Source organism: Sorangium sp. So ce834 (genome assembly GCF_051521425.1).
GTDB classification, from domain to species: Bacteria; Myxococcota_A; Polyangia; order Polyangiales; family Polyangiaceae; genus Sorangium; species Sorangium cellulosum_D.
In genome coordinates this window covers 13,411,174-13,468,844 of sequence record NZ_CP150351.1, presented here as the reverse complement: position 1 = coordinate 13,468,844, position 57,671 = coordinate 13,411,174, and the positions used below count along the sequence as shown (strand labels likewise).

The following is a 57,671-nucleotide window of genomic DNA, read 5'->3' as shown; positions in this document are numbered from 1 at the left end:
CATCATGCCGAGCGCGTTCTTGTCGGTCCCGAAGACCGCCGCCGTGCACCCGGGCAGCAGCGCGAGGAGCGCGGGCGCGGCGCCCTGGCCGCCGCTGTACCAGTTGTTGTCGCTCCGGACGACCAGATCGGGATCGAAGGGGATGCCCGCCTCGTCGAGCGTGTCCTTGTAGGCCGCGAAGCGCTCGCGCACGTCGTACGCGTCGAAGTAGCCGACGAACGCGATGCGCCGGTGCCCGTGCTCGATCAGGTGGCGCACCGCGCTCCGCATGCCGCCGCGGTTGTCCGGGATCACGGCCGGACAATCGACCTCGGCGGCTCGGGTGCCGACCGTGATGAACGGGACCCCCGCGCGCGCGAGCGCCTCGATGCCGTGCAGCTCGATGACGACGATCCACCCGTCCACCTGCTCCCGGGCGAGCGACGGCGCCTGGACCTCGGACGGCGTGCCGCGCAGCACCAGCGTGCGGAGCCCGCACTGCTGGGCCGACGCATGGATGCCCATCAGGACGGGGTTCCAGAACGACCCGTCGAGAAAGGGGGTGATGACGCCGACGGTGAGCGGGCGGTCCGCGGCGGCGGGTGCCGCGCCATGGAGCGGCGGGGCCGTCGTGCGGCGCGCGGGAGGGACGGTGCTGCGCGCGGGCGGGAGGGTGCTGCGCGCGGGCGGGAGGGTGCTGGCCCCTCGTCCCGAGCCCTGCCCCGGGTCGCTGGGAAGCTCGCCCCACTGCTCCGGCACCGGGACGCCGCTGTCCCGCCCACCCTGACCCATCCTCGTGCTCCCTCCCGGTCTGCTCGACCCCATGCAGCTGCGCCTCCGGCCCGGAGGCCAGCGCGATCCCTAGCCGATCTCGGGTGGGCGGTGTGGAACGCAGCGATGCCCTCGTTCCGCCCGTCCGCGGTCCGGCCGGGGATCGCCGGCCTTCCGCGCCGCTTCGCGGCGGCTTTGCGCGGGCGAATCCAGCATGATTTCGTCGGGGCTCCGCCCGCTCCGCGCCCCGGCGTCCGTCCTGTTGAAGCCTGGACCATCGACCCCGGACCAGCCCACCTTACCGTCGTCGCCGCCGGAGGAAACGATGCTTTGCTCAGCGTCATTTCCGCTTCACGGGCGTGGGGACCTTATGGTCCTCACCCGGCGGCGTCGGAGCGGCGAAATGAAGTGGATGTTCGCGCTCACATGGAAACTTCTGCCCGATGCGGCAACCCGACGACGAGCTCTCCTTTCGACGGTTCGCCTCGCTTGATCCAAATGTGCATACCCGGCATGCTCCGACCATGAAGGCTATCGTTCCGTCCCGTTGGTCGCTGGGTACCCTTGCCGCTTGTCTGGCTGCCGCGGCCTTCACGGGCTGTGCCGACTCCGAAGGGGGGAAGGACGGAAGCGGGAGCGGCGGATCGATCGCAGGATCCACCGGCGAAGGCGGAAGCGGTGGTCAACCGGGCGCCGGGGGCGGGGGCGGGGGCGCTGCCCCCGCTAGCGCAGGCGTCACGGGGAGCGGCGGCGCGAGCAGCAGCGGTGGGCTCGCTGGTGCGGGCGGAGCGACCGGTGAGGGTGGCTCCACCGGCGACGGCGGCGGGGGCACGGGCGGCGGCGTGGAGACCTGCCCGCCAGCGACACCCCTGACCGGAGGCATGGAGTACTGCTCAAACAGCCGAGGCAATGCGGGCAATGGTTACGGTTACGAGCTCTGGGCGGAAGGAGGCGGATCGGGCTGCATGACCGTGCACCGCGTCGACGCCACGTTCAGCGCGAAATGGAACAACGTCGAGGATTTCTTGGCGCGCGTCGGGCTCGACTACAACCAAACCCAGAAGCACACCCAGATCGGCACCATCTCGGCGGAGTTCGCGCATACAAAGACGGAGGAGAACGGCGGCTTGACGTACATCGGCATCTACGGCTGGACCGTCAATCCGCTGCGCGAGTTCTACATCCTCGACGACTGGGGGAGCGTAAAGCCGGCGGGTTTTTCCTCCGACGGGACGCCGCGGGACGAGGTGGGCACGCTCACCGCCGATGGCGAGACCTACGACGTGTGGAAGAAGACCCGCGTCAACAAGCCGGCCATCACGGGTCCAAGCGCAACGTTCGATCAGTATTTCAGCATCCGGCGGACGGCGCGCACGTGCGGCACCATCTCCGTTTCCGAACACTTCACCAAGTGGGAAGCGCTCGGCCTTCCCCTGGGGAATCTGCACGAGATCAAGCTGCTGGTCGAGGCCCAGAACAACAGCGGGACGGTCAAGTTCACGACGGCGAAGTTCGTCGTGAAATGAGCGAAGGCGTCCAAGCACCTCGAGCTCGGGATGGCTGGTTCCGCGGGTCAGAAATCCCGCCAGGAATTCCCGGTCGGAGAGGAGCGATCGCTGGAAATTTTAGCGATTCCGATAGCTTCCGGCGGTTTCGCCGTCGAGGGCGGCTCCGTGCCGTCGCGGACTGGCGGAGGCGAGGCGGTGGCGGGCTCCGGGCGGTTCAGCGCGCAAGAGCACGGCGTGTGTCATGCTTCGTCGTCCTCCAGCGCCCCCTCACGCGAAAGCACCTCCGCCAGCGCGTCGTCGACGGCGGCCCGGACGCGTCTGGACGGATCCGCGCGCCGGGACCATAACGCCGCGAGCGCGCGCTGCGGCATGGGCGCCTGATGCGACATCGTGCTCGCCGCCTCAGCGCGCATGTCGGACCGCGGCGACCCCAACGCCTCGAGCGCGTGTTCCCACGCCTCGGCCGGCCAGCGAGGGAGCCTCGCCAGCGCTCCGAGCTCGATCCCCCTTTCGAGCTCCCGCAACAGCCCCTCTGGCACCTCGCCGGCCAGCACGCGCATCGCGTCGCCGGAAAGCTCCGCCAGCGCGGCGGGCGCGTGCGCAACGAGCAGCGCGAGGCCAGCAGCCCGCAGGTCGGACGACCTGCCGACGGCGAGCTCACGCGCCGCGTCTGCGAGATCCGCGCAGGGCACCGCCGGCGCCCCGGCGAGCGCCCGCGCGACCTGGGCCCGCGTCTCTGGGTGCCCCTCGGAGAGCCAGCGCCGGACCGCCAGACGCGCGGCCTCGGTCTGCTCCCGCAGGAGGCGCACAGCCGCTGCGGGCCGGGCTACCTCCGCGATGTTCCGAGCCCGCGCGATCAGCGCCTCCGCTGCGGCGGCCTGGGGTAGTCCCGCCAGCACCTCCGCCGCGCGCGAGCGCACGTACTGGTCGGAGTCGTCGAGGAAGCTCGCAATCACGGCCACCGGCGCCTCCTCGCCGAGACGACCGAGCGCCGCGAGCGCCGCCGTCCGGGGAACCGGGCCGCCGAGCAGCGCCTCGATCTCCTCGCGCGGCATCGAATCTCCCAGCGATCCGAGCGCCTCCACGGCCGCAAATTGGGCGCTCGTGCTGGCGCTCCGGAGCGTCGACTCGAGCGATCCGCGACCTGCTTGCTCACCCCGCATCCCGAGCGCCTCGCTGGCCGCGTTTCGCCCCTGCTCGGACTCCCACGCGATCCCCGCCTGCCATCGATCATCGCGCGCTGCGTCGAGCAGCTCCTTGACGGGCAGGAGCGCCGGGGACCTCCGGCCTGTCACCCCGAGCGCCGTCGCAGCGCACCGGCGCACATCCGGGTGGATGTCCCCCAGGGCTCGGGTGAGCGCGGCGATCGCCGCCGGCTCCCTCCGGCCCTGGAGCGAGAGCGCAGCGAAGCGCCGCACGTCGCTGCGATCGCTCGCGAGCTGCGCGATCATCCCTTCCAGCGGCGTGTGCTCGGCGAGGTGGGCGAGCGCCCGCGCCGCTGCCTCGCGCACTTGCCACGAAGCGCCGCCGAGCGCCTCCATCAGCGGCCCGATCGCGGCGCGCGCTCCCAGCCAGCCGAGCGTCAGCGCTGCCCCGCTCGCGGACCGCCCGCGATCGCCGTCGCGTTCCCGCGCGACCCCGGCGCGCAGCAGCTCGATCAGCGCCTCGACGGGCGCGGCTTCGCCCAGCGACGCGAGCCACGCGGCGGCCACGTGCTCCGCGTCGGGATCCGGAGCGCCGAGCACGAGCAGATTCAACAGCGCATCGACGTCGGGCTGCGCGCCGAGCGCGCGCAGCGCGGCGGCCGCGGCGATGTTGTCCGCGCCATAATAAGAAGGGGAAAACGCGCCGGAGGCGCGGCTGGCCACCACGCGCCAGAGCGCTTCGATCACCTCCGGCGGCGCCGACCCCGCGCGCCCCGCTGCCTGTGCAGCGCAGATGCGGATCTTCCGCGCACCGACGTCGAGCAGCGGGAGCAGCGCGGCCATCAATGCACCACGCGCGTCCTCGGGCAACGCCTGTCGCGAGAGGAGCATCCCCATGCTCTCGAGCGCACTCTTCTGTGCGTCCTCGTCCCTCGAGCTGGCAAGCGCCACGAGGTGCGGTACGCACCCCGGCTCGCCCGCGGCCGCGGCGATCTGCGCCGCTGCCAGCCTGAGCCCTGCCCTCGCCTGCGCCTGCGCCTCGCCGAGCTCACGACGCAACCAGGGTTCCGGAGCTAGCTGCGAGCAGAGGTTGAAGAGCCGCTGCGCGGCATCCCGTGGCAGCGCCTCCACCTCCCCTGAGCGATCGACCCCATCGAGCGCGGTCTCCACGATGCCGTCCGCCTCCCCGCGAATCACCTTGAATGCGAGGGCATCCGCGGCGAGCCCACGGAGCCGCTCCTCTCGGGAGCGCATCGCGGCGAGCAGCGTGGCGACGTCCGTGCAGCGCGACACGGCGCGTTCCACGTACATGGTCACCGTGATGGTCGGAAGGCCGCGCATCCCCTTGTCTTGCGCGCGCGCGATCTCCGCAAGCGCGTCGATCGACAGCCGGCTGCCGGCGCGCGCGAGGGCAGCCACCACGACCTGCAGCCCGTACCAGTCCAGCCGCCCGAGCCCGGCGACGAGGACCGGCAGCGCTGCCGTCGGCCCGATCAGCGCGAGCGCGACGAGCGCCTCTGCCTGCACGGTCCGCTCTTCGTCCCTCGTGGCAGCCAGCACCAGATCGTCGACGGGAGCCCGCTCTCCGAGCTTTCCCAGCGCCCTCGCCGCCGCGGCGCGCACCCTTGGCGCGCTCGCCGACAGCATCGCTGCGATCTCCGCCACGGGCGCCCGCGCGCCTGTGCAGGCGAGCACGCGCAGCGCCCGCGCCTGCACCGCGGCCGTGCCGCCGTGGAGCACATCCACGAGCGGCTCGATGGGGACCCACCGCGCGAGCCCCACGAGCGCCTGCACGGCCGCGTCGGCGGACCGCTCGCGCTCACCGGCGAGCCGCGTCAACAACGCCTCGAACGGGGCCCGCGGGCCGAGCCTGATCAGCAGCCCGGACGCCTCGCGCCCATCCAGGCCCTCCTCGTCGTCGAGGATCTGGAGCGCTGCGCCCATCCAGCGCTCCGGCGGCACGAGGTCCCCGAGATCGCACAGCGCGTCGATGGCCGCCCGTCGGGACCACGACGCACGCTCACCCGCCACCAGCAGGAGGATGGCATCCACGGCCGCCGCGTCTCTTGCTGCGCGTTCCCCTAGCCGTCCCAGCGCCGTCACGGCCGAGGCACGCACCCAGGGGTCCTCGTCCCGCGTCGCCCGCACCAGGTGCTGGAGCGTCGCCCGCTCCCGGAGCTCCCCGAGCGCCTCGACCGCGGCGCGCCGGTGATGCGCCTCGCGCTCCTCGAGGAGCTCCAGGAGCGCTCCTAGGGGTGCGCGCTCTCCCATCGCCACGAGCGTCCTCACCACCTCGTGAGAGGCCTTCGGGTCCTCGTCGCGCATCGCCGCGACGAGCGGCTCCGAAGGGCACCGCTCCGCATGCCACCGCAGCGCGCGCGCTGCCGTCTGCCGCACCTTCGGGGAGGGGTCCCCGAGCGCTCGCAGGAGCGGATCCATCGGCGCGGCCACGCCGAACCTCTCGAGCGCCTCCGCCGCCGCCGCGCGCCGCCACCGCTCCGGAGCCGAGGCGAGCGCCGCGCAGAGCGGCACGAGGGCCCACGCTCGCGCTGGCGGCGGCAGCCGCGACACCTCGGCGGCCAGCGTTGGCGCCGCGGCGTTCGCCGCCTGACCATCCTTCCCAGGATCCAGCGCTCGCGCTGCCCACCCCTCGATCAGGGCGCGGATCGGCCGCACATCCAGCTCATCCCAGGATGCTGGCCACTCCCCGAGCTCGGCCAGCGAGCGCACCGCCAGCGAGCGCACGAGGCCGCCCGGATCTCCCAGCACCGAGAGTGGATGATTCAGCGGGCCCGTGACGGGCGAGGAGGCATCGCCGCGACCCGACGTCGGGTCCGTGTCGGAGCGCAAGGAGAAGCGACCTGGAGCCCCGGACGTCGATCCGGGATGGGACGCCGGGTCGGGAGTCCCATGCTCGTCATGCGTCGCTGCCGCTGCGAGCGCTCGAAGCCACCTCAGCGCCGCCGCCGCGCCCGGCTCGCCGAGCCCGTCCAGAAGAACGCCCACCATCAGCCGCAGCGGCTCGGTCCATCGCCAGAACGTCCGCTTGGACCATGCGAGCTTCCAGGCCTGCTCCGCCGGAGCGCCGCCCGCGGCGAGGTCCTGGGCGAGCGCCACGGCCACCAGGTACTCGTGAAATGTCTGATGGCCGAAGCGCAGCTCGTCGCCTGCCGCCTCGATGAAGCCCGAGCCGACGAGGCGCGCGGTGAGCTCACCCGGGCCGGGCAGCGCGGCTCGAGCCTCCTCGGGCAGCCCCTCCACGGCCTCGCGCAGCCGCTCGCGCGGGAACGCGCGCCCGCCGCGCCGGAAGAGCGAGAGCGCCACCCGCGACAGCGCGCCGCGGAGCGCGCGCTTCTCCTCCGGATCGCGCCATCGCAAACCGAGCAGGGCGTCCGTCGCGATCTTGTACATCGCCGATCGGCTCGCCGGCAGCGACCCCTGTCGTGCCCACGCCGCCGCCGCGAGCGAGAGCAGGAGCGGCACCCCCTTCCATGCGGCCACGTGGGGGTGCTGCGAGAGCGCGGCGAGGAACCTCCGCGCGTCGCGCGCCGGGGCAGGCGCATCCGCGGCCGCGAGTCGCGAGAGCAGCCGCTCCGAGAGCCGCGTTTGCGCCGGTTCGTCGAGCGGCAAGAGCTCCCATTCGGCAAACGCGCCGCGCCCCAGGTCGCCGGTGCGGTACTGGGTGAACCGCGAGCCCACGACCCACGCGCCGGCGCTCGCCCTGAGCGACGAGAGCCACGACAGCACCGCGTCTCGCCTGGCCGGCGCCACTTCATCGAGCCCATCCAGGCACACGAGCGCCGCCCCCTCGTCGAGTTGCGCCGCGAGCTCCCCACCAGCCCGTGGGGGCAGCCCAAGGCTCGCCGCGATCCGCGGCAGGTAACACCGCAGATCCGCGCCGTGCTCGGCCAGATCCGAGAGCTCCACGAACATCGGCAGCGGCGCCGTGGGGTCTTCCAGCGCCCGCCGCGCCGCCCGCCACGTGAGCGCGCGCAGCAGCGTCGTCTTTCCGGTCCCCGGCCCGCCGAGCACCACCATCCTCCGGCCTGGGCTCCGCGAGAGAGCCTCCTCCAGCTCGTCGACCCTCACCTCCGTCTCGATCCCGGCAGATCCATCCAGATCGAGCGGATGTCGGTAGGTGGTGAGGTCGGCGTAAGCCTGCTCCCGGAGGAAATCGTCGAAGTCCTCCACGGGGCGGTCGTCGGTCGGCGACAGCGGCGCTGACCCCGCGGGACGCAGCGCGAGGCGCTGGAATATCACCGGCAGAGGCGCTTCGAAGCTTCGGGGCTGCCGGTCCTCCGCGTCCAGCGGCAGCAGCAGCACGTCGTGGCGGGCCACGAGCGCGCGCAGGTACGCTTCTCGGTGGGACATCGCGTCCACGAGTGTCGCACGAGTGGGACTCCAGCGCCCAGTCCGGCCAGAGAAGCGCGTTGGCCCGGCGAGGCGGGGTGGCGACGCCGAGCCGCATTCCGCTGTTACTGCAAATGGTCGCAAGTCTCTGAATCAAAGTCGGCTCGCGACGGAGCGCGCGCTCGATCTCCTCTTGCACGACGCCGACTCGCGCGTTAGATACTGAACCACATGGTTCAGTGTTCGAGTGCCCGCCTCGATGCTTCCTTCGCCGCGCTTTCCGACGCGACCCGGCGCGGCGTTCTGGAGCAGCTCGGACGAGCCGACGCTTCGATCACGGACCTCGCCGAGAAGTTTCACATGACCCTCACGGGCATGAAGAAGCACGTCGGCGTCCTCGAGCGGGCCGGGCTCGTCACCACCGAGAAGGTCGGCCGCGTGCGTACCTGCAAGCTCGGCCCGCGCCGGCTCGACGACGAGACGGCGTGGATCGAGAGGTACCGCCAGCTCTGGGCCGCGCGCTTCGACGAGCTGGACAAGGTCATCGAGGAGCTGAAACGAAAGGAGAACGTCGATGGACGCAAGTAAAGAGAGTGAGCCCAGATTGACGAGTAATCGCACGACGGTGGAACCGAAGTCCGATCGCGAGATCGTCGTCACACGGACCTTCGATGCCCCGGCGCGCCTCGTGTTCCAGGCGTGGACCACGCCGGAGCTGTTCAGGCGGTGGTGGATACCGAAGTCGATGCCCGTGCCTCTCCTTTCCTACGAAGCGGACATTCGCGCCGGCGGCAGCTACCGCCTGGTCTTTGGTCACGATGCCGCGCAGCCGATGGCGTTCTTCGGCACGTACCTCGAAGTGACACCGCATTCGCGCATCGTGTGGACGAACGACGAAGCGGGCGACGATGGCGCCGTCACGACCGTGACCCTCGAGGAAAAAGGCGGCAAGACGCTGCAGGTGCTGCACGAGCTCTATCGATCGAAGCAAGCGCGCGACGCCGCCCTGGCCTCGGGCGCGTACAGCGGGATGGGCGAGACGTTCGAGCAGCTCGATGAGCTCCTCGTCACGCTTGGTACGACGGCGCGATCGTCCTGAAGCCATCGCGCGGGAGGGGCGCCGGGGAGCGCGACGAGCGCGGTCCTCCTTCTCGGCGCTGCGCATTCACGCGGGCGGCGCGAGGCGCGCGAGGGCCCGTCGACATGTCGTCCGACCTGCGGGCTGCTGGCCTCGCGCTGCTCGCTGCGCACGCGTCCGTCGCGCTGGCGGAGCTTTCCGGCGATGGCTGGAGGACGACGAGGCATGACCGGCGCAGGCGCTGCGACGTCCTCGCTCGCGCGTCAGGGGGCGCCGATGCGATCCGGATTGAACCGGTCGGGCATACCGTGCACATTGCGTGAACGCCGATGAGCAACAGCATCGTTCTGAAGACGGTCGATGACGCCTGGGCGTTCTTCAGGGGTCGCGTGATGGACAACATCCGAGCTGTCGACAGCGGCACGATGCACATCGAGTCGACTTCGGACGATGACCGCGTCCTCGCGAAGTTCATCCAGGATCATGAGGGAGAGTTCGAGGAGCGGATGATAGCCGGCCTGTCCGAGCTGGCCGTCGCTCGATGGGATGGGAGTGAATCGGTGTCCGACCTCGACGACCTGCTGAGAGCGGACCTCCCCAGTGAGAACGACCCTCCTGGCGTGCGCCGCTCCCCGATCGAGGCGATCTTTCGCGCGTTCAATCCAGTGCTCGGGCTCCGGCTCTGCTGGCATCTCGTGTGGCGCCATCGGATGGAGCAGTCGAGGTGGGCAGCCGAGTTTTTCGCGACGCGCCTCGCACGAGCGCCGGTTCCGCCCGAGCTGCCGCCGGAAATGTGCGACGCGCTCGGCAACCCACGCGCGACGCCGCTGCCGGACGTCTTACCCATGGACCTCGAAGGCTGGAGCCCGCGTGACATCGAGGTGGCGATCGAGGAGTACATCGGCGCTCCCATCGAACAGATCCACGCCAGGTTACGCGCGGGTGGGGGGTCAGGGCCTGCCTTCCTCGGGCCGGACGAGCGGCTCGGGGCGCTCATCTGGCAGGATGCGGCCAGGCTCCGCGACCTCGGGGTGGAGCGAGACGTGCTCGCGGCGCGGCTCGCCCGCTGTGTCCTTATGTCTGAGCAAGCGCGTGTCGAATCCGCCAAGGTCCTATGGAGCGAGCGGCGCGAGGCGTGGTGCAGGGCACCGGAAATCGAGGTGGGTCTCACCCTCGAGGCGCAGTGGTGCGGCTCGTTGCTGAGGAGCAATCCATTTCACACCGTATTCGGCGAAGAGACCCTGAGTCGCTTTGCACTCCGAAACCCCGTGCTTGATCCAGCGATCGAGCTCAGGGGCAGCGCGCTCGTGAGCCAGCTGATACGCCGATTCTGTTTCTTCGAAGGGCGGTTCTGCTACGGGGAACGGGTCGAGCCAGAGATCGCCGCCCGGGTGCTGGGGCTGGTCCTGTAGCGGAAAGGGCAACATGGGCAAGTGACGAACCCCGCCTCCGCGCCCTCACCGGCTGCACGGCGCCTCCGCGGCGCGTGGATCGGTATGGCGAGCACCGTGAACAGGGCGCGCTCGCGCGTGCGCGAGGCGGTCAGCACGGCGCTCTCGGCGCTCGGGAATCGCGTGCCGCCGGAGCGCTGGCTGGCCGCGTGGCTGAAGAGGCTCGATCGCGAGGACGGCTGGTTGGGAAGCGGGGATTGCCGGCTGCTGGCTGCACTGGGCGAACGGGCGCCGTTCGATGGTTTCGCGTGACGAGGCGGCGTACGCGCCGCGACAGAGCCTCTGGGACCCGTCGCAGCTGCTCGCAGGGGTCAGCCGCGAGTCGACCACCGAGGCGCGCCGGCGCCGGCAGCGCGCCGTCGAGGAGTACGAGCCGGTCAACTGGAATGACCTCACCTCCGAGTACGACTCCCTCGCGCTCATCGAGCTCCTCCGCTCGAACCCCGGCGACTACTCCCACTGCTCCGGGACGCCCGGGTCCGCGGCAGGCCTCGAGGTGTACCCTCCCTCGTCGATCCGCTATCCGCTATCGGGCGTATTGAGGGTGGCCATCGCCCTCTTCCCCGCCCGCGGAGCGCTGCGCGGCCTCCGCGGTGACCATGGCGGCGAGGATCAACAGCCCGCCGACGGTCGTCCTCAGGCGCCACGGCTCGACGCCCATGGCGAGCGCGACCACCGCGGCGACGATCGGCTCCGTGGTGAAGACCAGCCCGGCCTCCCAGGAGGAGACCACCCGCTGCGCGGCGTTCATCACGAGGTAGGCGACGACGGTGCAGAGGATCGCGGTGAAGCCGAGCGCGCCCCACACCCCCGGCACGTCGAGCCCCGCCGTGGGCGCCCCGCTGATCGCCCAGACTGCCGCGCTGAGGAGCGCTGTCGCCACGAACTCCACGAACGTGAGCGCCAGGAGGTCGTGGCGGCTCGAGCACCGGCCGGTCAGGACGATCTGACCCGCGTACGCGCAGGCGCACCCGATGCTCAGCACGTCTCCCAGGTTCAGCGAGAGGGTCTCGGGATCGAGCGTGAGGATGCCGAGCCCGACGGCGGCGAGGACGACGGCCAGCCAGCCCGCCCTCGGGAGGCGCCAGCCGCCGAACGCGAGCAGCACGGGGACGAGGACCACCGAGATCGCGGTCAGGAAGGCCGCGTTGCTCGGGGAGGTCCTCGCGAGGCCCGCGGTCTGGAGCAGGTATCCGGCGGCCAGCAGGAGGCCGAGCCAGGCGCCGTCGCGGAGCGTCGACCGGGTGATCGCCGCCAGCATGCGCCCCCGGCCGAGCGCGAGGATGAGCGCCGCGGCCACGGTGAACCCGAGCGTCACGAAGAGGTAGGGATCGACGTGCTTGACGGCCTGGTGGATGATGGCGAACGAGGCGCCCCAACACGCGGTGACCGCGAGCAGCAGCAAGATCCAGAGACGACGATTCACGTTGATTCCCGAGAGGTGGTGGCTGCCCCGGGCCGGGACACGCAGGGTGGAGCCGGTTTACATGAGCTCCTGGGCGGTGGGAACACCGCCGTGGATCCGCTCGAGCTTCTTCACGATGGCCTGGGCGCAGAGGCTCGAGAGCTCCTCGGGCGATAGGTTGAAGCCGGCGCCGCTGTGATCCAGGACGAAGGTGGCCTCGTAGTCGCCGCCGCGCAGATCGATCTCGAGGATCCGGTCCAGCGCGCGCCGCGCCTCCGGGACGCGGTGCCGGTGCTGGTGGCCGATCAGTCGGAGGAGGTTGGCGTGGTGGAGGGCCTCGTCGCTGGTCACGAGCCGGATCCAGGTCTTGAGCTCGTCCGGCCCGAGCGATTCGTAGAAGGCGAAATCGCGGTGGTAGGCGTGCGTCGTCGCCAGCTCGTCGTACGCGAGGACCAGGCAGAGCGTGAACTCGTCGCCGAGGAACTCCTCGATGCGCGAGAAATCGACCCTCCTCGCGGCGAGGCGGGCGTCGATCGCCTCGCTGCTCTGGCCGTAGAGCGCCTGGTAGATCTTCTTGAAGCCGGCCGCGTGGTTGGCCTCGTCCTCGCGCCAGACCTCGAGGAACGAGAAGAGCGCGTCGCTGTAACGTCCGCGCCGCGCCTGCGCCTGCCGGTAGAAGTGACGGGAGTCGTCCTCCGAGCAAAGGAAGTTCCAGAAGGACGGCTCGAGCTCCTCGCGCTGTTCGCTGGAGAGCTCGATCTCCCGGAGCGTCAAGCGATCGAGCAGCTCCGCCGCCGACCACCTCCGCTGTCTGGGCCTGTATTCATCGCGGACCGTCTGCGTGTTCAAGGGGTCACCTGAGGATCGAAGAGGGCCGCGTGTCGCGGGCCCGCTCGGTTGCCTTTCAATTGGACAGTCGCTCTCCCGTGAGGAGCGAGAGCGCCCTGCCGGCGCACTTGGTGTTCAGCTCGTCGTGGGTGAGGGAGAACAGCGGGGACAGGAGCTTGTGATCCATGACGAACGTGCCCTCGTAGGACTCCACGTCCAGCTCATCCATGTTCAGGCCCTGGATCTCGGTCTCGAAGCCGTAGCTGCTCGCGCGGAGCGCTCACCCCTCGGCGCGGAGCAACCGGCGATCGAAGGCCGGGGCTTGCTCGGGCCGCGCGAGGACCTCCAGCAGGGACAGCGGGGCGTCGAGCTCGGCCGGGCCGCCATTCACGATGTTCAGCTTCATTTTCTGCTTTGCGCTCATGGATCACCTCGGTTGGAAAGCGACCAGGGCGCGCCCGGCCGGACGACGACCGAGGTCCTCGCGGCCCGCGGCGGGCGCGGCACCGGAGGCGCGGGACATCCCGCGGCCGACGGCACGGAAGCCGGCATGCACGAAGGCCCCGTCCCTCTCCGTCAGGGGCCAGCGACTCGCCGGCTGGGCAAGGCCGCTCTTGCATTTGCATGCACCTGCATGCATCCGCAGGTGTGCAGGCGCCGTGCCACGCGCAGGATCATCAGGTTGCGCCGCGCCCGGCGTGTCGTGTCGTGGGGGTGACGGGAGCTCGCCTCTTCCTGATCAGGCAAACGCTTGCGCGATCACGCAGTGAGGTGTCCGCGCGTTGAAGGGTCCCCTTTCAAGGAGCCCGACAAATGGGGACTGCCTGGAACGGCAAACGGGTTGAAACCGCCGGAAAGAACAGCGTCCCGGACCCCCACGACGCCGAGGACGTCGCGTCGAGAAGAGGACACCCGCGTGGAGCCCAAACCACCTGGGCGGTTCATCTCTCGGTTGTTCGACGCGAGGGTCGCCCTACGGGCGCAGCGCATTCAAGAGACACAGGCCCCCGCAGTCGGGACGCAGCGGCCGTTCGCAAGGCACAGGGTGCTGGCGAGCGAGGCGACCGCCGCGCGTCAGGAGGAACGCTCTCGAGCAGGCCCGGTGGCGAGAGCCGCCCGAGGAGCCGTCGATGAGCAGCGCCTGCGGCCGCGTCGCGCAAGCGTGAGCCCGACGAGCGCCGAGGCGAGCGCGGCGGCGCCTTGCAAACCTGCGTTCTGGCCGGCGACGCTCCGGCCGGCGCTGCAGCCCATGGCGGCCGGCGGCGGGTCGCCGAGCGCGCCGGCGCTGGCGAGATCGCCGGAGAGCGGCGCCGCCTCGAAGTCGTCGAAGGTGTCCGGGGCGGCTTCGGGGTCGCCGGGATCCGGCGCCGGCGGTTCGGCGGCCTCGGAGGCGAGCGGCGCCGTGTACATGAGCTCAAGCCCCTCCTGCGGTCGTTCCATGACGGGGCGCCCGGCCATCCCCTCCGTCGCGACCGCGCCATCTCCCGTCGTCCCGTCGCCGGCCGCTACCTCGAACAGCGTGTTGCCGAGCGTCACGTACCAGCCCCCATCGAACCAGCGCGCATGACCGAGATCGGAGCCGATCTCTTCAGGCTCTTCCCCCGGGCGCCCGATGTAACGTTTCCCGTCGTTCAGGAACACGACATCCCCCGTATCGCTGATGCCGTCGTGCCCGATGCGGAGCCTCTGCTGGTCGAACCGGCTCGACGTCGGGAAGTCGCTGAGCTGGTGCAGATCCCCCGCCGGGGTCCGCACCCAGACCTGATTGACGGCGCCGTCGCTCTTCAGGAAAGCTGTATACCCCCCATGCAGGAGCAGCCCCGCGGCGTTGCCTTGCCTCGAGTCGCCGAGGAACACCTCCTGGCCGTCCGCTGTATAGAGGTAGCTCGAGCAGACGGCCCCGTTCCACCACCGGCCGGCGACGTTCGTGCCGTCCGTGATCGGCCGCTGCAGGTACCCGGGATGGTCCCCGAGCCGGAGCTCGCCCGGGCCGCGGATCGACGGTTCCTCGTACGTGCTGTAGTAGATGTCGCCGGAATCCGCGATGTCGGCTTGAAACGGTGTGGTGGTGCCTGGCCTGAGATGGAACGTCGTATCGACGTCCGTGGTCAGCGTGAGCAGGTTGATTCGGTCTTCGTCGGGCGTCATCCAGAGGAGCGAGTCGCCGTTCACCGCGTCGATCCATCCTCGCCTCTCGGTCCTGCTGAAGAGGCCGTTCGCCCACGCGAAGAGGTACCCGTTCCACGACTGCATCACGACCCCTGACGGCGTGAGGGCGCCGTAATCCTCGGTCGTGGTATGGGGGGTGGGCGGCTGGAGCTCCCCGATGTAGGTGACCAGCTCGGTCGCGCGGTCGACGACGCCGAGCAGGTAGTTGTGATCGAGGAACAGGATGCGCGTCGCGTCGAAATCGATGATGGCGCCGGGGGCGCGCTGCACCACGGAGAGCTTCGGGCTCTCCTCGACGTAGTAGACGGGGGCGTACGTGCCATAGCTGGCCGGCGACGACAGCACGCCGCCGCCTGGGTTCTCGGACTGGAGCCCGATCCTGAGCACTTCGCCCGGCTGGAGCGGAGGTGACAAGGGGGGCAGGATGAGCTCCGTCACGCCTGGCACGGTCGACGGCCCCGCGTACAGCGTCTCGGCCTTGCGAAACTGGCTGGACACGATCGCCCTGAAATTGATGCACGAGAAGGGGAGAGTTGCGACGCACCTCGCGACGATGGGGGTGTCCCTGGTGATCGGGGTGTAGGGTCGCGGGCTGACCACCCGCATGGTCGGGGGCGCGTACCGGTACACGAGTCGCTCAATCGTCGAAGCTTCCCCGTACCTGTCGTACGCGGTGACCTTGAGGGTGTACCGACCGTAGGGGATCTCGGTCAGATCGAACGTCCCGTAATACGTGCCGTTGTACTCGTTGCGCGTGAGCGGGATCGTCACCCCGGCGTACTCCGCCTCGACGGCGTGGACCTCCTCGGGCGGTGTCGTCCGGACGTTCACCCGCATCGAGTTCAGTCGCGTCACCCCGACCGAGCTGTCTCGCGAGTCGTTCGGCTCGGTGGTCAGTAGATCCAAGACAACTCGCGCAAGAGCCGCCGTGGACGAGAGGGACGTCAGCGACAGAACGGCCAAACCGATGAGCGCGCGGTGTATGTTCATGCGTCCTCCATGGATCCATGGTTGCGCCCGGCTTTGATGCCGGCTCGGAGCGCCCCATTCAAGCCGTCGATCTGGAGATGTCACGGGCACCCGGCCAGGGCGGAGGTCGCGAGGCGCACGGCGCATCGTGCTCGCCGCCGCCGTTGGCGCGCTCGGGCCGGGCGGGGCCGCCGCCGCGCGCAAGGTGGCTGTCGACGTCCCCGCGGCTGTGCCCGCCTCCGAGGGGCCGTCGATCAGGCGATCTCCAGGCGATCGCCGGGCGCCGGGATCACGACCTCGCCGTGCCCGCGCGCGCGGAGCAGGCCCGCGAGGATCTGCTGCGGCCGTGGGTCGCCGTGTACGAGCGCGATCTTGCCGAGCGGGCCGCGCTCGCGGCAGCGGTCCGCGTAGCGGAGCAGGTCGCCCTGATCCGCGTGCGCGCTGAAGCCGTTGAGGACCACGACCTCGGCCCGCCGCTCCCGCTCGACGCCGAAGATCCTCACCCGCGATCGCTGCTCGACCAGCCTCCGCCCGAGCGTGTGCTGCGCCTGATAACCGACGATGAGCACGGTGCTCCTCGGGTCCTCGATCCCGGACTTCAGGTGGTGGAGGATCCTGCCCGCCTCGCACATGCCGCTCGCCGCGAGGACGATCGAGGGCCCAGGCTCGGCGTCGATCGCCTTCGAGGCCGCGACGTCCTCCACATAGCGCAGGTCCTCGAAGTCGAAGGGCGAGCCCGCGTTGCGAAGGAGCGCGCGGGTCTCGACGTCGAAGCACTCGGGGTGGAGCCGGAAGACGTCGGTGATCTTCACCGTGAGCGGCGAGTCGACGTAGACCGGGAGCTGCGGGATGCGGCCGGACCGGCGGAGCTTCTTGAGCGCGAAGATCACCTCCTGCGCGCGCTCGAGCGCGAACGTGGGGATATAGAGCTTGCCGCCGCGCTCGGCCGTCCGCCGGACGACGCGCGCGAGATCCTCGTCGAGCTCATCCGTCCCCTCGTGGAGGCGATCGCCGTAGGTGCTCTCGCAGACGAGCAGGTCCGCGCGCTCGGCGACCTCGGGATCGCGCAGGATCGGGCGCCCGTGGCGGCCGAGATCGCCCGTGTAGGCGACGCGCCTGTGCGCGTCGCCCTCCACGACGTCGAGCAGCGAGACGGCGCTGCCGAGCACGTGGCCCGCGTCGAGGAAGGTGAGCCGCACGCCCGGCGCGATGGAGATCGGGTGATGGTAAGGCGCGGCGATGAAGCGGGCGATCGCCTCGACGGCGTCGTCGTCGTCGTAGAGCGGCTCGACGCGCGGCGCGTCGCTCCCCTGCTCCTCGGCGCGGCGGTTGAGGTAACGCGCGTCGGAGACCTGGATCGCGGCGGCGTCGCGCAGCATGACGGCCGCGAGGTCGCGCGTGGCGGGGGTGGCGTAGATCGGGCCTTCGTAGCCGCTCTTCACGAGGCTCGGCAGGGCGCCGGAGTGATCGATGTGAGCGTGCGAGAGGACGACGGCGTCGATCTCGTGGACCGGGAGCGGCAGGTGGCGGTTGCGCTCGAAGGACTCGGCGCGGCGGCCCTGGTAGAGGCCGCAGTCGAGGAGGACGGTGGCGTCACGCGTCCTCAGGAGGTGCATGGATCCGGTGACGGTCTGGGCGGCGCCGATGAACTCGAGGTGCACGGGGCGATGATAGTGCCAGCACGGCCGAGAAGGCCCGCTGATTCGAGGCGTTGAAGCTCGATCGAGATTGCGAGCTAGCGCGCGCCCCGCCGGGCCTTGAGCGAGCGCCCGCGCGCCGGCGCGAGCTCCCGGAGCGCCGCCGACAGCGACGAGAACGTCGCCAGCGCGCCGAGGTCGACGTCGACGAGGCTCCTCGCGATGTCGGGGCGCACGCCGACCAGATAGACCCGCGCCCCGAGCATGGCGGCCGCGCGGCTCGTCATGCCGAGGGAATGCGCGACCTGGGCGTCCACGAACGGAACGCCCGTGAGATCGAGCAGCACGCACAGCGCCTCGTGCCGGCTCACCCCCTCGGCCACCTTCTCGAGCACCTGCTGGGCGCGACCGCCGTCGATCATCCCGATCAGCGGCACGAGCAGCACGCCGGGCAGCAGCGGGATGAGCGGACAGCCCAGCTCGCGCACCGTCTCCGAGAGCGCGCGCTCGCTCGCATAGGCCTTCTGCAGGTCGACGTGCTGCGCCGACAGCGACTCCACCAGCGCGTCGCGCTCCAGCGCCGCGCCGAGCAGCGTCCCCCAGATCGCGACCGTGCCCTCGTCGCCGGTCATCGCGACGTGCGTCGGGCCGACGATCGCCAGGATCCCCCAATCGCGCTGGGCAGAGCGGATCGGCAAGAGAAACACCGAATACGTGCCGTCCGTGGCCGAGGGCGGCAGCATCTCCGCCGGTGGGAACGCCTCCAGCCCGCAACGGCTGCCGTCCGGGGGGACCGGGCTGCCGTCGCGGCTGTACGCGCCGGCGATGACGAGCTCCGCGCGCGCCGCCGGGTCCTCCCACAAGGCAAGGCAGCCCCAGACCACCGTGGTCGTCTCGAGCCACGAGAGCGACCTGTATTCCTGCTGAGTGCCGCCGAGCAGGGTGAAGCTCACCTCGTAATTGGTCCTCGCGAGCACCCCGAGCTGGTGGACATACTGCGTCTCGGCCGCGAGCCGGGCCCGCGCGATCGCGAGGCGCGCGAGCTCCAGGAAGTCTTCCATCCGGCGCCGGGCCGCGGCGTCCAGGGGCGCCCCGCGCCGCTCGGGGAGCTGGCCCAGGAGCCGCGCCGTCGCCAGCAGGGCGCCCAGATCGGGCGTGATGTCGACCGCCTGCCGATAAGCGCGCTCGAGCTCGGCGGCCGGCGCCGGCGCGCCGCCGCGGAGCACCGAGAAATACATGTCGACCACCCGCGCGACCGCCGGCCATACATCGGTCGGCGGGGTGTCGGGCGGGAGCGGCCTGGGCAGGATCAAGAGCTCGACCATCTGCCGGGCGACGGCGTCTTCGGCGTCCTCCTCGGGCGCCGGCGACGCCGTCGCGTCGAGGAAGTTCTGGATCACGTTGCACCCGCACGAGCTCCGCTGGATCAGCGCGTTCGCCGTGCGCACGCCCCCGGCCGGGAAGGGCTCGCCGGCGATCATCGTCAAGATGAGCTCGCACGCGGCGCTCCCCATCATCTCGAACCGCTGGCGCACGGTGGTCAGCGGCGGATCGGCGCTCTGCGCCTCCGCGACGTCGTCGAAGCCGATGATCGCGAAATCCTCGGGGAGGCGGACGCCCGCCGCCTTCAGCGCGGACATCATCCCGAGCGCGTTCTTGTCGGTGCCGAAGACCGCCGCCGTGCACCCGGGCAGCCGCGCGAGGAGCTCGGGCGCGACGGCCCGGCCGCCGCTGTACATGTTGTTATCGCACGGGATGACGAGAGCGGGGTCGAAGGGGAGCCCCGCCTCGGCGAGCGTGTCCTTGTAGGCGTCGCGGCGCTCGCGCACGTCGTACGCGGCGAAGTTGCCGACGAACGCGATGCGCCGGTGCCCGTGCTCGATCAGGTGGAGCACCGCGCTCCGGACGCCGCCGTGGTTGTCCGGGAGCACGGCCGGGCAGTCGATATCGGCGGGACGGGCGCCGAGCGTGATGAACGGGACCCCCGCGCGCGCGAGCTCCGAGAGGCCGTCGAATTCGATGACGACGATCCACCCGTCCACCTGCTCCCTCCCGAGCGAGGGCGCCTGGACCTCGGACGGCGTGCCGCGCAGCACCAGCGTGCGATGGCCGCGGTGCTGGGCCGCCTCGTGAATGCCGATCAGGACAGGGCCCCAGAACGCGCCGGAGAGAAAGGGGGCGACGACGCCGATGGTGCGAGGGCTGGCCGCCCCGCGCGGCGCCGCTACGCCGGAGGCTCTCCTGGCCTGCCGCGACGCGGTGCCGGGCAGGTCGCCCCACTGCTCCGGCAACGGCACCCCACTGCGCTGGCGACCCTGACCCATTTCCGACGGCCTCCTGCTGTCATACCCAGGTCGCCCTCCCCACGACGGCTGCGGACCCGTCCAGCGTACACGCTGGACCGGGGGCCCGGGCGAGAAGTCTGGCATTCTGCCGCGGAATCCGGAGCGAACCGTCAGACCGCGGACACGGCCACCCCACGAGCCCCACGATACCGGGCCGCCGTCGCCCCGCGGCGCGAGGCGCTCCGGCGCCCGCGCCTCGCGCGAGCCGCGGGTGCTATCGTTGTGCGATGCGGTACCGCGACGAACGGGACGCGCTGCGCGGGCGCGTGGACAGCCTCGAGGAGCAGCTCGCGGCGGCCAAAAAGGAGCTCGAGGAGCAGCGGGACGACGGCCGGGCGGCGCGCGTCGAGCAGCTCGAGCGTCAGATGGACGAGGCCCGCCGCGTGCTCGACGAGCTCGGCCGCGAGCTCGACGCGGTGCGGGGCCGGCCGAGGCGCTCGCTGGCCGTGCCGATCCTGGCGACGCTCGCGGGCCTCGGGTTCTGCGCCATGGTCGCGGGCTACGCGATGACGCGGCCGGAGTCCTACGCGATCCAGGGCCCGCCGCGGCCGGCCGCGGCCCCGCCGCCCGAGCCCGCCCCGGTGCCGCCGCCGCCCGAGCCCGCGCCGGCGCCGCCGGCGCCGCCGGAGCCGGCCGCGCCGCCTCCCGAAGAGCCCTCGCGGACCGCGACGGCGACCTGGAGGGCGACCGTCGCGCGCGCCACCGGGCTCCCCCTCGCGGCCGGCGCCCCGTGCACCGTCGAGGCGGAGCTCGCGAGCTCGGGCGACAGCATCCACGTGCCTGCGCTGGAGATCGTCTGCGGCGGCAAGCCGATCTATCGATCGAGCGACTCGCTCAACGGCATGTCGATGTTCAGCAGTGGTGTGGAGGAGGACTCGGGCGCGGCGCCTGGCACGTATGTTTATGCCCTCTCGTACCAGGACAAGGGCTCGCGCGCCGGGGAGCGCGCCGAGGTCTCGATCGACAGCATCCGCAAGGCCGGCGCGGTCTGGCGCGACTCGGCGCCTGCGTACCGCGTCGAGCTCACGCTGCCGTACCAGAGCGCGCCCGTGAAGGGAGAGCCGCTCCTCGACGCCACCGGCAAGGCGCTGCGCCGGTCCGCGCGGGTCACCGGGTCGACGGGGCCGAGCCCGGTGAAGCCGGGCGCGCGGTGCACGCTGCGCGTCTCGCCGCTCGCGCGGGGCGGCAGGTGCCTCACGCGCCTGGAGTGCGGCGGCCGCATGCTCTACGGCGCGGGCACGACCGGCGTCTCCGAGTGCGCGGTGGAGGGGGACCAGGTCGCCCGCGTCCACGACGGGAACACGACCCCGAACGGCGGGGATCCGGCGTTCGATCTCGACGTGGCCGCGGGGCGGGCGACCGTGCGCGACGAGGGGAAGGGCGGCGCGTGGACCGTCGGGATCGAGCTCGATCCGAGCGAATAGGCATCTCGGCGGCTCAAAAGGAGAGCCGCGCCGACAGCCCGGCGATCGCGCCCGACGCCGCGGGCACGATCCGGAGCTCCACGCCGCCTCGATCCTCGCTGCGATACGTCCGCGGCATGTTGAGGAACACCAGGACCGCGCCTGCCGCCAGGGTCGCGCCGCCGGCGATGAACAGGCCGGTGGCGACGCGGCTCTCCGTGAGCCCCCGGCTGGTCGTGTCGGTCGTCGTCGGGACGCAGCTCGACGTGCAGGTCTCTTCGAATCGCTGCTCCGCCACGTCCAGGTGCTCGTCGGCTTGCCAGCGCAACACCGCGCCCGCCAACCCGAGGCCCGCGCCGGCCCCGACCACGGCCCACGGCTTCCACGCGGCCCACCGGCGCACCGTGACGAGGCCGTCGGCGCTCAGCGTGAGCGCGCCCGAGGCCTGCGCCCCGGCGAGCACGACGACGGGCTCGACGAGGGGGAAATACCCCTCCTTCCGCGCGCTGATGACGTGCTCTCCCGGCGTCACGAACCGGCGCGCCGAGCCCGGACCGACGAACCACGGCCTCCCGTCGAGCAGCACCGCGGCGCCGGGCTCATCGCAGCGCATCTCGACGGCGGCGAGCTCCCGCTCGACGAGCTCCTTCATCAGCACGCGCGCCTCTTCATGGTCCTCCGGATCGAGCGACGCCGGCCCCCACCGGAGCGACAGGCGCAGGTTCTCGTAGGCGAGCAGCGGCATGCCCATCATCTTGAGCACCCTGCCCAGGTAGAACCGGAGATCCGGGTGCTCCCACAGGGCGAGCGCCTCCTCGTACTTCTTCTTGGCGTCGCCGAGCACCATCCTCCGGTGCAGGTCCCGCCCCTGCATGAAGAGCTCCAGCGCCGCCTGCTTGCGCGCCTCCGGGACGCCCTCGTGCCAGGGGGGCAACGCCGCCTCGGCCTGAGCCCACGCGGGCGCGGCCCGGGACGCGACGATCGCGATCGAGAGCCATGAACAGATCGCGGCGCGCGCGCTCGTCGGCGTCCTCTGCACGGGGGATGGCGCGATGATCCCCCGGCGCGCGCTTTACCTCAAGCGGTCCCGGATCCGCCCGACGGAGCGCTGGATGAGCTGCTCCAGCTCCTCCTTGCTGCGTCGCTCGTCGTCCGCGGCTTGCTTGGCCTTCCGCTCCTCGACGCCGGCCCTGGCCCGCTCATCGTCGGCCTGGGCCTCGGCGCGCCGCGCCTCGGCCTCGGACGTCCGCGCCTCGTCGCGCGCCGTCCGCGCCTCGCCGGCCGCGGCGCGCGCCCGCTCGGCCTCGGCCTCGGCCCTGTCCCTGGCCTCCTCGGCCTCCTTCTGCAGCAGCTCCGCCCGCTTCCGCTGCTCTTCCGTGCTCATCCTCGCTTGCTCGGCGGCCTGCCGGGACGCCGTCTCTCTCGCGAGCGCCTCCTCGAGGCTGTCCTCGGTCCGGCGGATGTCCGCGAGCTGCGCGCTGATGACCCGGTTCTGGCGCACCACCGTGACGATGCCCGCGGTGGCGCCGACGACCAGGAGGGCCAGGCTCGCGATGGTCCCGACGATGAGGTTGCGCTTCCTGCGCTGCGCCTGGCCGGCCAGCCCGATCACGGCGTCGAGGTAGCGCTGCTCGCGCTCGGGCAGCCGGCGCTCGGAGCGCTCCCGGAAGCGGCGCGCCTCCTCGGCGAGCTTGCCGCGCCACAGGAGGTCGTCGGCGCCGCCGCTCGACGCCCAGTGCCGGGCCGCGGCGCGCAGCTTGTCGAGGAACACGGCGTCTTCCTGGTTCTCGTCGAGCCAGCGCAGCAACGTCGGCCAGCGCGCGATGAGCGACTCGTGCACGATCTCCACCTTGCTGCCGACGTCGTCGCGCCCGGTCTCGATGGCGAGGAGCCGCGCGTCGGCGAGCAGGTGGACGAGGCTCTCGAGCTCGTCGGGGTCGCCGTCGCCGGGCAACTCGCGGAGCTCTTCCAGGCTGGCGATGGCCCGCGTGCGCTCGGGCGTGACGAGGCGCTCGAGGATGGCGCGGCAGAGCTTCGCCTGGCGGCCGCTGAGCCCGGCCAGCACCGCGTCGGCGTGGCTCGCCAGCGCGCCCGCCACGCCGCCGATGGCCTCGTAGCTCGCCCGCGTGAGGAGCCGCCGCTCGCGGTCGCGCATGTCCCACAGCCTGGCCGCGGTGAACTGCAGGATGGGAAGAGCGCCAGGGGTCGTCTCCAGCACATCGAGGATGCCCTCGACCATCGCCGGGTCCTCGATCTCGTACCGCGCCGCCTGGACCGGCTTCAAGAGCGCCTCGCGCAGCCCTTCCCGGCCGACGGGCGAGAGGAACACGAGGCCGCGGGTAACCCCCGCCATGAAGCGCCTGTCCTCGGCCACGCGCTCGATGAAATCCGAGCGGGTGGAGAGGATGACGCGGAGGGGCGAGGAGGCGTCGTCGGCGACGCCCTCGAGGCACGAGAAGAAGGCGGCGCGCTCGCGGGCGTCGCACGAGAGCGTGTAGAGCTCCTCGAACTGATCGACGAACAGCACGACGCGGCGCTGGTTCCGGGCAGCCCACGCGCGCAGCTCGGCGCCGAGATGGCCGGGCTCGGCGCGCAGCCGGTCGATGAGCCGCCTGCGCGCGGTGTCGCGGGCGAGCGCCTCGGGCGCATCGGCCTCGGTCTTCTCCCGGAGGGATGGATGGGTGAGCAGATCGGCGAGCGCCGCCATGGGCTCGCGCCCGGGCCGCATGACGAGCGACGCCCACCCGGCCCCGGAGCGCTTGATCGCCGGGATGATCCCGGCCCTCACCAGCGATGATTTCCCCACGCCCGAGGCGCCGACGATGGCGAGGAGCGGCTGGCTCTTCAGGCGCGCGACCATGCCGGCGATGTCGTCTTCGCGGCCGAAGAAGCGGTCGGCGTCGACCTCCTGGAACGCCGAGAGGCCGGCGAAAGGACTCTCGGCGGCGCCGAGGACGATCTCGCGGCGTCCAGGCAGGAGCGGCGTGAGCTCGGCGAGGAGCTGCTGCGCCGAGGCGAAGCGCTCGGATTTCTGCCTGCGCAGGCACCGCTCGACGATCGGGCCGAGCGCGCCGAGCTCGCCCCGCGCCGCGCCGAGCGCCCGGACCGGCGCGTCGAGCGCGGCGGGACGCGCGGAGCTGGGCGTCCTCGCCTCATCGAACGGGTGCGCGCCGGTCACGAGCTCGTGGAGCATGATCCCGACAGCCCAGATATCCGTGGCGTGGTCGATCTCCTCTCCGGCCCGCTGCTCGGGGGACATGTAGGCGAGCGTGCCCATGACCGCGCCGTCGCGCGTGAGGGGCAGCTCGCCCGTGAGATCCGTAGGGGCGGGAGGAGCGCGCCCATCGCGCGCGGAGGCGGCATGGGCATCGAGCAGCTTGGCGATGCCGAAGTCGAGCACCTTGATGGCGCCGGACGCCTCCAGCATGATGTTCTCCGGCTTGAGATCGCGGTGCACGATGCCGAGCTTGTGGGCGCACGCGAGGGCGCGCACGACGGGCACCATCAGCTCCACCGCCGCGCTCGCCGGCACGGGGGTGGCGGCGATGCCTCTCGCGGCGCCCGCCGGCCCGCGCTGCGTCATCCACGCGCGAAGGCTCTGGCCCTCGATGTATTCGAGCACCATGTAGGGGTATCCGTCGTGCTCGTTCACATCGTGGATGGTCACGATGTTCTCGTGCTTGCAGAGCGCGGTGGCGCGGGCCTCGACGAGGAATCGGTCGAGCCGGGAGCCGGTCAGCGTGGTGAGGAGCTTGATGGCCACGAGGCGGCCCAGCCGGACGTCGCGGGCCAGAAAGACCGTGCCCATGCCCCCGCGGCCGAGCTCGCGAATGAGCTCGTAATGGCCGAGCGAGATCCCGGCGGCGACGGGCAGTTCGTGCGACGCTGGTCGCGAAGAACCGATCGTCATCGCCGCGGCGCGCTCGTCCGCGCGCGGATAGTAGGCGATCGGCACCGCGCGGAGATGCGCCGCCTCGGTGATCAGGGTCATCGACGGGCCGACTTCCTGCCTTACCTGTCGATGTCCACTCCGGCCCGGCCACTGGATGACCGCTGCCTCGTCATCGGAACAGCTGCCGCCGGCGTCGACCATGCGTGCCGAGCATATTCCGTTCAGCGGGCTCATGCCAATGCCGCTGGGCGCACCCCATGGATCCAGGCGAGCCGGGAGCCTGGCCGTCGAGGGAGCGGTGGGCCGGTTCCCGGAGGTGCCGGGGGCGTGCGGGGATGCTCCAGGGCGTCCATCGCTGAACGAAGCCGGCCGAGGCGAGCCTCCGTCCTCCGCCTTCAAGGACGGAGCGGCGTCCGGACGAGCCGATAGCTGCGCCCCTGCTCGCCGAGGAAAAACACGTCGCTGGTGGAGGTGCCCCATACAGCCACCACATCCAGAGGGTCCCAGCCAACGGGCAGCCAGGATACCCCGTCGAAGTGCAGCACCGTGCCCCCGTCCCCGACGGCGAAGACATCGCTCGGACCGCTTCCCCACACGTCCATGAAATGCGCATAGACCGGCGAAGCGATCGAGGTCCAGGCGCTGCCGTCATAGTGCAGCACCGTGCCCCCGTCCCCGACGGCGAATACGTCGCTTGGACCGCTGCCCCATACGCCTCTGAGCGAAACAGTGACCGGCGAAGGCATCCAGGTCCAGTCGCTGCCGTCATAGTGCAGCACGACGCCCGCATCTCCGACGGCGAAGACGTCGCTCGGACCGCTGCCCCATACGTCGTGAAGAGGCACAGCGACCTGCCAATGCATCGAGGTCCAGGTCCAGGCGCTGCCGTCATAGTGCAGCAAGACGTCCGAATCTCCAACGGCGAAGACGTCGCCCGGACCGCTTCCCCATACCTCGTGAAGAGGTACATCGACCGGCGAAGCCATCGAGGTCCAGGCGCTGCCGTCATAGTGCAGCACCGTCCCCCCGTCCCCGACGGCGAAGACGTCGCTCGGACCGCTGCCCCACACGCCTCTGAGCGAAACAGCGACCGGCGGAGCCATCGAGGTCCAGACGCTGCCGTCATAGTGCAGCACCATGCCCAAGTTCCCGACGGCGAAGACGTCGCTCGAACCGCTGCCCCACATGTCGTACAAACCGTACAGTACAGGGGCCGAGAAAGGCAGCTCTAGCTCTATCCGCGCCATGCCGTCGAAATGCAGCACGACGCCGGCACCTCCGACGGCGAAGACATCATTGGCGCCACCACTCCACACACCCCGAAGAGGGCTATCTATCGGCGATACCATCCGCGTCCAGGAGCTGCCGTCATAGTGCAGCACGATACCGGGGTGTCCGACGGCGAAGACATTGGCCCCGCCACCCCACACGTCAGCAAGAGGCACATCGACCGGCAAATCCATCTGTACCCAGGAGCTACCGTCATAGTGCAGCGCGATGGCCGGATCCCCAACGACGAATACGTCGCTCGGACCGCTGCCCCACACACCGGAGAGCTTCACGTTGTCCGGCAAAGTGACCGGCAGAGCCATCTGCGTCCAGGAGTTGCCGTCATAGTGCAGCAACATTCCCGCATTCCCAACCGCGAAGACGTCGCTCGGACCGCTGCCCCACACGCCTAAGAGAGCCGCGTAGTCCGGCAAAGTGACCGGCAAATCCATCGATGTCCAGGAGCTGCCGTCATAATGCAGCACAGCGCCGGCGGCCTCGAGACCGGAGAATCCGACGGCGAAGACGTCGCTCGGACCACTGCCCCACACGCCGTAAAGCTCCCCAGGCCAAGTGACCGGCAAATTCATCGGTGTCCAGGAGCTGCCGTCATAATGCAGCCCAGCGACGAACCTCCCGAAATCGGAGGATCCAACGGCAAAAATGTCCCTCGAACCGCTGCCCCACACATCGAACAGGTGCATCCCGGGCGACAATAACTTTTGTGTCCAAGAGGTGCCGTCGTAGTGCAGCAGGGAGTTCCACCCGACGGCGTAGATATCTTTGGGCCCGCTGCCCCACACGCTTGTAAGGGGCAACTCGGACGGCGTATGCATGAAGCGCCACCCGAACTCGCCGCAGCCCTCGACGTCCAGCGAGTCGCAAGCACGCGCACAGCCGGGGCGACCGAAGTCAAAACGCAGATCCACGCAGGAGACGGTCGCTGGAGCAGCGGGATCACACATCTCCTCTTCTGCTTTCTCGCCGTCGCCGCAATGAAGCCGGCAGTCCGGGCGGCACAGCCCACCAGCGGGCGCGTTCTGGCGGTCGCGGCATAACGGGTCCCGGGGCGCGACCGCATCGGCGCCACAGTCGCACTCCTCGCCGGGATCGGGGATCGCGTTGCCGCAGACCTCCCGCCGGCAGGTCGCGCCGCACCCGTCACCCGCCTCGACGTCGCCCTCGTCGCACTCTTCACCGGGGTCGAGGATTGCATTGCCGCAGACTTCCCGCCGGCAGCTCGCGCCGCATCCGTCGCCCGGCTCGACATCGCCCTCGTCGCACTCCTCGCCGCTCTCCAGGATCCCGTTGCCGCAGACTTCCCGCCGGCAGCTCGCGCTGCACCCGTCGCCCGGCTCGACATCGCCCTCGTCGCACTCTTCACCGGGATCGAGGATCGCGTTGCCGCAGACCTCCCAACGACAGCTCGCGCCGCATCCGTCACCCGGCTCGACATCGCCCTCGTCGCACTCCTCGCCGAGCTCTTGGATCCCGTTGCCGCAGGCGTCGCGCGGCGTGTCGGGCGAGACGCACCGCGGCGCTCCGACAATCGGGGTGCGGCACGTGTAGTCCGCAAGGCAGTAGCCGTCTCCACAGGGCGTGGACATGTCGCTCGCACACGCGACCGCGAGCGCTGCGAGGAGGATGCTCCACATCCAGAACAGATGTCGTTTCATGGCTAAGAACGCCTCCGGTGATGTGCATTTACGAGCCGGTCTCCATGCTCTACGCCGACGAAGGCCGGATACCCGACGCGCCGCTGGCACGCGAGGGAACGTTGCGCTGGATCATTCGCCGCGCCCGGCGGCCAACACTCGAGCTGCGCTCGCAAGAAAAGCTCCTTCGAGGACCGGCGAGCCTCCGCTGGCCCGTCGCCGCGCGGACGACATACCCCTCCATGGACCTGCCCAGGTCCACAGCAATCCATGTGCCATAGATGCCGGCATAGAAGCGAGCCCCGAGCGCCGCGTTCCGCGCGCTGGCACGTCGGATGGCTCGCGCGCGGGCACGGGCACACGGGCCGGGCACATGGGCGGGCACCTGCGCGAGCACACGGGCCGGCCACCGGGCATCCTGCGCGCGCGCGCCGCATTGCAGCAACGGCGCGGAGGCTCGTCGATCGCGGCCGGTGCCCTCTGCACCGGACGAGAGACCCGCGTTACACTCCGCGGGGACGTGGTGCTCCCCGCACGGAACACGACCCTGGACGACGCGCCCGGCCTCCCCTCCGAGCAACTCGGTCCCAAGGAGCCGAAACCCGGGCTGTTGCTCATCTTCTCGGTGGACAGCCCGCGCTGCGACGTGCTCCCGCTGGAGGACGGCGAGATCGAGCTCGGGCGGTGCGAGGTCGCGGGCGTGCACCTGGACGACCAGCGGATGTCGCGAAGGCACGCGCGCGTGCGCTGGCTCGGCGGCACGTGGCAGGTCGAGGATCTCGACAGCTGGAACGGCACCTGGCTCGACGGCGTCCCACTGATGGGCGCGCGCGCCGGCGCCGACTTCCGGATCGTGCGCACGGGCTGGTCGGTGTTCCTGCTCCTGGCCGATGTCGAGCCGTTCCGCGCGGGGGTCTCGCGCGCCGGCGGCACGATCCGCGGGGCGACCCTCGCCCGCACATGGGACGCGATCGACCGGGCGGCGCGCCTCGGGACGACGCTGCACATCGCGGGCGAGAGCGGAACGGGCAAGGAGCACGCGGCGCGGGCGTTCCACGCCCTCGGCCCGCGGCGCGACGGGCCGTTCGTCCCCGTGAACTGCGCGGCCATCCCCGCGGGGCTGGCCGAGCGGCTGCTCTTCGGCGCCCGCAAGGGGGCGTACTCGGGCGCCGCGGCGGACGCCGAAGGGTACGTGCAAGCCGCGCGCGGCGGGGTGCTCTTCCTCGACGAGGTGGCCGAGCTCGACCTCGGCGTGCAGGCGAAGCTCCTGAGGACGCTGGAGGCGAAGGAGGTGCTCCCGCTCGGGGCGTCACGGCCCGTGCAGGTGGATTTCGCGCTGGTCTCGGCGACCCACAAGGACCTGCGGGCGCAGGTGGCCGCCGGGAAGCTGCGCGACGATCTCTTCTTCCGCATCGCGCGGCCTTCGGTCCGCATGCCGCGGCTCCGGGAGCGACCGGAGGACGTCCCGTGGCTCGTCGATGCGGCCCTTCGACATGCGGCGGCCGGCGCGCGCGCCGAGGCGAGCGCGCCCCCTCGGGCGCATGCGTCGCTGATCGAGGCGTGCCTCCTGCGGGCGTGGCCAGGGAACATTCGAGAGCTCACCGCCGAGATCCGGGCAGCGGCGCAGGAGGCGCACCTCGCGGGCAGCTCGGTGGTGCACGACCATCACCTCTCCCCGTCGGCGGGGCAGCTGGCCTTCCCCGGGACGCCGGCGCTCGTGTCCGGCAGCGCCACCGGCACGGCGGCGAAGGACGCCGCGCGGGCGCCGCAGCCGGCGGCGGAGGAGCGGCCCTCGCGGCAGGCCGCGTCGTGGCCCGCCGAGGAGGAGATCGAGGCGGCGCTGCGCCGTGAGCAGGGCAATGTGACGCGCGCGGCCCGGACGCTCGGCATGCACAGGAACCAGCTCCGCCGCTGGCTCGCGCGACGCGCGGCGGGCGGGGGCGAGGACACGGGGGGGTGAGCAAACAGCGCGGATTCGTGGTCCAGATCCGTCGATGTCCCGAGGCTCACAGTGGCATCGTCGTATCAGGTGGATACGCCGTCATCGGGCGAGATCCCGATCTCCACGAGATCGGAGATGGCCCTATCCCCCGAGCACCTCGGCGTAGAGCTCCTCATACGCCCGCACCATCTGGTCCACCCCGAACCGCTCGACCACCCGCGCCCGCCCGCGCTCCCCCATCGCGGCCCGGTCCTCCCGCACCGCGACCGCCTCCAGCGCGGCCGCCAGCGGCTCCGGCGCCCCCGGCGACACGAGCAGCCCCGTCGACCCCTCCTCGAGGATCTCCGGATTCCCCCCCACCCGCGTCGCCACGATCGGCAGCCCCGCCGCCGCCGCCTCGATCAGCGTCAGCGAGATCCCCTCGGTCAGCGACGCGAGCGCGAACACGTCGAACGCCGGCAAGAGCTCCGCCACGTCGCCGCGCGTCCCCGTGAACGTCACCGCCCCGCCGAGCCCGAGCCGCGCCGCCTGCTCCTCGAGCGCCGGCCGCAGCGGGCCGTCGCCGATCAGCGTGAGGTGCGCGTCCGGCCGCACCCCCCGGAGCCGCGCGAACGCCGCGAGCAGCGTCGCGTGGTCCTTCTCGGGCGACAGCCGCGCCACGCACCCCACGTGGTAGCCCGACGTCGGCACCCCGAGCCGCGCCCGCGCCGCGCCCGCGTCGCCCGGCCGGAACACGTCCGTGTCCACGCCGTTCAGGATCGTCACCACCTTGGCCGGATCGACCCGCTCCACCTCGAGCGTCACCGCGCGGGCGTCGTCGCTCACCGCCACCACCCGGTCCGTGAGCGCCGCGGCCAGCCGGTTGACCAGCACCTTCCGCCGCTGCTTCGGGTAGTTGCGGCCGTGCTTCGTGTGGATGACGCGCGGCCCCCCGCCCCCCGGCAGGCTCGCGGCCCGGGCGAGGCCCGCGGCCAGCGCGCCGTAGAGGTGCGGCCCCGGGTTGTGCGTGTGCACGAGCCGGATCCCCTCGCGCCGCAGCCACGCCGACAGCCGCACCGGCAGCCCCGGGTCGAGCCCGGGCCGCCGCGGCAGCACCACGAGCGGCACGCCGAGCCGCGCCAGCTCCTCGGCCAGCGCGCCCGGCTCCTCCAGCGCGCACACGATCGGCGCGAACCGGTCGCGCGCCGTCCGCTCGAGCAGCCGCAGCACCACCCGCTCGAGCCCGCCCACGTTGAGCGACAGCACGACGTGGGCGACCTTCGCGGGCTGGCCCGGCGCGGCGCGCGACCCCTCGCCGCCCGCCGGCCGGACCTCGGGGGCACCGCTCACGCCACGGCCTCGCGCCCGAACTCGATCGGCACCTCGGACACGGTGAAGCGGAACTTCCCGCCCGAGGTGACCGGGATCTCGTCGACGAGCTCCACCCGGATGTCCGCCCGCTCGCCGAGGAACCGGCGCAGATCGCGCTCGATCGCCTGCGACGTCTCCGGCCGGTAGGCCGCGCCGGGGACGATCCGGATCGTGATCGCCCGCGACCTGTCCTGGTGGACCTGGTACCGCTCCACCGTCGGGTTGTCCTTGAAGAAGTAGGGGAAGAACACGGACGAGAGGAGCTGGCCGTCCGGCCCGACGATCATGTCGAGCACCCGCCCCTCGACCGAGGCGAGCAGCGGCAGCCCGCGGCCGCACGAGCAGGACTTGTCGGCCGCGATCACCACGTCCTCGTTCTTGTAGCGGATGAGCGGCATCGACCGGCACAGGAGGTCGGTCAAGATCACCTCGCCCGGCTCCCCGGGCCGCGCCAGCCGGCCGCCACACTGGACCTCGACGAAGATGTTCTCGATGTTGAGGTGCTTGCCCTCGCGGCGCTCGCACTCCGCGCCGATCAGCATCATCTCCCTGCAGCCGTAGCGATCGTAGACCGGCGCCTGGAACGCCTTCTCGATGACCTCGCGCTGGTGCGGGAAGAGCCGCTCCGCCGTCGCGATGATCCCCTTCGGCGTCGGCAGCCTGCGCCCCGCCTCGAGCGCGTAGCGCGCCGTGTAGTAGAGCGGGCTCGTGTACCCGACGACGAGGTTCGGCTGGTAGCGGAGGATCTCGTCCACCACCCCCGCGAGCCGCGCCTCCGACAGATTCCACGCGCTGACCGTCTTCTTCCGGATGAACGCCTCGTGCAGCGTGCGCTTCACCTTCTTCCAGCGGGGCTCGTGGGTCGGTATGCCCCAGATGTACAGCTCCTTGTCCCCGATGCGGCCGCCGGCCCACGCGTCAGCGCGCAGGGCGGCGGCCTGACGACACTCGTACGTGGTGTGATCGTAGAAGAACCGCGCCGGCTCCCCGGTCGATCCGCCCGTGCCGCTCCTGAAGAGCTTGCCGTTCCAGCCGTCCGCGATGAGCTCGTCGCCGTGCGCGCGGAGATCGGCCTTGGTCAGGACCGGGAAGCGCACGAGATCCTCGGGCGCGTGCACGTCCTTCACCCGCACGCCGTATTCGGCGAAGCGGCGCCGGTAGAAGGGCACCTTCTGCTCGGCGAAGCGGAGGGTCGCCAGCATCTTTCGCCAGTTGAGCTCGCGCAGCTCGCTCTCCGGCCGCCACTGGGACCGCTTCAGCTCCTCGAGGTATGTCAGCGTCTCCCTCCTTCGGAGTTTCGTCTCGTAAAAAGGAAAGAGCACGTTCCGAAAGAGTGCTGAATACATATCCGCTGTCGGACGATTCTTTCGGAGCTCCGACAAACAGTCAAGCTGCCCCGGCCGCCGCGCCGCGCTCGTTTCGTGCGCGCCCGCGGACGGTAACCGAAGTGTCGTCGATGGACTTCGGATCACGGCTGTTCCAGCGCCGGCGAAAGGACGCGCCCGCCACGGCCGGCGCTTCGTCCAACGCTGCGCGGCCGGCGAGCGCCGCGGGGCCGTACGAGCGGGCTCGTCGCGCGTTGACGCGGCACGCGGCGCGCGGCGCCCGGCCCGCGACTCGGCGCCTCATTGCAGGGTGGGCTCCGCCTCTTGCTGCCAGAGCGCCGCCAGCGCGAACGTCTTGGCGTTCTCCGGCACCGCCTGGCAGAAGCTCTGCCGCCGCGCCGGGTCGCGGATCCACTGCGCCCGCGCGACGAGCCGCTGCATCGCCACCGCGATCGCCTCGCGCGCCGCGTCGTGGTGGCCCGAGGCCCGGAGCGCCTCGGCGTACACGAGCCGGATCTGCGCCTCGCCCTCCTCGGTCCCGCCGACCGACACGAGCAGCCCGAGCCCGCGCCGCGCCGCCTCGAGCGCCTCGTGGGCGCGGCCCTGCTCGAGCAGCACCCGCGCGCGCACCGCGAGCGCCAGCGCCTGGAGCGTCGGCACGTGCGCCAGCATCGCCACGGCCGCGCCCGCCTCGTTGTCCGCCGGCCCGAGGCTGCCGAGCCGGGTCAGGATCGCCGCCAGGTAGGCGCGCGACCGCGCCTCCTGCCGCCGGTTCGCCTGCGCCGCGAACGCCTCCACCGCCTCGGCCGTGACCGCGCGCGCCGCGCCGAGGTCGCCCTGCTGGATCCAGAGCAGCCCCAGGTTCTGCTTCGCGAACGCCGCCACGTTGTAGAGCCCGAGCCGCTCCGCCTCGGCGAGCGCGTCGCGCAGCTCCGCCTCGGCGCGGCCGTACGCCCCGAGCTGCACGAGGCAGTGCGCCGCGTTCACCCGGCTCAGGCACGCGTTCCTGATGTCGCCCGTCTGGAGGTACGCCGGGATGCTCTGCTCGGTCCACTCCAGCGACGCCGCCGGGTCGCCGTAGCAGAGCGCCTGCGACGCGCGGAGCGCGTGGAGGCGCGCCGCCACCGCCGCGTCGCGCTCGGCGAGCGGCATCGCCACCCGCGCGAGCTCCTGCACGATCTCCTCGGCGGCGGCGTACTGGCCGCCGTGCAGGAGCGACCCGGCGATGCGCGCCAGCGCGCTCACCGAGGCGCCGGTCGCCTCGTCGAGCAGCTCCGGCGGCCCGCCGCGCTCGCCGCTCGGCCGCCCGCCCCGGAGCTCGTCGACGAGGTCCGCGAGCCTCTCGCCCATGCCGAGGCGCACGCGCATCGACGCCGCCTCGGCGGCCGCCGCGTACCAGAGCGCGCTCTTCCTGGGGAAGCCGTTCATCGCCATGACGGCGCACCGCTCGGCCTCGGCGGCCTCGCCGAGCCACTTGTGCGCCTCGGCCTGGACGAGGCGCAGCGCCGCGAAGAGCTCCCCGTCCACGTCGGCGCTCGCGGCGCCCTGCTCGGCGCGCTGGATGGCGGCGCGGAAGTCGTTCGCCCCGAGCGCCTGCTCCGCCGCCCGCCGGAACCAGATGACCGCCCGCTCGGCGTCGCCGCCGCGCTCGAAGTGGTCGGCGAGGAGCGCCGCGTCGCGCTCGCCCGCGGCCTCCAGCCACTCGCCGGCGAGCAGGTGGCCGAGCGCGCGGTCCGCGTCGGTCAGCGTCGCGTAGGCCGCCTCGCGCACGAGCGCGTGCCGGAACGCGTACTCGTCGTGGCCCCGGAACTTCCCCTCGCCGCGGCGCGCGATGAGCTCGCGATCGACGAGCACCGCGAGCCACCCGTCGACCTGCGGGGCCCGGCGCTCGCCGCCGAGCAGCGCCATCAGCCCCCCGCGCCAGAACTTCTGGCCGAAGACGCTCGCCGCCCGGAGGACGCGCCGCGCCTCGCCGTCGAGCGACTCCAGGCGGGCCTGCACCATGGACAGCACGGTCTCGGGCAGCGCCTCGGTGCGCCCCGAGGCGGCGGCGCGGATGAGCTCTTCCAGGTAGAACGCGTTGCCCCCGGCGCGCTCGCACAGCCGCGCGCAGAGGTCGGGCGTCACCGCGTCGCCGAGCACCTCGCGCACGAGCCGCTCGCTCCCCCGGCGCCCGATCTCGCGCAGCCGGATCTCCTGCACGCCGCGCGACACCCACACCTTCGGGAAGACGGCCTCGACCTCGGGCCGCGCGAGCGCGAGCACCATGAGCGGCTGGTCCCGGAGCGCGAGCGCCGCGTCGATGAGCTTGACCGTGGGCACGTCGCCCCACTGGAGGTCCTCCAGCACGAGGAGCACCGGCTCGTCGCGGCACTCGGCGAGCACGAAGTCCTCCCAGGCGCGGCGGATCTGGTCGCCCATGAGCATCGGGTCGCTGCGCGCCGCGCGCAGCTCGACCCGGCCCTCGTCGGAGAAGTGGATCCGCGCCACCTCGCCGAGGAACTCGGTCACGCGGGCGAGGTCGCCGCCCGAGAGGGTGCGGCCCACGCGGGCGCGGAGGCGCTGCTCGCGGACCTCCTGCGGCTCGCCGCCGGACAGCCCGGCCTCGCGGCGGAGCATCTGGCGCAGCATCCCGAACGGCGAGCCGGCGCTCATCGGGTCGGCGTGGCCGAGCCAGACCTGCACGCGCTGCGCGCGCTCCTCGACGCGGCGCAAGAACTCGTAGCGCAGCCGGCTCTTGCCGAGGCCTGCGGGCGCGGTGATGAGCACGGCGCGCGCGGTCGGCTCGGAGAGGCACTCGTCGAGCACGGCGTCGAGGATGGCGAGCTCGTGGTCGCGCCCCACGAACGGCGTGGTCCGGCCGAGGAGGGTGCGCGCCGCCTCGACGAGGTCGCGCTCGGCGCGGAGCACGAGGCCGGTCGCGTCGCCGCCGACGTCGAAGCGGGCGTCGAGCAGGCCGGCCATCACCTCGTCGAGGCGGACGGAGCCGCCGTCGGCGCGGTCGAGCAGGCGCACGGCGCGGTCGATGGTCGGGCCCATCGGGAGGCGGTCGTCGGCGGAGCCGCGGCCCGCGACGAGGGCCATCTGCACGCCGGGCAGGAGGTCGCGCACCTCGAGGGCGCACCGCGCCGCGCGCGCCGCCTGGTCGGTGATGAGGCCGCGCCCCTCGAGGGTGATGAGCAGGAGCCCGTCCGCGAGCGTCTGGAGGGCCCCGCCGAAGCGGGTGGCCACGCGCTTCACCTCGTCCTCCGAGACGGTGCGCGCGAGGGGCATGGTCATCGGGAGGGTCATCGGCATGGTGGGCCCTTGCCAGGCCGGCGCTTCCGGCTGGCCCACCCGGGCGAGCATCAGGCAGACGGTCCGCCGCTCGCCGGTGGTGAGCGCGCTCGCGCGCCGGCTCACGGGCGCCGGGGGGGTGCTCTTGATCTCGCCGACGCGGAGCAGCTCGAGGGCGACGGCGGCGCCGTTCGCGGGCCGCTGGGCCGGGTCCTTGGCGAGCATGTGCGCGACGGCGGCGTCGATGCTCTCGGGGATGTCGGCGCGGAGGTCGCGGAGGCGGGGCGCCTCGTCGAGCACGACGCGGAGGAGGGCGGTGTGGATGTCGTCGCCGACGAACGGCGGGCGACCGGTGAGGCAGTGGAACAGGACGCAGCCGAGGGCGAACACGTCGGCCGGGGTCCCGACGGCGCGCTCGCCGCGCGCCTGCTCGGGCGCCATGTAGAACGGCGTGCCCATGACGACGCCGGTCATGGTGAGGGGCGCGAGCGACGTGAGGCGCGCGATGCCGAAGTCGAGGAGCTTGACCTGCTCGGCCGACTTGTCGACGAGGTAGAGGTTGCTCGGCTTGAGGTCGCGGTGGACGACGTTGTTGCGGTGGGCCTCGGCGAGCGCCTCGGCGACGCGGAGGCCGAGGGTGACGCTCTCGGCGACGGTGAGCCCGCGGCGGCGGAGCCGGTCGGCGAGGCTCTCGCCCTCGAGCCACTCCAGGGCGAGCCACGGCTCGCCGCTCTCGGTGGCGCCCTGGGCGATGTACCGGACGATGCCCGGGTGTCTGAGCTCGGCGAGGACCTGCGCCTCGCGGGCGAAGCGCTCGCTGTGCTCGAGGCCACGGCCGGACATGACCTTGAGGGCGGCGGTCTCGCCGGTGTGCCGGTCGAGGGCGCGGTAGACGGAGCCCATCCCGCCCGACCCGGCGAGGCGCTCGATCAGGAAGCGGTCGGCGACGATGTCCCCGGGTTTCATCGGGACGGCGAGTATCACACGGAGGGCGGACCGAGAGGCGAGATCCCGGCGTCCGGGCGCCCGGCGAGGGCGCCGGCGGCCTTGGCGCGCGGGAGCGGAGGGCGGTGGAGGCGTGGGGAGGTGGGAGGAGCGCCGAGGAGCACCGCCGGGCTGCGGCGGGGTGACCGATCTACGCCCGCGGTTTACGGCTGGGCCTGCGAAGTGACACTACGTGTGCCCCGCCGTTTACAGCCGGGCCTGCGAAGTGACACTACGTGTGCCCCGCCGTTTACAGCCGGGCCTGCGAAATGACGCTACATGTGCCCCGCCGTTTACAGCCGGGCCTGCGACGTCACACGGCGCGCGTTCCGTCGTCTCCAGCGCCTCCTGGCGGACCCCGCATCGCTCCTCGACGGCGTCATCGCCACGGTGTCGCGAGCAGCCCGGCCGCTCGGCGCGGAGCGTCGCGCCCTTCGACCGAGGTCGCGCCGGTGTCGCGGCCCTCGTCGAGGGAGCCCGAGCGGCGCCGCGGCAGCGCGCTGCCCGTGTGCAAAGCCCTGCGCTGGTAGGCCGCTCCGATCGCGCGTGGTAAGACGTCACGCCGTCGGTTCCCCGTGACGAGGTTCTCTCCATGAAGATCAGCCGAGCGACGATCGAGAACTTCAAGAAATTCGCTCCTCCCGGCGTCGAGCTGGACTTCAAGAACAAGGCGACCGGGGATGTGGCAGATCGTTACTTGATCCTTGGCGACAACGCGTCAGGGAAGACGACCATCCTGCAAGCCATCGCCCTCACGCTGTCGCTGGCGCAGCGGAAGATCCCCGATATACGCCATTTCGGCTGGACCGGGTGGGCACCAGAGCGGTACTTCGTGCACGGAGATCCGGTCGTCGAGCTGACGGTCGAGTTCGAGGACGACGAGATCGCCGCGACACAGGAAGCCGCGAGGCGCTGGTGGGACCTCGTGAGCCCCACCAGCCATGAGTCGTTCAGGGAGCCCGGCGACAGTCGGGTCGTGACGCTGCGTCTCGAGGGAGCACGGGTGAGGACGACCGGCTCCGCGCGCGAGCTCTATCAGTTTCGAGGGCGCTCCTACGTCGCGGCCTCGCTCCGGAACGACGCCAAGCTCCGCGCGCTTTTCTCTCGGCTACCAGGGGTGTTCTGGTACGACCAGTTCCGCAACATCGCGCTGTCCGGCGCGCGCGAGCCGCCGGAGCGCGACGCGTCCGAGCCTGCTCCGCCGAACGAAATGGGAGTCCGGTTCGAGACCGCCGTCGAGCGGCTCGATAGGATTCTCAAGATCTGGCATCGAAACCGCGAGCAGCGCGGGCCACACCCGGAGCGCGACTACCTCGGCGAGCTGGAAGCTCTCTATCGAACGGCGTTCCCGGGTCGCAGCTTCGCTGGGCTCGAGACGCTGTTCGACGGACCCACGCCGGCGGACGATCGCTTCGTGCTGAAGGACGGGGGCCGCACGTACACGCTGAGCGAGATGTCGGCGGGCGAGCAATCCGTCTTTCCGGTCCTGTTCGAGTTCGTGAGGCAGCAGATCCACCGATCGGTGGTGCTCATCGACGAGATCGACCTGAACCTGCACCCGCCGCTCGCGCAGACGGTGCTCGGCCTGTTACCCCGCCTCGGGGAAGACAATCAGTTCCTGTTCACGACGCACGCGCGCGCGGTCTCGACGCTCGTCAGCCCTCACACCATCCACCGGCTCCCGGAGGGACGGCCGTGCCTGTGAGCGTGCTGCTGTGCGAGGGAGAAGACAACGGTCCCGACGTCAGGCTCCTCCACGCGATCCTCCGCGGCACCGGCGTTCAGGTCGAGCCCTCGGGCGGCAAGGACGCCTTCGCGGGCTTGATCCGCGGCCGGCGCCGCCAGAACCCTGGCGTCTGCGGGCTCATCGATGGTGACTTCCCCAGGGACCCCGGCGCCTGGATGAAGGCCACCGACCCCGGCCCTCGTCGGTGGACCCTGCGCCACGGCGAGAAGCAGCTCGTGCTCGGATGGATGTGGCGGCGCAAAGAGGTGGAGAATTACCTGCTCGACCCCGACGTCCTGGCGCGCGCCCTCCGGTGGGACGCAGCGGCGAAGAGCCGTTACGTGGCGCAGATCGAGCGCGTCTTCGATGCGCTCGGTCACGTCACCGCGGCGCGCATCGCGTTGACCTGCTGTGCGCCGCGGCGGAACCGGATCGAGACCCAGGTGCGCCTCGACGCTACCAAGCAGGAGCTCGCGCAGGAGCTTCAAGACAAAGCCGACGCGTACACCGAGGGCGCTCGGCTCGACAAGGACAAGCTGCTCCAGGCCTTCGAACGCCACGTGCCAGATTGCCTGAGCGGCGGGCGCTTCCGTCAGCACGCGCTCGAGGTGTTCGCCGGGAAAAACATCCTCGCGAAGATCCAGCACACACCGGGATTCCACCCGATACTCAAGAGGCAATCCGAGCTCGAGGAGCGGATCCTCAACGCGCTGGAGCACGACGCGGAGCCCCATTCGTGGCTCCCCGAGTGGGCGGCGCTCCGGTCGGCCGTGGAGGCGTGGATGCCCGCGCCTGAAACCGAGGCGACGAGCGCGGGCGCTTGATCTGGCCGCTCACGCCTCGGAGGTGTGATACGGTGCGCACCCATGTCAGCGCTTGTTCTGCCTACCGTCGAGATGCTCGCACCGTACGAGGCGGGGAAGCCGATCGAGGAGCTCGCGCGCGAGCTCGGCGTGACCGACGCCGTGAAGCTCGCCTCGAACGAGAACCCGCTCGGCCCGAGCCCCCGCGCCCTCGAGGCGGCGCGCCGGGAAATCGCGAACATCAACTTCTACCCGGACGCGGCGGCCTACCGGCTCCGCGAACGGCTCGCGGCGGTCCACGGCGTCGCCATGGAAGAGATCGTCCAGGGCAACGGCTCGAACGAGCTGCTCGACCTCATGGTGCACACCTTCGCGACGCCGGGATCGCACATCGTCTTCGGCGACCCGGCCTTCGTCGTCTACAAGCTCGCCGCGCTCGCGTACGGCGTCCCGTTCACGGCCGTGCCGCTGCGGGACCTGCGCCACGACCTCGAGGCGATGGCCGCCGCCGTCACCCCGAAGACGCGCCTCCTCTTCGTCGCGAACCCGAACAACCCGACCGGCACGCACGTCAGCCGCGGCGCGGTCGAGCGCCTGCTCAAGGAGGTGCCGCCCGAGGTCGTCATCGTCATGGATGAGGCGTACATCGAGTACACCGACGCGCCGGACTTCCCGGACTCCATGCGCCTCCGCCACCTCCGCGAGCGGCTCCTCGTGGTGCGCACCTTCTCGAAGATCTACGGCCTCGCCGGCCTCCGCGTCGGCTACGCCGTCGGCCCGGCCCAGCTCATCGACTACATGAATCGGACGCGCGCGCCGTTCAACGTGGGCGCGATCGCGCAGGCGGCCGCCCTCGCGGCGCTCGAGGACGCCGAGCACGTCGAGAAGAGCCGCGCGCTGAACCTCCGCGAGCGCGACCGGCTCACGCGCGAGCTCGCCCGGCTCGGGCTGTCGGTGGCGCCCAGCCAGGCGAACTTCGTGCTGGTCGACGTGGGGCGGCCAGCGCGCCCCGTCTACGACGCCCTGCTCCGCAAGGGCGTCATCGTGCGGCCGTTCGGCAACCTGCCGACCAGCCTGCGCGTCACCATCGGCACCGAGCGCGAGAACCAGCGCTTCCTCGACAGCCTGGCGGACGCGCTGAAGTGACGCCCCCCGGGCCCGCCGGGCGCCCTGAGGCCCCGGCGCGGCGCTCGCCTACCAGCGCTTCGACGCCGGCCCCGCGTAGCGCGCCGCCGCGCGCACCATGCCGCCGAGGCTCAGCGGCACGAGCGTGACGAGCCCGCGCCCCTCCGCCGGGCCGGGGTGCGCCGACACGAAGCAACGGACCGACGGGTTCTCGTAGAGGTGCAGAAAGCCGCAGTCGTCCGCGGGCTCGTCCGCCCGCCCGGCCTCGAAGACGAACGGGCCGCCGTGCTCGCTCGACTCGAGATCGAACGAGCCGGCGAGCCCCGACATGAGCGCGTCGGCGCCCGCCACCGGGCTCGTGTGCGTGATGTCGACGAACCGCGCGAACAGCGCGTAGCTCGACGGATGCGCCAGCGAGCACAGGCAAACCATGGGTCGGCCCGGGTGGGCGAGCATGTACCGGATCAGCCGCTCCAGGACGAGGCGCAGGACGATATCGCCGACGAGGCGCAGGGCGCCGTCGCCGCCGGAGCGCCCGCCGAGCGCGCCGGACTCCCCGCGGAAGATCGCGATGGTCGCGCCGGAAGACGCCCGCTCGAGGATCTCCATCGCGAAATAGCCGACGAGCTGGCCGCCCGCGCCCCGGTGGAGCACGACCGCGCCGTGCTCCGCGCCGGCCTCGACGACGTGGCTGGCGAAGCTCCGCTTCCGCCGCGAGCCCTCGAAGATCCGGCGGCGGAGGGCATAGAGCTCGTCGACGAGGATCTGCTTTTCGTCCGGCGTCATCTCGCGCGGAACAACGACCTTGATGGAGGTCTGCTCGTTCATGGACTCCTCGATGCCTGCCCGTCCTGTCGGCCGCCTCGGCGGCGGGACGGCGGTTCGCCGGGGCGCCGTGAGCGACGAAAGCGGCGCCAGGGGCCGCGCCTCGCCGTCGCCGACGAGCGCGCCGGCATCAGCGTCGGGGATGTTCAGCAACGGCGGTGCCAGGGGTGGAGAGCTGGTGAGCGACCCGCGATCGCGCCGTCGACGGCGCATCGGCCGCTCCGGCCGGATCGCGCGGCGGCGCGGGTGCGGCCGGCAGGCATCAGACCGGCGGACCTCAGGAGAGCCGGACGCTCCGCGCGCAGGCGCGCTTACGTCCCGGACCGGGAGAGGCGCGGCCCCGGCGCGAAGCGGATCGGCAGGCGGGTCGGGCCGAGCACGTGGATCGCCCGGCGCGGCTCCCACGGCGCGTCGCTCGCGAGCCGGAGGTCCGCGAGCCGCGTCACCAGATCCGACAGCGCGATCCTGGCCTCCAGGCGCGAGAGCGGCGCCCCGAGGCAGAAGTGGAGCCCGTGCCCGAACGCGACGTGCGGGTTTGGATCGCGCGCGATGTCGAAGCGGTGGGGGTCGCGAAAGTGCCGCGGATCCCGGTTCGCCGAGCCGATCATCACCAGCACCGGCTTGCCGGCCGGGATCACCTGGCCGTGCATCGGGACGTCGCGCCTCGTCACGCGGAACATCGCCTGGACCGGCGAGCGGTGGCGCAGGACCTCCTCGATCGCGGCCGGCAGGAGCTCGGGCTCGGCCCGGACGCGGGCGAGCGCGGCCCTGTCCTCGAGGAGGCACAGGACGGCGTTGCCGATCAGGTTGGTGGTCGTCTCGTGGCCGGCCACGAGGAGGAGCTGGAAGAAGCCCAGGATCTCGTCCTCGCCGAGCCGCTCGCCGTCGACCTCGGCGTCGACGAGCCGGGTCAGGAGATCGTCCCTCGGCGCCTCCCGCCGCTCCGCGATGAGGCCCCTCAGGTAGGCCTGCATCTCGGCGCTCACCGCGGTGAACGCGGCGATCGCGCGGGCCCCCTCCTCGGTGCCCGAGACCGTATGGCTGAGGTCGAGGATCACGTCGCTCCAGCGCTTGAACCGCGGCTGGTCCTCGACCGGCGCGCCGAGCATCTCGGAGATGACGAGCAGGGGGAGAGGGACCGTGTAGTCCTCGACGAGATCCATCTCGCCGCGCTCGATCGCCCGGTCCAGGAGCCCGCGCGACAGCTCGCGGACGCGCGGCTCGAGCGCCGCCACGGCCCGCGGGGTGAAGGCGCGCTGGAGGAGGGCGCGCAGCTTCGTGTGGCGCGGCGGGTCCATGAAGATCAGCCACTCGGAGGTCCTGTTGCCCGGCGGCGACACGACGGAGCTGAACGCTTCATGGTCGTGGAGCGCCCGCTTCACCCCGTCGTAGTCGAAGATCATCCACATATCCGAGGGGGGATAGTGGAGCACGGGAGAGCCGCTCCGGAGCTGGTCGTACAGGGGATAAGGGTTTCGGCGCATCTCGTCCGAGAACAGGTTCATCGCTCACGACCTCCGTCGCGCGCCAGGGTAGGATTCCGGGGCGTGGGCCGCTTGAACGAATCCCGGATCGGCGCCGTGATCGCGGAGTCGTTCGCGGTGCGCGCCTCGACGGCGATGGCGTCGACCCTCCACGCCGAGCACGGCGCGGCGGTCCTGGTCGGGCTGGAGAGCGACGTCACGGTGACCGCGCCCGAGCCGGGCGGCGCCGTCGTGCGCGGGCGCGTGGTCGTGGTGCCCCCGGACCTCTGGCACGCCGCCTCGAGCCCCGGGCCCACGATCGGGCTCCTGTACGACCCCGAGGCGATGCCGCACGTGGCGGGCTACACGCGCCAGCGCGGCGGGGCCCGCCCGCTCGAGGGCCGCCTCCTCGCGCGCCTCGGCGGGGCCGTGGCGGCGCACCGCGCGTCGCTGTCGCGCCCCGACGTCCTCGACGGCCTCGCCCGGGAGATCGCGGCCTGGCTCGCGGACGAGCCGCCGCGGCGCGGCCCCGACGGGCGCGTCGCCCGCGTCCTCGAGGCGCTGCGCGATCCGGCGGGGGACCGGCGGCGCGCGGTCGCGCACGCCGGGATCTCCGAGGCGCACCTGCAGGCGCTGTTCGTGCGCGACGTGGGGGTGCCGATCCGCACCTTCCAGCTCTGGCGCCGGCTCCTCGTCGCGCTGGCGGCGTTCGCCCGCCTCGACGCGACGGGCGCCGCCCACGCCGCGGGGTTCGCCGACCTCGCGCACTTCTCGCGGACCTGCCGCCGCATGCTCGGCTACTCCCCGACCGAGCTGCGCACCGGGCTCTTGGAGTCGCCGGCGCCGGCGGCGGCCGCGGACGGCGGCCTCCGCGATTGACGTGGTGCTGGCCTGCCGGCAGCGTGTCGGCCTGGCGAGGAGATGACGTCATGACGATGGATATCGCCGCGCTGCGCCGCGACACCCCGGCCTGCGCCAGCGTCCTGCACTTCAACAACGCGGGGTCGTCGCTGCCCCCGGCCGCGGTGGTCGACACGGTGATCGAGCACCTGCGGCGCGAGGCGGCCATCGGCGGCTACGAGGCCGAGGCGGAGGCGGGCGAGCGGCTCGAGGCGGTCTACGGGTCGATCGGGCGGCTCATCGGCGCGGCGCCGGACGAGATCGCGCTGGTCGAGAACGCGACGCGCGCCTGGGACATGGCGTTCTACTCGCTCCGCTTCGGCCCGGGCGATCGCATCCTGACCGCGCGGGCCGAGTACGCCTCGAACTACATCGCGTTCTTGCAGGTCGCGCGGCGCACCGGCGCGGAGATCGTCCCGATCCCGAGCGACGAGCGCGGCGCGGTCTCGCTGCCCGCGCTCGATCGCCTGCTCGACGAGCGGGTGAAGCTGATCGCGATCACCCACGTCCCCACGAACGGCGGGCTGGTCAACCCGGCGGAGGCGATCGGCCGCCGGGCCAGGTCGGCCGGGGTGCCGTTCCTGCTCGACGCCTGCCAGTCGGTGGGGCAGCTGCCGATCGACGTCGAGGCGATCGGCTGCGATTTCCTGTCGGCGACGGGGCGCAAGTACCTGCGCGGGCCGCGCGGCACCGGCTTTCTCTACGTGCGGCGCGCGCTGCTCGACCGGCTGGAGCCGCCTTTCCTGGACCTCCACGCGGCCCGCTGGACCGCGCCGGGCCGCTACGAGCTGCGGCCGGATGCCCGGCGGTTCGAGAACTGGGAGAGCTACGTCGCCGGGCGGCTCGGGCTCGGCGCGGCGGCCGAGTACGCGCTCCGGCTGGGCCTGCCGGCGATCCGCGACCGGGTCTGCGCGCTGGCCGAGCGCCTGCGCGCGCGGCTGGCCGAGCTCCCCGGGGTCGCCGTGCGCGACCTCGGGGAGCAGCGCTGCGGCATCGTGACCTTCACCCGGGACGGCGAGGACGCCGCGGCCGTGAAGGCGCGGCTCGGCGCGCAGGCGATCCACGTCAGCGTGTCGACCGCCGCGGGGGCGCTGCTCGACTTCGAGGCGCGCGGGATTCCCGATCTGGTGCGCGCCTCGGTCCATTATTACAACGACGAATCCGAGATCGACCGCTTCGTCGCCGCGGTCGCCGCGGCTTGAAGGGGGAGGCGCGGCGTCTGCTTGTTGCTCGGCGTGCTCGGCGCGCGCGGCCCCGGCTAGCATCGCGCGATGCGGAATTCTCTGAATGGGCTCTGGAGGATGCTGTGCGTGGGCGCGCTGGGCCTGCTCGCAGCGTGCGGCGATGTGAATGAGGAGCCTGTGGGCTCGGGCGGCGCCGGCTCGGACGGCGCCGGCTCGGGCGGCGCCGGCTCGGGCAGCACAGGCAGCCTGGACGCCCGGCAGGCGTGCATGAATTTCTGCAACGCGCACAACGCGAGCGGCTGCGAACCTCCGGAGTCGGACTGCGACGACTTCTGCGACGACCAGATCGAGCACGCCGGCGCCGCGTGCGAGAACAGGGCCGCCGTGCTCTTCGTGTGCGCCCTCCTCCACGTATCCACGTGTCCGCGCGATGCGCCCCCCTCGTGCCAGGCCGAGGTGGTCGCGCTGGACAAGTGCATGGATACGCTCGGATGCTCGGGCCGTCCGCTGTGCTCCGGCGGAGGCGGCGAGGAGGGCCAGCCGTGCTCGTGCGAGGCCATGTGCGTGGGCATGCGGCACGAGACGCGGTGCGAGACGCCCGCCGGCGGCACGACGACGTGCGTGTGCCTCGTGGACGGCGTCGAGGTCGGGACGTGTGAAGCAGCCCTCCCCGACCTGTGCGGGGTGAAGGAGAGCTGCTGTCAGGACGAGTATTTCAAGATCCCTTGATCGTTCACCCCGGGGAGGGCAGCTTCACGGTCTCCCCTCGCCGCCTCGAGCTCGAATCCCTCGGAGCGCGGCTCACGGGCGCGTCGCTATGCGCCGCGACGGCGGCAGGAGCTCGTTGAGCCGCGCGAGGTCGCGCATCATCTCGAGTCGGCGCGGCTCGCGGCCCTCGTGCGACGGGAACGGGATCGCGGCGAACGCCTCGAGCGCGGCCTCGGCCACGCGCGCCGCGCCCTCGGGGCCGAGGAGGGCGCGCTCGAGCGCCACGGCGGCCGCGCCGATGTACGTGTCGAACAGGTGCACCCCGGAGACCGCGAGCTCCTGCCGCGCGCGCTCGGGCGTCGCGACGACGTCGTGGATGAAGATCGCGTGGACCGACTCCGGCGCGAGCTCGAGCATCCGCTGACCGAAATGGATGTCGCCCTGCCCGCTGTCGCCGACGAAGACGAAGCCGTACTCCGGGTACAGCCGCCGGTACTCCAGGAAGTTCTCGAGCTTCTTCTCCGCGATCGCGCGATTGCCGATGAGGCGCGTGAACGAGCCCGCGAGCACGGTCGCGGCGAGCTGGCCGCGCGCGGCGAGCGCCCTCAGCGTCGCGTCCTCGACGAGGCCGAGGCGGTCGCCGGGGCGGGCCGTGACGAAGGTCAGGTCGCCGGCCCGCCCGGGCTCCGGGCCCGGCCCGCGGTCGAGCTCGGCGTAGAGCTGGAGGACGCCGGGATAGATGGTCTTCTTCGGATACCGCGCGTCCTTCCAGTTCGCATAGAAGGTGTCGTCGATGTCGGAGAGGATCTTCACCTCGCCCGTCGGGACGGCCTCGGCCGCGATGTGCGCGAGGAGCTCCTCGCGCAGGTCGCCGTCGTCGATGTCGTGATAAAAAAGCTGGTGGAGGTCGCGATAGCGGCCCCGGCCGTCGAGCGCGTTCTTGAGCCGCGTGACGTCGGCGCCGCGCGTGCCGAGCCAGAGGCGGCGCAGCGCCTGCTCGTCGCGGCGGCCCGTGCGGCCGCGCTGCAGCGCCGAGGCGAGCGCGGCGCGCGCCGGGACGCCGAGGTCGCCGAGGCGCTCGGCGGTCAAGAGCTCGAGCAGCGCGGTGCGGTTGTCGGGGCCGAGGAGGCGATCGTCGAGGTCGCCGAGCAGCGCGGGCATATCGAGCAGGACGAGCAGCTCGTCGAGCTCGGCGGCGGTCGCTCCGGCGAGGATTTCCAGGATCCGCCGCTCGTCCTGCCGGTCGGTGTGCGAGGCCATGCGCTGGCGGATCTCGTCGAGCCTCGGCAGCACCGACGGGATGGGCGCGTCGGGGGTGGCGTCGATCGTCATGGCGCCCCTGCAAGATAACGGATCTGCCGGCGCCCTGTCCGACCCCCCTGTGCCCAGCTTCCGGCCTCCGGAGGACGCGGTATCCTTCGCCGCCGGCGTGCCCCGCGGCGCGGCCGGCCTGAGGTGCCCGATGACGCGACCCGTCTTCGCCGATCCCAAGACCGACTTCGTGTTCAAGAGGCTGTTCGGCAGCGAGGAGCACAAGGACCTGCTCGTCGCGCTCCTGAACGGGCTGCTCGAGCTGGACGGGCCGCACCGCATCGTGTCGGTCGAGCTGCTCGCCCCGGAGCAGCGCCCCGCGATCACCGAGCTCAAGCACTCGATCGTCGACGTGAAATGCCGCGACGCTCGCGGGGTCACGTACGTCGTCGAGATGCAGGTGCTCAACGTGGAGGGCTTCGAGAAGCGCGTGGTGTACAACGTCGCGAAGGCCTATGTCGGCCAGCTCGGCCGGGGCCAGCTCTACCCAGAGCTCAACGACATCATCGGGATCACGATCTGCGACTTCGAGCTCTGGCCGAGCGGCGAGGGCCGCCGCGTTCCGATGCTGAGCCGCTGGCGGATGCAGGAACAGCACGGGGGCGAGCGGGGCCTGGGGCAGCTCCAGTTCGTGTTCCTCGAGCTGCCCAAGTACGACGTGAGCCGGCCGCCGCAGACGGTCGTCGAGAGGTGGGCCTACTTCTTCCGCGAGGCGGAGAACCTGACCATGGTCCCCGAGGTGCTCGCGCAGCCCCCCTACGTCGACGCGCTCGAGGCCGCGAGGACCGCCGGCTTCACCGAGGAGGAGTGGGAGGCCTATCTCCGCGCGGGCATCGCGCTCCAGGACGAGCGAGGAGCCCTCTCGCTGGCGCGGACGGAAGGGAGAAACGAGGGCAGGAGGGAGGGGCAGGAGGACGGACTCCGGCAGGGCATCGAGGCCCTCTGCGAGGTGCTGGGGATCGCGCTGACCGAGGCGCGGCGGACGGAGATGGCGGCGCTGGACGCGGCGGGGCTCTCGGCGCTGCTCGCCCGGATCAAGGCGCGCCAGGGCTGGGACCCCTGAGCCCCGGAGCCGCGCGGCCCCCTCGCGAGCTCAGCCGTAGCGCGGCAGCCGAGCTCGAATCGTCCCGCCACATTTCACTCCCGGAACCTGTGACCAGGGTGCTCGCCACACCTTCCGTCATCGAGGGCGCCGGCGTAGGCTCCGGGGCGATGATGGCTCCTACAGCGGTCGTGTTCGATCTCGACGGCACGCTGATCGACAGCCGAGGCGACATCGTGGCCGCGGTGAACCATGCGCTGGAGGCGACCGGGCGCGCCCCGCTGCCGGGGCAGGTGATCGTCCGGTACGTCGGCGACGGCGCCCGCGCGCTGTGCGCGCGCGCGGCCAGGCTCCCCGAGTCGTCCGAGGACGTCGACGAGGTCCTCCGGCACTTCCTCGCCTACTACGAGCAGCACCCGCTCGACTTCACCCGCTGGATGCCGGGCGCCCAGGACATCATCGAGAAGCTCTCGGATGTCGGCGATCTCTCGCTCTGCGTCTGCACGAACAAGCCGCGCTCGAGCACCGAGGCGGTGCTCGCCGCGCTCGGCGTCGGCGCGCGCTTCCACGCCGTGGTCGCCGGCGGCGACGTGGCCGACAAGAAGCCGTCGCCCGCGCCGCTGCTCCGCCTCGCGGAGCTCCTCGGCATCCAGCCGCGCAGGATGGTGATGGTCGGCGACGGCCCCCAGGACGTCGAGTGCGCGCGCCGCGCAGGCGCGCGGTCGATCGCCGTCCTCGGCGGCTTCCCCTCGGAGCAGGAGCTGCTCAGCGCCCGCCCCGATGTGGTCCTCCGCACGCTGGACGAGCTCTGGGACGTCCTCCGCCGCTGGCGCGACGCGACCGCCCGGATCTCCGTCCTGCGCTAGCGCCGCGCGCGGCCGTCCCGCCCGCGCCGCCGCTCAGGCCGCGACGCCCTCGGCGATCTCCCGGCCGAACGCGGTCGCGTTGAGGATCGCGCGCAGCCGCACGCGCGCGCGGTGGAGCCGCGACCGCACGGCGCTCTCGCTCACCGCGAGCTTCTGCGCGATCTCCTGCAGGCCGAGATCCTCGTGGTAGTGCGCCAGCACCACGTCGCGGTAGTCCTCCGGCAGCTCGCAGAGCGCCTCGCGGACGTACGCCTCCCGCTCCGCCGCCGACGCGGCGTCGTCCTCGCCGATCGTGCTGCGCATCGTCGGGAGCAGGCCGAGCTCCTCGAAGTCGAGCCCCTCGACGATGCGCGCGCGCTGCCGCCGCTGCGACCTCATCAGCATGAGCGCCTCGTTCGCCGTCACCCGGAACAGCCAGGTCGTGAAGCTCGAGTCGCCGCGAAACGAGCGGATCGTCCGCACCACCTGCAGCAGCGTCGACTGCACGAGGTCGAGCCGGTCCTCGTCCGACACCGGGTAGCGCGCGAGCTGCCGCTCCACGTGCGGGCGGATGAGCCGCGTGAGCTCGTCGAGCGACTCCCGGTCCCCCTCCTTCGCCCTGCCGATCACCTCGGCCAGCGGGCCCGCGCTCGCGGCCCGCGGCGCCGGGCGCGGACCGACCGCGCCCGGCGGGGTGAGACCGCACGGCGCCAGAGGAGTCTCGGGCCTCGTGCTGGCGCTCGGAACATCGGTCGGAACGGCGGTCAGAGCCATGAGCCATCTCTCCGTCGAGGGCGCCGCGTGCGCTTCCGGCCCACGGGCCCGGTGGTGCGCTCCGATCAGCAAAGCGCTTGCCACGGCAAGCTCAACGGACGTGCGCGCCGCGTGCGCACCGCGTGCTCAGCCGGTATAAGCGGGGCCACCATGTCCAGCGACGCTCCGCGATGGGATGCCCCCCGAGGGGAAGACCGCCACGCTCCGACGCCCGAAATGGATCGGCCAGCGCCGTCCGTGTCCGCGCCGCCCCGCGCGCTTGCGCACCCGCTGCCCGCCGGCATGCGCGATCTCCTCCCGGAGGAGGCGCGGCGCCGCCGCGCGCTCGCGAAGCGCGTGCTCGATCACTTCGTCCTGTACGGCTACGAGCCGGTCGCGCTGCCCGCGTTCGAGTTCGCCGAGGTGCTCGAGCGCGGCCTCGGCACCCTCGACGCCGCGGACGTGCTGCGCTTCATCGAGCCCGAGTCGGGCGAGGTCGCCGCGCTGCGCCCGGACATGACCCCGCAGATCGCACGGCTCGTGGCCACCCGGCTCGCCGACGCGCCCCGCCCGATCCGCCTCTGCTACGAGGGCACCGTCCTGCGGCGGCGCCAGGGCCGCGCCCGGCGCCACCGGCAGATCCCCCAGGCCGGCGTCGAGCTCTACGGCGTCGGCGCGCTCGGCGGCGACCTGGAGATCCTCCGCCTCGCCGCCTCCGCGGTGCGGGAGGCCGGCCTCGAGCACGTCGTGGTGGACCTCGGCCACGCGATGATCGCGCGCGCGCTGCTCGACGCGGTCCCGGCGGGGCTCGCGGCCGAGCTCTCGGAGGTGATCGAGCTGAAGGACGCGTCGCGCCTCGCCGCCGTCCTCGCCAGCCCGCGGGCGACCGACGTCCCGCGCCGCATCGTCGCCGCCATCGCCGCGCTCCCGGACCTCGCGGGCGGCGGCGAGGCCGACCCGGACGGCGCCGTGGTCTTCGAGCGCGCCGGCCGCCTCCTCGCCGGCACGCCCGCCGAGGCGCCGCTCGCCGAGCTGCGCGCGCTCTGGGACGCGGCGCGGAAGAGCCCGGAGCTCGGCCCGGCGCTCCGCGTCGACCTCGGCGAGCTCCGCGGCCTGGCCTACTACACGGGCGCAATTTTCCACGTGCTCGCCGACGGCCCGGGGGAGCCGATCGCGGGGGGCGGGCGCTACGACATGCTGCTCTCGCGGTTCGGGCTGCCGATGCCGGCCGTCGGCTTCGGCCTGAACCTCGACGCGGTGGCGTGGGCGCGCGAGGTCGCGGGCGCCGCGGACGAGCCGGCGCTGCGGGTGCTCCTCGCGATGGGGCCGGAGCGCGCCGAGCCGCTCGCGGCGGCGCTGCGGGGGCTCGGCGTCCCGGTCGTGGCGCACGCGCCGGACCAGGATCCGGAGGGGTACGCTGCGTCCTGGCGGTTCTCGCACCTTGTGCGCGAGCGGGACGGGGCGCTCGTGGTCGAGGCGGCGGCCGGCGGCGGGGGGTCCGAGGCGGGCGTCGTCCCGGCGGGCCTCGACGACGCCGCGGCCGCCCAGGCGATCGTGCTGAAGACGGGGGGGCGGCGTCCGGGCGGCAAGTAGACGCTCGCTCGGCACGCGAGCCTGGGGTAAAGGCGGACGTGGACCCGGACGGAGCCGCTCGGAGGGACGAGCGGGCCGAGGACGGGCCAGGTGATTCGGGAGGAGCTTCGGAATGACCGCGATCGTGATCGTCGGCGCGCAGTGGGGCGACGAGGGCAAGGGTAAAGTCGTCGACCTTTATACGGAGAGCGCCGACCTCGTGGTGCGCTACGCCGGCGGGCCCAACGCCGGACACACGCTGGTGGTGGGCGGGGAGAAGCTGATCGTACGGCTCATCCCGAGCGGCATCCTCCGCGCGAACGCCCGGTGCGTGATGGCGCAGGGCATGGTGGTCGACCCGGGGGTGCTCGTCTCCGAGATCGACGCGGTCGAGGCGCGGGGCTGCTCGACGCAGGGGCGGCTGTTCGTGTCGGATCGCGCGCACCTGATCCTGCCGTACCACCCGCTGGTCGACTCGCTCCGCGAGGCGGCGGCGGCGGACGGGACGCGGCTCGGGACGACGAAGCGCGGCATCGGCCCGTGCTACGAGGACAAGGCGTCCCGGCGCGGGGCGCGGCTCGGCGACCTGCGCGACATGAAGCGGCTGGCGCAGCTGGTCTCGCGGTCGCTCGAGGCGTGGACGCCGACGTTGCGCGCGCTCGGCGGCGAGCCGCCGTCGCTCGACGCGATCATCGAGGAGCTCACCCCGCTGGCGAAGCGGATCACGCCGCTGCTCGCGGACACGTCGCAGCTCATCGACGGGGCGCTCCGCCGCGGCGAGCGCGTGCTCCTCGAGGGCGCGCAGGGGACGCTGCTCGACATCGACCACGGCACGTTCCCGTTCGTCACGTCGTCGTCGGCGATCGCGGGGGGCGCGTGCGTGGGCGCCGGGGTCGGCCCGACGCGCATCCGCCGGGTGCTCGGCCTGGCGAAGGCGTACTGCACGCGCGTGGGCGAGGGTCCGTTCCCGACCGAGCTCGGCGGTCAGCTCGGCGAGCGGCTGCGGTCGGTCGGCGGGGAGTACGGCTCGGTGACCGGGCGCCCGCGGCGGACCGGCTGGCTCGACCTGCCGGCGCTGCGCTACGCGGCGCGCGTGAACGGCCTCGACGGGATCGCGCTGACGAAGCTCGACGTGCTGACGGGCATGCCGGAGCTCAAGGTGTGCGTCGCCTACGACACGCCGTCGGGGCGGACGCGGGAGTTCCCGATCGACGAGATCGCGACGGCGAAGCCGGTGCTCGAGCCGGTGGCCGAGTGGAGCGAGCCGATCGACGCCGCCCGCTCGATGACCGAGCTGCCGGCGGCGGCGCGGCAGTACGTGGAGCTGGTCGAGAGGGAGACGGGGGTGCCGGTCGACGTGGTGTCGGTCGGCGCGGACCGCGACGCGACCATCGTGCGGCGCAACGCGTTCGCGTGACAGGGCAGGGCTGAGGGCGCCGCTGTCGGGGCGGGCGCCCGGCTCGCCCGGCTCATCGGGCCGGGCGCGACGCGCTCCGCCCGCGCGCGCTCTGACGCGCGTGGACGGGGCGCTGTTTCCACCGAGCTACTCGGTCTACTCGGTCACGGGCAGATCGTGGCCCTTGCGGACGAAGTAGGCGACGACGCGATTGCCCAGCGGCTCGCCGATGCGCCGAACGGCGGCCCCGCCGATCCGGTCCCGCGGAACCGCATGGAAGAGCTCCTGCACCGGGACCTCCGCGTCGGCGGCGGTGGCCGTCACCTCGAGCTTGCAGAGGGTCGCGGCGCAATCCGCGCGCTTCACCGAGAACGCCTCGAATCGAGGCTCGCGCGCGAGCGTCAGGATCGCCGACTCCGTCTCGCGCGCCCAGGCTTCGTCCCGTGCCTCCGCCCGGAAGGCTGCGTCCAGCCCTTGAAAGTGTGCCTCGATGCGCGCTGGTCGTTCTCGACGACGCGGTACGAATAGATGCGGGTGTTCTGGGGGATGAGACAGGTGAAGAAGTAGTGATCCCGGGCGGCCGTGCCGCTCGTGAGCGCGCTGAACGACAGCGTGACGTCGCCCGTTTGAGCGGCCGTGGTGTCGCCGAACGTCGCGTGGATGCTCGGTCGAGAAGGAGACCGGCGTGCCGGTCGACGTGGTGTCGGTCGGCGCGGACCGCGACGCGACCATCGCGCGGCGCAACGCGTTCGCTTGAGCGGCAAGCGAGCGCGAAGCCCCACGCCGAGGGGGTGAAGAGGAGGCCAGCGCCGCGAGGCAACGGGCGCCGGCCGTCACCGGTGGAGCGTCACGGAACCCGGACGTGAGACTTCGTCATTACGCGCCAAACACCACTTCGCATCAGACGGCTATCGTGGTGGCGATGGCTACAGGAGCGCCTCGGAGGCTCGCCGCCGCGTGCCCTGTCCAATGGCCTGCCCCGGAGCTTGAATGTGTTCGGAAGCCGGAGCACGCGCGGACGTCCGGCACGGCGCGACCGTGCCAGCTCCGCAGCGTCTATCCTCCGCTGCATTCCATCACCACAGTGCGACCGGTTGGTAGCATCGGTCAGGCGACGGCGAGCAGCTGACGAAAAAGCGTTTATAACGCTTGGCGTCCGCCAGCGGCTGGGCTAATCCAGGCATAAGACGCGGGAAGCTCCCGCAGGCGAGGCGAGGCAATCCATGAATGACAACTCTCGAGAGTATTACGTGCTCTGGTTTCGCCTTGAAGGAACGGACAGATACCTCCTCTGGTACTCCGACGACACCGATGGTGTATGGATGAACGAAGGAGGCAAAATCCCAGCATGGTCGTCTCAAGAACGCGCTCGCTCGTTCGCCAGCGCCAGAGGTCTACCCTGGAAGGAAGAGAAGCCCAAGTGTCACGACCTGGACGAGGTCGAGTCCTTCGTGCACAGCGGCGCCAAGATCGACGCGAACGACGCGCTAATCGCCTGGAACCTGTTCATCGACATCACAAACAGCGTGGGCGACGAGGTGTTCCGGAAGATCGACGAGGAGAGCCTCGCTCTTTACGATGCCCTCTTTCACGCCTCCGGGACGTTGCCCGGAGACAGCCATATTGATATAGAAGACGCAATCAGCGCGGACGATCTTCTCAAGCTTCGGTCCCTGCTTCGACAGGGCCTTCTGACGGCGCGACGTTATATCGAGCACATCGATTGATGATCCGGATTCGGATCCTCTGGGGCCCGGGAGGGGTGAAGCCTCTTGATCTCGACGATCACGGTCATCACCGGCGAGCGCTCTGTGGATCAGCAGGCAAGCCTGCACGGTCATAGTACGGATAACCGTGCAGGTCGCCATTTCAGTTGCGAGTCCGAGCTGAGAGGAAGCCTCGGTGCTCACATGAACGGCCCCGGAGAATAGGGGTCGTCCAGCGAAGTCGTGCGGCGGACGCCTCAGGTTCCAAGAGAGGCCCGGGCTCCGTGGCCCCCGAGGGCGACATGCTTATTCGAATGAGCGATCGCCCCATTTCTTGATTTTACTAAACTCGCTCCCGCCCCCCTTATCATAATTTCCTGGACCGTACTTCTCGTTGAGCAACCGCTCAGCGAACTCCTTCCCACTCTCGTCTTGGTACGGCCGATTTCCCTTAGCCCAGCCTGGCACATCCTTCGCGCCCTCTTTCCCGCTCACGTGCGCCTTGGTCTTCTTGAACGCCCTGGGCATTGCCTTGTTATGCACCAGGACATCTGTCGTGCCGACAGTGTACGTATGCGCGCCAGCGACCTCGAAGTTGTATACGACGCGCGGTCCTACCGCTGTCATGAGGGAAGAGACGATGAGTGGAGACGCATCGTCTGCGCGGACCAGCACGTCGCCCGGCAAGACGTCCTGCACCTCGACCCACCGTCCTCCGTCTGCGCACGTCGCCTGCTCCACGGGAAGCTCGGCGGGCAGACGCCGCCCCCAGAGCTGCTCGCCGGACAGCACGCAGAATGGATGGTTCCGCGTCGCCTGCACGAGCTCACCGCCGCCCTCCAGGAGCACCAGCTCGCCTGCCGTCTCGTGCACAAAAGTACGCTCGACTAGCGCCCAGCCCCAGGTGTCCGACGACGCATCGTACGACCACACCTCGTCGCCGACCTCAATATCATCGATCGAGACATGCCCCTCTGTCGTGCGAACCGGCGTACCTGCGGGGAAGCACGCGCGCGCGGCATCCTCCATGGCTTCTGCGCCGGCTCGCTCGCAGACGCCGGCGACCCTGGTCGCCTCCGCTGCGATGGCTCCCATCCCGGCGATGGCGACGCCCATCGCGAGGATGTCGGCGGGCGCGTCCGCCGTGTCCGACGGGGCGGCCATTCCCATCTCGAGTATGAAGAGGACCGCCATGCCAATCGCGACGAGCGGGTTGCGCCCGTCCATGTCGATGTAGTTGATGGGGTCGCTACCGCAATAGCCGTAGACGTTGGCATCACCGCCGCCGAACCCGAGCGGGTCCTTCGCCGTCCACCGTCCAGTCTCCGGGTCGTAGTCGCGCACCCCGAAGCGCACGAGCCCCGTCTCGCGATCGTAGAGCCCTCCCGCGAAGCCGAACGGCGTGAAGCCCGGGTTCGTGTCGAGGAGCACGCGTCCGAACTCGTCGAAGTCCATCCGCTGCGCCACCACGCCCGTCGCGACGTCCACCACGAGCCGCGGGCTGCCAAGGTGGTCCGTGAGGATGCGGTAGGTCGCGCCGCCCTTGAGCATCAGATCCGGCACGTTCCGCCCTCGCCCGTAGACGAAGCGCGCCACCACGCCGCCCGCGCCGTCGAGCTCTGCCACCGGCTGAAGGTCGCTCCGGTACAGGAATCCTTGGACGTTGATCCCGTTCCGCAGCTTCCAGATGCGGTGCCCCTCGCCATCGACAAGGTAGTCGATGTCGGTGCCATCCGGCAGCTCGACGTGCCGCAGGTTGCCGCCGACGTCGTAGGTGAAGGCCGTCGTCGCTCCCGCCACCGCGTCGATCATGCTCGTCCGGTCACCCGCCGGGCTCATCGCGTACGTCTTGGTTCCGTAGGTCAGGAGCCGGTCCTGGTCGTCGTAGGTGCCGCCCTCCGTACCCGCCGGCGATGTGCGCGCCAGCCGGTTGCCGTTCGCATCGTAGTCGTAGTGCGCGGTGAGCACGCCGTCACGGAACACGTCGGTGAGCCGCCCGGCGAGGTCGTACTCGTAGTCGTACGCGTGGGTCTGTCCCTGGATCGTCTCCGTCATCTGGTCGATGCGGCCCACGGCATCTTTGATATAGCTCACCTGGTAGAGCGCGGAGCCACCCGCCTGCACCACGTACGCTTGTATGGCGCCGGCGGCGTCGGGGGTCACGGTGTCGCTGACGACGCCGACGCTGCTCCCCGTGTACAGCCCGTTCTGAGGATGCCGGTGCAGCGTGAGTCCGCCGGCGTAGTTGAGGAAGCCATCCGCGTCATAACCGAAGCTCGTCGCCGTTGCGCCGATGACGGTCTCGCTGTTGACGCGGAAGTCGTTGTCGTACGTCCAGCTCACCGTGCTCGCGCCGCTCCCGAACCCGGTGCCCGACCACGTCCGGCTGGTCATCAGCACGCCGTCGTAGCCGAAGCCGAGCGAGATGCCCGATGGCCCCGTGAGGCTGTCGAGGTTGCCGGTCGTCGGATGATATGCGAGGCCGATGTTGCCCATCCCGAGCGGCAACGTCACCTGGCTGAGACGGCCGGTCGCAGGCTCCCGCGTGTAGACGCTGGCCGGCTCGCCGGGACGGGTCGAGCCGGTGAGCAGCTGATCCAGATCGTACGACCACGAGGTCGTCGTGGGGATGGATCCGGCGTCAGGAGCGATGTACTCGTCCAGCAGATCTGCCGGGGTATAGTTGAAGGTGTGCGCAGGCCGGTCCGGCGGAGTGATCGTATACACGCTCCCGCCAGGGTGATAGCTCAACCCGAGGATCTCCTCGTCGGGCCTCGTTATCTGGGTTGTCCTGCCGGCCGGATCATGGATGAAGTGCTGGGTGCGAAGCAACGGATCCGTCGCGCTCGCCAGCCACCCGTCCTCGTAGGTGTAGCTCCAGGTCCGCGATCCCTGGGACATCGTGTGCAGCCGGCCATCCGGGTAATAAGCGAAACCGACCGGCGAGATCCCGGGGAGCGCGATGCTGCTGGGTCGGCCCTGCGGCGTCAGCGTGGTCGTCACGCTTCGCCCTGACGGCAGCGTGGTGGCCACGGTGTTCGCGGCTTTGTTGAACACCTGGGTGAACTGCCGCCCGTTGACCGTGATCGTATCGGTCGCCGACGTGAGGCTGAACGAGTTATTGGGATCCGACAGGGTCACGGAGCGCGCCCCGGTGACCTGCCGCACCCTCCCGAGGGGCGTCGTGGTCGTCTCTTTGCTGAGGATGGGCGCCTGCATGCCGAAGCGCGGGTCTCCCTTGACCTCGATCTCGACCACGGTTCCATCGGGCGACGTGATCCTCCTGGTCCCGCTCGTGCTGATCTGCTCCACGGTGGAGAGGCCGTCCGATCCGGTGCGGGTGCGTCGCCTGTTTCCGTCGGGGAACGCCGCGACTTCGTACCCGCGGGTCAACCCCATCGCGGTCGTGATCGTGACACGGTAGCCGTTGTCCGTCTTGGTCCGCGTGAGCTCCTTGTAGCCGCTCGCCGGATTCTCGTCCCTGATGAGGCGTCCCTCCGCGTCGAACTCGAACTCGTGCAGCCGGCCGCGCGGGTCCTGGAGGGACTGGAGCAGGCCGCTGTCGGGGTAGTACAGGAGCG

39 protein-coding genes (2 of these 39 only partly in view) are annotated in these 57,671 nt (G+C 71.6%); 18 read left to right on the top strand and 21 right to left on the bottom strand.

All coding sequences use genetic code 11. From position 1 onward, the window contains the following. On the bottom strand, positions 1-771 hold the beginning of the coding sequence (locus tag WMF20_RS49285; RefSeq protein ID WP_437608991.1) for a substrate-binding domain-containing protein. The gene continues 1,536 nt to the left of window position 1, outside the view; 771 of the gene's 2,307 nt are visible here — the first part of the coding sequence; it begins with the start codon at positions 769-771; its stop codon lies off the left edge, out of view. A gap of 944 nt (positions 772-1,715) precedes the next feature. Between WMF20_RS49285 and WMF20_RS49280 the strand changes: the two genes are divergently transcribed. Next, a complete protein-coding gene (locus tag WMF20_RS49280; protein WP_237244826.1) occupies positions 1,716-2,276 on the top strand; it encodes a glycoside hydrolase family 11 protein in 561 nt (186 codons plus the stop codon). 221 nt (positions 2,277-2,497) lie between these two features. Here WMF20_RS49280 and WMF20_RS49275 read toward each other — a convergent pair whose 3' ends face one another. After that, the gene (locus tag WMF20_RS49275; RefSeq protein ID WP_437608989.1) at positions 2,498-7,774 is read right to left on the bottom strand and encodes a HEAT repeat domain-containing protein; all 5,277 of its coding nucleotides are present in this window, start codon (positions 7,772-7,774) and stop codon (positions 2,498-2,500) included. Positions 7,775-7,984: 210 nt separating this feature from the next. Here WMF20_RS49275 and WMF20_RS49270 point away from each other — a divergent pair, with 210 nt between their 5' ends. The 4 genes from WMF20_RS49270 (at position 7,985) to WMF20_RS49255 (ending at position 10,534) form a co-directional block, all read left to right on the top strand. Then, positions 7,985-8,341 carry an ArsR/SmtB family transcription factor gene (locus WMF20_RS49270; protein ID WP_437608987.1) on the top strand — a complete coding sequence of 119 codons (357 nt, stop codon included), beginning with the start codon at positions 7,985-7,987 and terminating at the stop codon, positions 8,339-8,341. Further along, positions 8,328-8,852: an SRPBCC family protein gene (locus tag WMF20_RS49265; RefSeq protein ID WP_437608985.1), complete on the top strand. Its 525-nt coding sequence runs from the start codon at positions 8,328-8,330 to the stop codon at positions 8,850-8,852. Before WMF20_RS49270 ends, WMF20_RS49265 begins: the two co-directional genes overlap by 14 nt. A gap of 308 nt (positions 8,853-9,160) precedes the next feature. After that, positions 9,161-10,243 (top strand): hypothetical protein, encoded by a 1,083-nt coding sequence (locus WMF20_RS49260; protein WP_437608983.1) that lies wholly within the window; start codon positions 9,161-9,163, stop codon positions 10,241-10,243. Positions 10,244-10,327: 84 nt separating this feature from the next. After that, complete coding sequence (locus tag WMF20_RS49255) at positions 10,328-10,534, top strand: hypothetical protein (protein WP_437608981.1); 207 nt, start codon at positions 10,328-10,330, stop codon at positions 10,532-10,534. A gap of 274 nt (positions 10,535-10,808) precedes the next feature. On the opposite strand, the gene WMF20_RS49250 is transcribed toward WMF20_RS49255, so the two are convergent. The 7 genes from WMF20_RS49250 to WMF20_RS49220 all read right to left on the bottom strand — a co-directional run bounded on the left by WMF20_RS49250 (position 10,809) and on the right by WMF20_RS49220 (position 19,614). After that, complete coding sequence (locus WMF20_RS49250) at positions 10,809-11,708, bottom strand: DMT family transporter (RefSeq protein ID WP_437608979.1); 900 nt, start codon at positions 11,706-11,708, stop codon at positions 10,809-10,811. Positions 11,709-11,765: 57 nt separating this feature from the next. Continuing rightward, a complete protein-coding gene (locus WMF20_RS49245; RefSeq protein WP_437608977.1) occupies positions 11,766-12,536 on the bottom strand; it encodes a hypothetical protein in 771 nt (256 codons plus the stop codon). 55 nt (positions 12,537-12,591) lie between these two features. Beyond that, the gene (locus WMF20_RS49240) at positions 12,592-12,744 is read right to left on the bottom strand and encodes a hypothetical protein (RefSeq protein ID WP_437608975.1); all 153 of its coding nucleotides are present in this window, start codon (positions 12,742-12,744) and stop codon (positions 12,592-12,594) included. A 51-nt stretch (positions 12,745-12,795) separates the two neighbouring features. Beyond that, a complete protein-coding gene (locus WMF20_RS49235) occupies positions 12,796-12,939 on the bottom strand; it encodes a hypothetical protein (protein ID WP_437608973.1) in 144 nt (47 codons plus the stop codon). 650 nt (positions 12,940-13,589) lie between these two features. Beyond that, positions 13,590-15,590 carry a hypothetical protein gene (locus tag WMF20_RS49230; RefSeq protein ID WP_437608971.1) on the bottom strand — a complete coding sequence of 667 codons (2,001 nt, stop codon included), beginning with the start codon at positions 15,588-15,590 and terminating at the stop codon, positions 13,590-13,592. 317 nt (positions 15,591-15,907) lie between these two features. Next, positions 15,908-17,314: an MBL fold metallo-hydrolase gene (locus tag WMF20_RS49225; protein WP_437608969.1), complete on the bottom strand. Its 1,407-nt coding sequence runs from the start codon at positions 17,312-17,314 to the stop codon at positions 15,908-15,910. A 74-nt stretch (positions 17,315-17,388) separates the two neighbouring features. After that, entirely contained in the window at positions 17,389-19,614 is a 2,226-nt protein-coding gene (locus WMF20_RS49220; RefSeq protein WP_437608967.1) for a substrate-binding domain-containing protein, read from the bottom strand. Positions 19,615-19,862: 248 nt separating this feature from the next. On the opposite strand from WMF20_RS49220, the gene WMF20_RS49215 reads away from it, so the two are divergent. Further along, on the top strand, positions 19,863-21,059 hold the full coding sequence (locus tag WMF20_RS49215; protein ID WP_437608965.1) for a hypothetical protein: 1,197 nt from the start codon (positions 19,863-19,865) through the stop codon (positions 21,057-21,059). 13 nt (positions 21,060-21,072) lie between these two features. On the opposite strand, the gene WMF20_RS49210 is transcribed toward WMF20_RS49215, so the two are convergent. The 3 genes from WMF20_RS49210 to WMF20_RS49200 all read right to left on the bottom strand — a co-directional run bounded on the left by WMF20_RS49210 (position 21,073) and on the right by WMF20_RS49200 (position 27,875). Then, positions 21,073-22,077, bottom strand: a complete 1,005-nt coding sequence (locus WMF20_RS49210; protein WP_437608963.1) for a hypothetical protein — start codon at positions 22,075-22,077, stop codon at positions 21,073-21,075. Positions 22,078-22,110: 33 nt separating this feature from the next. Continuing rightward, a complete protein-coding gene (locus tag WMF20_RS49205; RefSeq protein ID WP_437608961.1) occupies positions 22,111-25,164 on the bottom strand; it encodes an nSTAND1 domain-containing NTPase in 3,054 nt (1,017 codons plus the stop codon). A 161-nt stretch (positions 25,165-25,325) separates the two neighbouring features. Then, positions 25,326-27,875, bottom strand: a complete 2,550-nt coding sequence (locus tag WMF20_RS49200; RefSeq protein WP_437608959.1) for a glucosyltransferase-I — start codon at positions 27,873-27,875, stop codon at positions 25,326-25,328. Between the two features lie 499 nt (positions 27,876-28,374). Here WMF20_RS49200 and WMF20_RS49195 point away from each other — a divergent pair, with 499 nt between their 5' ends. Further along, positions 28,375-29,814, top strand: a complete 1,440-nt coding sequence (locus WMF20_RS49195; RefSeq protein WP_437608957.1) for a sigma 54-interacting transcriptional regulator — start codon at positions 28,375-28,377, stop codon at positions 29,812-29,814. A gap of 123 nt (positions 29,815-29,937) precedes the next feature. On the opposite strand, the gene WMF20_RS49190 is transcribed toward WMF20_RS49195, so the two are convergent. From WMF20_RS49190 to WMF20_RS49180, 3 genes are all read right to left on the bottom strand, one after another. Then, entirely contained in the window at positions 29,938-31,125 is a 1,188-nt protein-coding gene (locus WMF20_RS49190; protein WP_129580740.1) for a glycosyltransferase family 4 protein, read from the bottom strand. Further along, positions 31,122-32,468, bottom strand: a complete 1,347-nt coding sequence (locus WMF20_RS49185) for a phenylacetate--CoA ligase family protein (RefSeq protein WP_237244824.1) — start codon at positions 32,466-32,468, stop codon at positions 31,122-31,124. The genes WMF20_RS49190 and WMF20_RS49185 overlap by 4 nt, the downstream gene beginning before the upstream one ends. Positions 32,469-32,771: 303 nt before the next feature. Then, positions 32,772-36,713: a protein kinase domain-containing protein gene (locus tag WMF20_RS49180; RefSeq protein WP_437608954.1), complete on the bottom strand. Its 3,942-nt coding sequence runs from the start codon at positions 36,711-36,713 to the stop codon at positions 32,772-32,774. A gap of 610 nt (positions 36,714-37,323) precedes the next feature. Here WMF20_RS49180 and WMF20_RS49175 point away from each other — a divergent pair. From WMF20_RS49175 to hisC, 3 genes are read left to right on the top strand one after another with little or no spacing between them, the layout of a single operon-like run. Then, on the top strand, positions 37,324-38,436 hold the full coding sequence (locus WMF20_RS49175) for an AAA family ATPase (protein ID WP_129580737.1): 1,113 nt from the start codon (positions 37,324-37,326) through the stop codon (positions 38,434-38,436). Next, positions 38,427-39,281 (top strand): hypothetical protein, encoded by an 855-nt coding sequence (locus WMF20_RS49170; protein ID WP_437608951.1) that lies wholly within the window; start codon positions 38,427-38,429, stop codon positions 39,279-39,281. The genes WMF20_RS49175 and WMF20_RS49170 overlap by 10 nt, the downstream gene beginning before the upstream one ends. A gap of 42 nt (positions 39,282-39,323) precedes the next feature. Further along, a complete protein-coding gene (gene hisC, locus WMF20_RS49165) occupies positions 39,324-40,406 on the top strand; it encodes a histidinol-phosphate transaminase (protein WP_129580735.1) in 1,083 nt (360 codons plus the stop codon). Between the two features lie 48 nt (positions 40,407-40,454). On the opposite strand, the gene WMF20_RS49160 is transcribed toward hisC, so the two are convergent. Together WMF20_RS49160 and WMF20_RS49155 are read right to left on the bottom strand one after the other, a co-directional pair. After that, positions 40,455-41,213, bottom strand: coding sequence for a hypothetical protein (locus tag WMF20_RS49160; RefSeq protein ID WP_437608949.1), 759 nt, complete (start codon positions 41,211-41,213; stop codon positions 40,455-40,457). A 308-nt stretch (positions 41,214-41,521) separates the two neighbouring features. After that, positions 41,522-42,715: a cytochrome P450 gene (locus tag WMF20_RS49155; RefSeq protein WP_437608947.1), complete on the bottom strand. Its 1,194-nt coding sequence runs from the start codon at positions 42,713-42,715 to the stop codon at positions 41,522-41,524. Positions 42,716-42,757: 42 nt separating this feature from the next. Here WMF20_RS49155 and WMF20_RS49150 point away from each other — a divergent pair, with 42 nt between their 5' ends. The 3 genes from WMF20_RS49150 to WMF20_RS49140 all read left to right on the top strand — a co-directional run bounded on the left by WMF20_RS49150 (position 42,758) and on the right by WMF20_RS49140 (position 45,486). After that, positions 42,758-43,552 (top strand): helix-turn-helix domain-containing protein, encoded by a 795-nt coding sequence (locus WMF20_RS49150; protein WP_437608945.1) that lies wholly within the window; start codon positions 42,758-42,760, stop codon positions 43,550-43,552. 50 nt (positions 43,553-43,602) lie between these two features. Further along, positions 43,603-44,775 carry an aminotransferase class V-fold PLP-dependent enzyme gene (locus WMF20_RS49145; RefSeq protein WP_437608943.1) on the top strand — a complete coding sequence of 391 codons (1,173 nt, stop codon included), beginning with the start codon at positions 43,603-43,605 and terminating at the stop codon, positions 44,773-44,775. 69 nt (positions 44,776-44,844) lie between these two features. Next, on the top strand, positions 44,845-45,486 hold the full coding sequence (locus WMF20_RS49140; RefSeq protein ID WP_437608941.1) for a hypothetical protein: 642 nt from the start codon (positions 44,845-44,847) through the stop codon (positions 45,484-45,486). Between the two features lie 72 nt (positions 45,487-45,558). On the opposite strand, the gene WMF20_RS49135 is transcribed toward WMF20_RS49140, so the two are convergent. After that, entirely contained in the window at positions 45,559-46,797 is a 1,239-nt protein-coding gene (locus tag WMF20_RS49135) for a phosphatase domain-containing protein (protein ID WP_437608939.1), read from the bottom strand. 130 nt (positions 46,798-46,927) lie between these two features. Between WMF20_RS49135 and WMF20_RS49130 the strand changes: the two genes are divergently transcribed. Together WMF20_RS49130 and WMF20_RS49125 are read left to right on the top strand one after the other, a co-directional pair. Further along, the gene (locus WMF20_RS49130) at positions 46,928-47,839 is read left to right on the top strand and encodes an Rpn family recombination-promoting nuclease/putative transposase (RefSeq protein WP_437608937.1); all 912 of its coding nucleotides are present in this window, start codon (positions 46,928-46,930) and stop codon (positions 47,837-47,839) included. Positions 47,840-47,988: 149 nt separating this feature from the next. Then, positions 47,989-48,684, top strand: coding sequence for an HAD family hydrolase (locus WMF20_RS49125; protein ID WP_129580729.1), 696 nt, complete (start codon positions 47,989-47,991; stop codon positions 48,682-48,684). Positions 48,685-48,717: 33 nt separating this feature from the next. Here the strand turns inward: WMF20_RS49125 and WMF20_RS49120 are convergent, their stop codons facing one another. Next, complete coding sequence (locus tag WMF20_RS49120; RefSeq protein WP_437316865.1) at positions 48,718-49,437, bottom strand: RNA polymerase sigma factor; 720 nt, start codon at positions 49,435-49,437, stop codon at positions 48,718-48,720. A gap of 282 nt (positions 49,438-49,719) precedes the next feature. Between WMF20_RS49120 and WMF20_RS49115 the strand changes: the two genes are divergently transcribed. Both WMF20_RS49115 and WMF20_RS49110 read left to right on the top strand, forming a co-directional pair. After that, entirely contained in the window at positions 49,720-51,009 is a 1,290-nt protein-coding gene (locus tag WMF20_RS49115; protein WP_437608935.1) for an ATP phosphoribosyltransferase regulatory subunit, read from the top strand. A 112-nt stretch (positions 51,010-51,121) separates the two neighbouring features. Next, the gene (locus WMF20_RS49110; protein ID WP_129580726.1) at positions 51,122-52,405 is read left to right on the top strand and encodes an adenylosuccinate synthase; all 1,284 of its coding nucleotides are present in this window, start codon (positions 51,122-51,124) and stop codon (positions 52,403-52,405) included. A 135-nt stretch (positions 52,406-52,540) separates the two neighbouring features. Here WMF20_RS49110 and WMF20_RS49105 read toward each other — a convergent pair whose 3' ends face one another. Further along, positions 52,541-52,750, bottom strand: a complete 210-nt coding sequence (locus WMF20_RS49105) for a hypothetical protein (RefSeq protein WP_437608933.1) — start codon at positions 52,748-52,750, stop codon at positions 52,541-52,543. 857 nt (positions 52,751-53,607) lie between these two features. Here WMF20_RS49105 and WMF20_RS49100 point away from each other — a divergent pair. Then, positions 53,608-54,111: a hypothetical protein gene (locus WMF20_RS49100; RefSeq protein ID WP_437608931.1), complete on the top strand. Its 504-nt coding sequence runs from the start codon at positions 53,608-53,610 to the stop codon at positions 54,109-54,111. 285 nt (positions 54,112-54,396) lie between these two features. Here WMF20_RS49100 and WMF20_RS49095 read toward each other — a convergent pair whose 3' ends face one another. Next, on the bottom strand, positions 54,397-57,671 hold the 3' end of the coding sequence (locus tag WMF20_RS49095) for a DNRLRE domain-containing protein (RefSeq protein WP_437608929.1). Its footprint extends 4,051 nt past the window's final position; only the last 3,275 of its 7,326 coding nucleotides appear in the window; its start codon lies beyond the right edge, outside the window; the stop codon is at positions 54,397-54,399.

Excerpts from the sequence above, each read along its gene's own strand:
- WMF20_RS49280 (WP_237244826.1), top strand. The coding sequence starts at position 1,716 with ATGACCGTGCACCGCGTCGACGCCACGTTCAGCGCGAAATGGAACAAC.
- WMF20_RS49275 (WP_437608989.1), bottom strand. The coding sequence starts at position 7,774 with ATGTCCCACCGAGAAGCGTACCTGCGCGCGCTCGTGGCCCGCCACGAC.
- WMF20_RS49270 (WP_437608987.1), top strand. The coding sequence starts at position 7,985 with ATGGTTCAGTGTTCGAGTGCCCGCCTCGATGCTTCCTTCGCCGCGCTT.
- WMF20_RS49265 (WP_437608985.1), top strand. The coding sequence starts at position 8,328 with ATGGACGCAAGTAAAGAGAGTGAGCCCAGATTGACGAGTAATCGCACG.
- WMF20_RS49260 (WP_437608983.1), top strand. The coding sequence starts at position 9,161 with ATGAGCAACAGCATCGTTCTGAAGACGGTCGATGACGCCTGGGCGTTC.
- WMF20_RS49255 (WP_437608981.1), top strand. The coding sequence starts at position 10,328 with ATGGCGAGCACCGTGAACAGGGCGCGCTCGCGCGTGCGCGAGGCGGTC.
- WMF20_RS49240 (WP_437608975.1), bottom strand. The coding sequence starts at position 12,744 with ATGGATGAGCTGGACGTGGAGTCCTACGAGGGCACGTTCGTCATGGAT.
- WMF20_RS49235 (WP_437608973.1), bottom strand. The coding sequence starts at position 12,939 with ATGAGCGCAAAGCAGAAAATGAAGCTGAACATCGTGAATGGCGGCCCG.
- WMF20_RS49220 (WP_437608967.1), bottom strand. The coding sequence starts at position 19,614 with ATGGGTCAGGGTCGCCAGCGCAGTGGGGTGCCGTTGCCGGAGCAGTGG.
- WMF20_RS49215 (WP_437608965.1), top strand. The coding sequence starts at position 19,863 with ATGCGGTACCGCGACGAACGGGACGCGCTGCGCGGGCGCGTGGACAGC.
- WMF20_RS49205 (WP_437608961.1), bottom strand. The coding sequence starts at position 25,164 with ATGAGCCCGCTGAACGGAATATGCTCGGCACGCATGGTCGACGCCGGC.
- WMF20_RS49200 (WP_437608959.1), bottom strand. The coding sequence starts at position 27,875 with ATGAAACGACATCTGTTCTGGATGTGGAGCATCCTCCTCGCAGCGCTC.
- WMF20_RS49180 (WP_437608954.1), bottom strand. The coding sequence starts at position 36,713 with ATGAAACCCGGGGACATCGTCGCCGACCGCTTCCTGATCGAGCGCCTC.
- WMF20_RS49175 (WP_129580737.1), top strand. The coding sequence starts at position 37,324 with ATGAAGATCAGCCGAGCGACGATCGAGAACTTCAAGAAATTCGCTCCT.
- hisC (WP_129580735.1), top strand. The coding sequence starts at position 39,324 with ATGTCAGCGCTTGTTCTGCCTACCGTCGAGATGCTCGCACCGTACGAG.
- WMF20_RS49160 (WP_437608949.1), bottom strand. The coding sequence starts at position 41,213 with ATGAACGAGCAGACCTCCATCAAGGTCGTTGTTCCGCGCGAGATGACG.
- WMF20_RS49155 (WP_437608947.1), bottom strand. The coding sequence starts at position 42,715 with ATGAACCTGTTCTCGGACGAGATGCGCCGAAACCCTTATCCCCTGTAC.
- WMF20_RS49145 (WP_437608943.1), top strand. The coding sequence starts at position 43,603 with ATGACGATGGATATCGCCGCGCTGCGCCGCGACACCCCGGCCTGCGCC.
- WMF20_RS49140 (WP_437608941.1), top strand. The coding sequence starts at position 44,845 with ATGCGGAATTCTCTGAATGGGCTCTGGAGGATGCTGTGCGTGGGCGCG.
- WMF20_RS49135 (WP_437608939.1), bottom strand. The coding sequence starts at position 46,797 with ATGACGATCGACGCCACCCCCGACGCGCCCATCCCGTCGGTGCTGCCG.
- WMF20_RS49130 (WP_437608937.1), top strand. The coding sequence starts at position 46,928 with ATGACGCGACCCGTCTTCGCCGATCCCAAGACCGACTTCGTGTTCAAG.
- WMF20_RS49125 (WP_129580729.1), top strand. The coding sequence starts at position 47,989 with ATGATGGCTCCTACAGCGGTCGTGTTCGATCTCGACGGCACGCTGATC.
- WMF20_RS49120 (WP_437316865.1), bottom strand. The coding sequence starts at position 49,437 with ATGGCTCTGACCGCCGTTCCGACCGATGTTCCGAGCGCCAGCACGAGG.
- WMF20_RS49115 (WP_437608935.1), top strand. The coding sequence starts at position 49,720 with ATGCGCGATCTCCTCCCGGAGGAGGCGCGGCGCCGCCGCGCGCTCGCG.
- WMF20_RS49110 (WP_129580726.1), top strand. The coding sequence starts at position 51,122 with ATGACCGCGATCGTGATCGTCGGCGCGCAGTGGGGCGACGAGGGCAAG.
- WMF20_RS49100 (WP_437608931.1), top strand. The coding sequence starts at position 53,608 with ATGAATGACAACTCTCGAGAGTATTACGTGCTCTGGTTTCGCCTTGAA.